Here is a 57671-nt window from a genome sequence, read left to right on the forward strand (position 1 = left end):
GCACCCGATCCGCAACATTCGCCTTGAGGCCCGCCGGGTGTCAAGGTGACGGGATGCGCTGGTCTACTGCCAAAACGCTAAATTTATTAATTATTTCCGTCTGCTAGCCTGTTCACGATCGGCGCAACCGCAAACATGAAAGTGGCGGCGACGGCGACAAGGGCCGCTTGCGCCAGGAATGAAAGCACCAGCATGTCTGGATCGCTTGCCGTGAAGGCGCCTCCGATATCGCCCGCCAGCTTGTTGCCGAAGGCCGCCGCCAGGAACCAAAGGCCGAGCACGAAGCCGGTCATTCTCTTCGGCGCGATCCGCGTCATCGTCGACAAACCCACCGGGCTCAGCATCAATTCGCCGACGGTAAACAGCAGGTAGAGACCGATCAGCCAGAGAGGCGAGACGCGTCCATCCGAGGCGAAGCCGGCGGCGGGGACCATCAGAAGAAACCCAGCCGCGAGAAAAACCAGACCGAGCGCGAACTTGATGGGCGAGGATGGCTGACGATGTCCGAGTCTCAGCCACAGCGCAGCCACGAAGGGCGTCAGCAGGATGACGAACACCGGATTGGCGGATTGGAACCAAGACGACGGAAACGAAAGTCCAAGAACCTGATTTTCCGTCAGCGTATCGGCGAACAGCGATAGCGTCGTCCCGGCCTGCTCGAAAACCGCCCAGAAGATCATTGCCGCAATGAAATAGATGCCGACGGCGGCGAGCCGCCGGGCATCCGGGCTTTGCTGGGCCGAGCCATAAAAAATCGCGGTCAAAGGCAGGATGAGGTACATCCAGCGCAGCCACGTAAAGCCTTCGACATCGGAAAGAAGCGCCAGAGCCAGCAGCGCCAAAGTCCCAATCGCAACCATGAGTCCATCGCGTGTGAATGTCGCGCTTTGCCGGCTCTGTGCCGGCAACGGAGGATCGGGGTCTTTCAGGCCTGCCGCATTCCGCGCGAAAAACAGCATCGAGATCGTCATGCCGATGCCCGCCGCTCCAAACCCCCAATGCCAGCTATTAGCGGGATCGAAGCCCGCCGTTGCGAGCCAGCCTTTGAAGAGCGCGCTTTGAGCCAGAAAGCCGGTGACTAGCGGTGCGAAAAACGCGCCGATGTTGATGCCCATGTAAAACAGCGAGAATCCGGCATCGCGACGCACGTCGTCACGTCCGTAGAGGGCGCCGACAAGGGCCGAGATGTTGGGCTTGAAGAGGCCGGTCCCCAAAGCAATCAGGGCCAGCCCCGCATAAAATGTCGCGAGCGATGGCACGGCGAGAGCGTAGTGACCCGCGGCGATCGCCGTTCCGCCAATCAGCACACTACGTTTTGCACCGAGAATACGATCAGCGATGAACCCGCCCGGCACGGCGAGCAGGTACACGGCCATCGTGTAGGTGCCATAGATGCTGCCGGCGGTGGCCGTCTTGAAGCCCAAGCCGCCGGCGGCGGCAGGCGCCACCATGAACAACGTCAGTAGCGCTCGCATCCCGTAGTACGAGAAACGCTCCCACAACTCGGTAAAATACAGTCCCGCGAGGCCAGGGGGATGCGACTGAAGCCCTAGCCTTAGCCCTCGCAGGCGCAATACTGCAGCGCTAGCGATCATGGCTTATCAGCGCATGGTTGACGGTCCGCACGCAAGAGCCTCACACGCCCTTGTCACCGCTCATCACCTTGCCCATCCACTCGTCGATCGTCGTCGTGCCGATCGCCTCAACCTTCGAGCGCTCCGCGGGCCGCACGACGTCCTGCATAGAATCGATGCGTTTCCATTCGCAAAAAGGAGTTTCGGCTTCGACGCCCGGCGCGTAACGCGACGTTTCGAGCTTCTTGAAGCGATGCACGTAGCGCGGGCAGTTCATCCACGTTTCGTGAATGGTGACCTTGACCGCCATCTCCGCATCCTTGAACCCGTCGAGCTCGGGTCCGCTGACGATCAACTCGGCGCGGCCCTGCGCTCTCAGACGAAACGGCTTCTCGAAATCCATGAACAGCATGCCGATCTCGGGATTGGCCGAGACGTTGCCCATCGACAGATACATGCCGTTGCCATCGTAGCTCGGAAACAGCAAGGTTGTCGCATTGAGTACGCGCACGAAACCGGGTGAGCCGCCTTTATACGAAACAGTCGGCCGGCCCTGATGGTCGATCGTCGTGAGGAAAAACATGTCGCGGCTTGCGATGAACGCGCTCGCGACGTCATCCAATTCAGGTTTGACGATCATCCCCTCGAGACGATCGGCGAGGGTGCGCGTGTCGAACGCCATCTGCATGGCGCGGTGAATGTCTCCGTATAGACGGCTCATCTCAGGCTCCCTTCTGTTTCGCTTCTTACGCGGCCCCGCGCAGCTTTATGTTTTAGCCAGGCTTTATTTTTGCGAGCGGATGATGGGCGTTGACGAGCGTCTTCAACCGTTCTTGCAGCACATGCGTATAGATCTCCGTCGTCGAAATGTCAGCATGTCCGAGCAACTGCTGCACGGCTCTGAGATCGGCACCGCGGTCGAGCAGGTGGCTTGCGAAGGCATGACGCAGAACATGCGGCGAAACACGCGTGGCGTGTATGCCGGAGTCCGTTGCAATGGCCTTCAAGTCCTGCGCGAAGCCCTGCCGCGTAACGTGGCCGAGTGCCGTGCGTGCCGGAAAGAGCCACGGAGAATTGTCGAGGCGCCCGGAAACTTCGAGAAATCGCTCCAGTGCCGCACGTGCGGTCGCATTGAGCGGCACGAGGCGTTCGCGCCCCCCTTTTCCCTTTATTGAAAAAAGGCGCTTGTCGCCGCGCAGCACGGCACGCGGCAGCCCGACGAGTTCGGAGACGCGCATACCCGTCGCGTAAAGAATTTCGAGCAGGCAATGAAAGCGCAAAGCCCGGAAATACGCGCGGCCCTCCAGGCCTTCGCAGCGCTGCTCCGAGGTTTGCAGCAAGCGGTCGACCTCGGCGATGCTCAGCACCTTCGGCAGTGCGCGCTGCTTTTTGGGTCCCTGCAACCCCGACGTCGGATCGGCTTCGATGAAACCTTCAGCAAGCAGGAACCTGTAGTACTGCTTGACTGCCGACAGCCTCCGCGAACGCGACGCCGGAGCTTGCCCGGCGTTCGTCAACATGGCGAGATAGGCCTGAATGTCTTTGGCTCCCGCGTCGAGCGCTTCGACGGTACGTTCCGAAAGAAAGCCGAAGTAGCCCTCGAGATCGCTGGTGTAGGCATCGATCGTGTTTTGCGACGCGCCGCGCTCTGACGTCAGCATGTCGAGGAAGTCCGCAACATGGCTTTCCGTTGTCGCGACCGGCGCCATGAGCCCTCAGTTCGTTTCGGTGCGCGGCCAGGTCGGAAGCAGAGCTTCGAGGCCGAGCCGTCGCGCGTCAGGCTCGAGCCCGGCGCGCTTCAGAGCGCGAATGCTGTCACCGAGGGCTAACAGATGCGCATCTTCAGCGCCATTGGGGCCAAGGGCCTTCATGACCAGCAGCACCGTGCGGCCGAACTCCTGTTTCTTCGACGCGTCCTGTAGTTCGGTTAGAACGCCGGTTTCCGGCAGATATCCCGAATTCGTTTGTGGGGCGCGGTTTGCAGCCTCCCAAAGAGGGATCGGTACGAGGTAGTCGAGAGCTTCCAGCACCGTCGCGAGCCGTTGCAGAGTTCCGGGCGCGAATTTTCCACCGACGGCATAGGTTTCGAGGCTCGCCAGGCTCTTGCCGCGCTGGGGCTCGTTCGGGTCGGCGATATCGACCAGGGCCCGCCAGTAGTCGAGACCTTCCGAAGTCCGGCCCGGTTCGTTACTGAGGCCGATCCAATTACGCGCCATGTCGTAGCGTCCCGATGCCAAACCGATTTCGACACCCGTCTCCGCAAACCAGCTGATTTCGGGCGCCGGCTGCACGGCCGCCGCCACCGGCGCGATCATCTTGGCGGAAATGATCGACAGACCCTCATGCTTGGCATCATCGAGAAAGGCGCGTATCAGGCGCGTCTTTCGCATAGGCGTTTGCTCGGCCTCGGCGGCTTTGAAAAGTGCGGCGCGGCGCGCGATTCCTTTCGGTCCCTGACCCGAAAGCAAGACGTCGGGAGCGATTGCCTCCGCATTGGCACGGTAGATGCCCGCAAGTCCATTTGGTGTCAGGGCGTTGAGACGAGCGGCGGCTTCCGTAGCCGGCAGACCGAGATCGATCGGTGTTGATGGATCCGTCGCCAAAGCGACGAGCAGCGCCGGCTCGCCTTTTTCAAGGACCATCTTCACTGGAAGACCGCCGACGCGTTCGGCAATACGGTAATCGAGAAGCGATACCTCTTTGGCCGCCTTGAATTTCGGCTTGGAATTGATCGACAGCGCATCGAGAGCCTGAAGGCCGGGCGACGCCTCGACGCCTTCTTCGCGCGCCATGTCGGCGGCGAGACCGGCAGCGGCGGTGTCGTTGTGAATTGCAGAGCAGTAACCGGCCATAAGGATCACTTGGCCCTTGAGGCGTGCCGGAATGTTGCCCTTTTGGGCGGCGGCGCGCGTCACCATTTCGCAGGCCTTGTCGGGATGGCCGGCGGCGAGTTCGTTGCGCGCCTCGAGCGACATGAGCAGCGGATCGTTATTGGCGCCCGGGTTCTTCGCGATCTCGGCCGCAGCGGCCCGCGCCAGACCGGACCGGAAGAGTGCTTCGAGACGCAATGCGGTGAATGCTGCGTTCGATGCATCACCTGCCGCCGACGTGATCAATCGCTTCCACAACTCATGGAGGGCCGGCGAGCGCGGCGGAATTTCGATGCTTGCAATAAGTTTTTCCAGCGCTGGGACGTCCACACCCCGCCACAGTTCGTACGGCAACCCAGAGCCGTCGTTTGACATGACGGGCGCAAGGTCGCCTTTCTCGACGGTCTCCGGTATGACGCCGCGCACGACCGCATTCTGCGGCGAAGCGCTGGGACCGGGCCCTCGACCACTGTCGTAGCCCGAGGGTGGAGATACCGGGCCTCCGGGCGCTTCGCGGCGCCATGGTCTGGGAGCATTCGGATCGGCGGCCGGTGCTCCCATAGTCGGCAAATAGCTCCGCTTGTCCGGCGGTGGCGAATAGGCGTCATCGGCTTTTCCGCGGCGACGCGGTTCTGTCGTTTCGGGAGTGGCGTAAGGATTGTCGGATGGCGCGTCCTGCGCAATGGCCGGAGAGCACAACGAACCCCCAACGGCCAGCATCAACAAACTCAGCGCCGTTGCCGCGCCCGCTGCTGACTTCCGACGAAAGCGCTCGTCATGCATCATGGCTGTCTAGCGCCGGATTTTGACGCCCGAGACGGGCTTGCTGATCGTCTGCTGCTCGGGTTCGAATCGGGTCGCGAGCACGTAAAGGCCACCGAAGACGACCGCGCTCAACGAACCAAGTACGAACAATAACCGGAAAAGGCTCGGCATTTATCGATTCCCCTCCCGGTCGTTACGTGGCCATCCTTGGTGGCGCGATTATGACTCGCCTCGCATATTGCCGATGAGGGCTTGCTTGACTGGCCGTCGTAAACGCGGCGTGCCGTCATGTCTTAACGGCAAGTTTCTGATTTGCGAGCCATTTCGGTTCGTGGCATGACGGCGCGCAATGATGAACCCGCCGCGGCCGCCCACCACAGAACCTAGCCGATTCGCTCGACTGATCGACGAAGACCCGAGATCGAGATGACGGAATCCGAAGATATCGAGATCGTCAAGAAGCGCCTCGGCCGGCGCTCCATCGTGCTGGTCGGCCTGATGGGCTGCGGCAAGTCGTCGGTCGGCAAGCGTTTGGCGTTCAAGCTCGGGCTGCCGTTCGTCGATGCCGATGACGAGATCGAACGGGCGGCCGCCAAGAGCATCAATGAGATTTTCGCCGATCACGGAGAAGCGCTGTTTCGCGACGGCGAGCGCAAGGTCATTGCACGCCTGCTCCGCAACGGGCCGCAAGTGCTCGCAACCGGCGGTGGCGCTTACATGCACGCCGAGACGCGTCAGAGCGTGCGGGAAAACGGCATTTCGATCTGGCTTCGGGCAGAGTTGCCGGTCCTGATGCGCCGGGTGATGAAACGCGACACGCGCCCGCTGCTGCGCGAAGGTAATCCCGAAGCCACGATGCAGAAACTCATCGAGGCTCGCTATCCGGTCTATGCTGAGGCTGACATGACGGTCGAAAGCCGTGACGAACCGCACGACATCATCGTCGCGGAAATTTTGAACAGGCTCGCCGCGCCATCGACGGCGCAAGCGAGAACCTCTCAAGGCGCCGCACCATCGCGGTCCGTCAGCGTCGAACTCGGCGACCGATCCTACGACGTGCTGATCGCGAGCGGCCTGTTGCGCGACGCCGGCGCGTTGATCAAGGCGCGTCTCGGGGCGGTGAAGTGCGGTGTCGTGACAGACGAAAACGTTGCGCGCCACCATCTCGCGACGCTCGAAGAAAGTCTCAAGGCGGAAGGCCTCTTTGCCGGTTCGATCGTGATGAAGCCCGGCGAGGCGACGAAGAGCTTTCGCGATCTCGCAACGTTGTCGGAGCGGCTGCTGGAACTGGGTCTTGAACGCGGCGACCTCGTCGTGCCGTTCGGCGGCGGCGTCATCGGCGATCTTGCCGGCTTTGCCGCCGGCATCCTGCGACGCGGTATTCGCTTCGTTCAGATCCCGACGTCGCTGCTTGCGCAGGTCGACAGTTCGGTCGGCGGCAAGACAGGCATCAACACGCCGCAAGGCAAGAATCTCATCGGCGTCTTTCATCAGCCAAGTCTCGTCATCGCGGATACTGCGGTGCTGACGACCCTGCCGCCGCGTCAGATGCGCGCCGGCTACGCGGAAGTTGCGAAATACGGCCTTCTCGGCGACGCGCAATTTTTTGCCTGGCTCGAAGCCAACTGGCAGGGCGTCTTCGGAAACAACGGCCCGGCGCTGACCAAGGCCATCGAAACGAGCGTGGCGGCGAAGGCGGCGATCGTAGCGCGCGACGAAACGGAGACCGGTGAGCGGGCACTTCTCAACCTCGGCCATACCTTCGGCCACGCACTCGAGGCATGGACCGGCTATTCAGATCGCCTGCTGCACGGCGAAGGCGTCGCGATTGGCATGTGCATGGCGTTCCGCCTGTCGGAAAATATTGGAATCTGTCCGCGTGGCCGGGCCGACCGTGTGGTAAAACATTTAAAAGCCGTCGGCCTTCCCACCAAAATCGGCGACATTCCGGGAGGCCGTGCGAACGCAGGCGAACTGCTGAAACTGATGGGCCAGGACAAAAAAGTCCGCGGCGGCAAGGCGACGTTCATCCTGGTGCGAGACATCGGACAGGCATTTGTAACGCGCGAGGTCGTGCCCGAAACGGTCAAAGCGTTTCTGGGCCGTGAAATTGCCCTCTGAGGGGTAGCGCGCAATATTTGTGCTAGAGTGCTGCGCCCCACAATCTGGACAAAGGACGCCTGCACGCACTCATGACCATAGCCATTAGCCTTTTTGCGATTTTCTTGCTGATCATCCTGTCGGCGTTTTTCAACGCCAGCGAAACCTCGCTGACGGCCGCCTCTCGGGCCCGCATGCACGCGTTGCAGGAAGACGGCAACATGGCCGCGACGCTCGTCAACGTGGTGCTGTCACGGCCCGAGAAAATGATCGGCACTGTGCTGCTCGGCAATACGCTCGTCGACGTGCTCGCCGCGGCACTGGCGTCGAAGGTCGCTGTGGATCTCTATGGCGAAGTTGGCGTTGCTTACGCGACGGCTGCGATCACCATCCTGATCGTGATTTTTGCAGCCGTGCTGCCGAAGACCTATGCGCTCGCCTATGCCGATCGCGTGGCGCTGATCGTGGCGCCGATCATGCGCGGTCTCATCTACATCCTGACGCCTTTCACCAAGGCCATCGAATTCGTCGTCCGGCAGATGCTGAAGCTGACGCCCGGCAAAGCCGACGATGCCGCCAACATTCTTGCCGCGCATGAGGAAATTCGCGGCACCATCGATCTTCAGGCCAAGGAAGGGACCGTGGCCAGGGGCGATGCGGAAATGCTCGGCGGCATCCTCGATCTTCGCGATTTGCAGGTCGCCGACATCATGGTTCACCGCACCAAGATGGAAATGATCAACGCCGACGATCCGCCGTCCAAGATTCTCGACCAACTCTTGCGTTCGCAGTACACGCGCGTTCCGGTCTGGAAGGAGGAGCCGGAGAATATCGTCGGCGTCGTCCACACCAAGGATCTGCTGCTTGCCCTCTCCCGCACCGGCTGGGATCCAGAAAGCCTCGATATCATGTCGTCGGCGAGCGAGCCTTGGTTCGTTCCCGACACGACCAGCGTCAAAGACCAGCTCAACCAATTCCTGAAAAAGAAAATCCAGATGGCGCTTGTCGTCGATGAGTACGGCGAGGTGCAGGGCCTCATCACGCTTGAAGATATTCTCGAGGAGATCGTCGGCCAGATCACCGATGAGCACGACAATCCCGACAGCCACATCCGCTTGCAGTCGGACGGCACCGTCAACGTCGACGGCACGGTTGCGATCCGCGATCTCAATCGCCATCTAGACTGGGATCTGCCGGATGACGAGGCGACCACGATCGCCGGGCTCGTCATTCACGAGGCGCAAACGATTCCGGAGCCGGGTCAGGTTTTCACCTTTCACGGCTATCGTTTCGAAATCCTGCGTAAAAGCCGCAACAAGATCACCGCGATCCGCATCAAGCCGCTGCCGAAAACGCCCGGCGCCGACGGCGGAGGAACAGTATCGAATGCGGCGCTCGGCTGACGATCAGCCGCCGCCGGCGGCAGTTGTCGGAAGCGGTTCACCCGGCGCCAGAGTCGATAGCGCCAGCGCGTGGACACCTCCGGCAAGTTCGTCCTTGAGGAGATCGTTGACGATGCGGTGGCGTTCGACGCGCGACTTGCCCGTGAAAGCGGCCGATACGACGAGCACGCGAAAATGGCTGTCGCCAGTACCGGGCGACGTACGGTGTCCGGCATGAAGTTCGGATTCGTTGATCACATCAAGCCGCGTCGGGTGGAGTGCGGTTAAGAGTTTTTCCTTAATGCGGTCTGCTACGGACATGGTCAGTCTTTCTCTTGCACTCGGCACGGTTTTGAGGGCGGACGGGAAATCGCGAAACGGCCTGTTAAAAGATTGCCGGCACAGTCGGAAAGGAAATCAAGCCGCTTTCTTGCCGCCTTGTTTCCATCGAAACGAATGATCATACTGATGAATCGATGAAACTGGACTCCAAATTCTTTGACAGCATCCGCGTGTCCTCGCGGCGCCAGCAAGGCGCCAAGAAGGAACCGCGCGCCAATGGCTGCCAGTGGAAGGGCTGTGACAAGCCCGGTTCCCATAAGGCGCCGAAAGGCCGTGGCCGCGACGGCGAGTACTTCCACTTCTGCATGGATCACGTCCGGCAGTACAATCACGAGTACAATTATTTCGACGGCATGAGCGATGCGGAGGTCAATAATTTCCGCAAAGATGCTCTGACGGGCCACCGGCCGACGTGGAAAGCCGGCGCCAATGCCTGGGCACACGGCACGCGCGACGGCGTCAGAACCGCCGAAGCCGCGGAGCGAGTTGCCGCCAGCACTCAAAAGATGACGCGCCGGGCGAGATCGTCCCGCACGGAGGCGCCGACGTTCCGCCGCCAGTTGAAGCCGCTCGAGAGAAAGGCATTACACACGCTCGATCTTGGCGAGCAGGCAACGCGCGAGGACATCAAGTCGCGGTTCAAGGAACTGGTGAAGATGCATCACCCCGACGCAAACGGCGGCGATAGCCGGTCCGAGGAAAAGTTGCGCGAAATCCTCCAAGCCTATAATCACTTGAAACAATCAGGCTTGGCCTAGTCGACCACTTCTGAGCCGCGTGCGCGTCAGCCCCCAGTTCGCACCGGTCCAAGCCGATAACGGCGATGGGGGCCAATGATCGGGAATTCACGCGATATGCGCACGACACCAAGCGCTGCGGGCGCGCAAGCCGGCAATCTGCCAGACATGAAATTGTCCGTGCGTCAGGTCTTCGGAATCGACAGCGATCTCGAGGTTCCAGCCTACTCCAAGGCCGACGAGCACGTGCCGGATATCGATCCGGACTACCTCTTCAATCGTGACGTTACGCTCGCCATTCTCGCCGGCTTCAAACACAACCGCCGCGTGATGATCCAGGGCTACCACGGCACCGGCAAGTCGACGCACGTCGAGCAAGTGGCGTCGCGGCTCAACTGGCCTTGCGTGCGCGTCAATCTCGATAGTCATGTCAGCCGTATCGATCTCGTCGGCAAGGACGCGATCGTGCTCAAGGACGGCAAGCAGGTGACGGAGTTCAAGGAGGGTATTTTACCTTGGGCGTTGCAGAGCAATATCGCTCTCTGCTTCGATGAGTACGACGCAGGCCGTCCCGACGTGATGTTCGTCATTCAGCGCGTTCTCGAAGTCTCGGGTAAGCTGACGCTGCTCGATCAGTCCAAGGTTATTCGCCCGCATCCGGCGTTCCGCCTGTTCTCGACGACGAACACCATCGGACTTGGCGATACGTCCGGCCTTTATCACGGTACGCAGCAGATCAATCAAGGTCAGATGGACCGCTGGTCGATCGTCGCGACGCTGAACTATCTGCCGCACGACGACGAGGCCAGGATCGTGTTGTCGAAGGTCAAGGCGTTCGCCAAAACGGACGTCAAACGCAAGCAGGTCTCGCATATGGTGCGCGTCGCCGATCTGACGCGGTCGGCTTTCATGAACGGCGATCTCTCGACCGTGATGAGCCCGCGTACTGTCATGACGTGGGCCGAGAACGCCGAAATCTTCGGCGACCTCGGCTTTGCGTTTCGCGTGACGTTCCTGAACAAGTGTGACGATCTCGAAAAGCCGCTGGTTGCCGAATTTTATCAGCGCTGCTTCGGCGAAGAGTTGGCGGAAAGCACGGCCAACGTCGCGCTAAGCTGAGGCCCCACTCAAATGGCCGTCCCGCCAAACAAACGCCGCGAAGCGCCATCCGAGCCGCTGAAGCGCGTCCTCGGGCCGACCGTGCGCGCCATCGCCGGCGACGGTGAAATCGAGGTCGATTTCGGGCCCGGTAAGGGCGAAGTCGCCGGCAAATCCGTCATTATTCCGGAACCACCGCGCACGCCGTCCGCCAAGGATATCGCGCTGGCGCGTGGATGGGCGGATAGCTTGGCGCTGCGCATCGGCTGCCACGACGCCAGAATTCATCGCCGCCTCGCGCCCCCGGCTGGCCCGGCGCGCGCCGTATTCGAGGCAGCTGAACGCGCCCGCGTCGAGGGGCTGGGCTCGTCGCGAATGCCGGGCATGGCCTGCAATCTTACCGCGCGTCTTGAAGACCAATATAGCCATGACCGTTTCAGATTGGTGCGCGACCGCGCTGAAGCGCCGCTCGAAGACGCGCTGGCGTTGCTCATCCGTGAACGTTTGACGGGCTTGCCGCCCCCACCGTCGACGAAAGGGCTTGTCGATCTCTGGCGCCCGGTGATCGAGGCGCGCGGCAGCAAGCTGCTGAGCCGACTTGAAGGGCTCTGCGAAAATCAGGAGCAGTTCGGCCGCCAGATTCGAGATCTTCTGAAAGTTCTCGAGTTGATCGATCAGTCCGGCGAACCGCAACCGAACCAGAATGAAGATGAGGGTGATGAAAACGTCACCGAAGCGGGCGCTGAGGAGTCTGAGCAAAAGAACGACGAAAGCGCCGAAGGCCAGGATCAGAGTAGCGAGGAACAGAACTCGGAAGGTGACCTCTCCGATACCGACGAGACGACCGACTCCGGCGACCCCGATCAGCAAGACATGGACGATGGCGATCTCGACGAGGAAGAGACGCCGGCGCCGTGGCGTCCGAACATGACGGTGCTCGATAATCCGGAAGCGTTTGGATACAAGATCTTTTCACGCGCGCACGACGAAGAAATCGGCGCCGAGGGACTGTCATCTCCGGAAGAGCTCGAGCGGCTACGCGCGTTCCTCGACAAGGAACTGAAAACATTGTCGGCCGCCGTCGCGAAGCTTGCGAACAAGCTGCAGCGCCGGCTGCTGGCGCAGCAGAACCGCGGCTGGGATTTCGATCTCGAGGAAGGCGTGCTCGATGCGGCGCGCCTCACCCGCATCATCACCGATCCGACCGGCGCGCTCTCCTATAAACGCGAACGCGAAATGGATTTCCGCGACACGGTCGTGACGTTGCTTCTCGATAATTCGGGCTCGATGCGTGGCCGGCCGATCATGGTCGCCGCTTGCTGCGCCGATATCCTGGCGCGGACACTCGAACGCTGTGGTGTGAAGGTCGAGATTCTGGGTTTTACGACGAAGGCCTGGAAGGGCGGTCAAGCGCGCGAGGAATGGCTCGCCGTCGGCAAGCCGCCGGCGCCCGGACGACTGAACGATCTGCGCCACATCATTTACAAGACGGCCGACGCGCCCTGGCGCCGGTCGAAGAATGCCTTGGCGTTGATGATGCGCGAAGGCTTGCTCAAAGAAAACATCGATGGCGAAGCATTGGCTTGGGCGCATTCGCGTCTCGTCAATCGGCCCGAGCAGCGCCGCATCCTGATGATGATCTCCGATGGCGCGCCGGTCGATGATTCAACCCTGTCCGTCAATACCGGCAGCTATCTCGAACAGCATCTCCGCCAGGTGATCCACGAGATCGAGACGCACTCCCCGGTGGAACTTATTGCCATCGGCATCGGCCACGACGTCACCCGCTACTATCGCCGCGCGGTCACGATCACGGACGCTTCCGAGCTCGCCGGCGCCATGACTGAAAAACTGGTCGAGCTGTTCGAAGAAAACGGCAAATTCGATGACGTGGACCATCGAGCCGCACCGCGCCCACGTGTGCATTGAGGCGAGCGCTTGATTTTCGAAAAATATCGACGCGCCGTCCTGCCCATCGCTGCTCTCGCCTTCTGCGCCGGCATTGCATTGGCGGACCCGAAGCCCGACATCGCCGGCATCGAGGCAGGCCCCATCACCGTCAAGGCGACGCCGATCCGAACCTTCAAACGCTTTGGCGGCGCTGACGAACCCCTGGACAAGCTCACGTTTCGCGGCGGCTTGGTGCTGACGTCGCCATCGCGCCACTTCGGCGGCTGGTCGGGGCTTGTTCTCGACGCCGACGCCAAATCCCTTCTGGCCATTTCCGACTCGGGCGTCTGGATGACCGGCAAACTGACGTACGACGGCACGCAGCCATCCGGCATCGAGAATGCTCGCCTCGGCCCGCTGCTCGATCGTAAAGGCGTGCCGCTCCGCCGCCTCCGCGACCGTGATTCTGAATCGGTGGCGCTTGAAAGCGGTACGCTGCAGCGGGGTTCAGTGTTCGTCGGCTTCGAGGGCCGGCATCGCATCGAACGGTACGATCTATCAGCTAATGGACTTTCGGCCGATCGGGGCGCCGTCGAGCTTCCGGCCGCCGCCAAACGGATGCGGCGCACGCAAGGCCTTGAGGCGATGACGGTGATGGAGGGCGGACCCTACAAGGGATCGCTGATCGCATTCTCGGAACGACTTTATGATGCGTCTCGCGATCACACCGGCTGGCTATGGACCGGCAAAGCGCCGGCAACCGTGCATCTCAAAAATATCGGCGACTATGATCTGACGGACCTCGCCAGTCTCGATGACGGCACGCTCTTCGTTCTGGAGCGTCGCTTCCGCTGGCTCGAGGGCTTGAAGATCCGGCTCAGGATGTTGGCACCCGGCGCGTTGCAGCCCGGTGGTACCGCCGTCGGAGAAACGCTACTCGAAGCCGACCTCAATGATGAAATCGACAACATGGAGGGCTTGGCCGCGACGCGGTTGAAGGACGGCAGCGTGCTGATCACGATGATCTCGGATGATAATTTCAGCCACGTGCTGCAGCGGACGGTTTTGCTGCAATTCGTCGTCAAAGACGGCAGGCAAGCAAAAGCCCGGCCGCAGGACTGACCCGGCGCCGGGCTTGATGGAATCTAGTCGCCGGAACACCGTTTAGGCGGCAGCCTTGGCGCTCTGGGCCTTCTGAACATCGCGCTTGATCTTCAAGCACGTCGGCGAAAGCTCGTCGTTGCTCGCCTTCAGCAAGTAGGCGTCGAGGCCGCCGCGATGTTCGACTGTCTTCAAAGCCCGCGCCGAAACGCGCAGCCGATACTTCCTGCCGAGCACGTCGCTCATCAAGGTCACGTGGCACAGGTTCGGCCGGAACTTGCGCTTCGTCTTGTTCTCGGCGTGGCTTCTGAGGTTGCCTGACAGCGGCAGGGTGCCGGTCAGCTCGCAGCGCCTGGTCATAGTCGTCTCCTATGCCGCGGGCCCGTCAGGCGGGAGCGGTCTTATGAAAGCTTGCTGTTGCAGCAAAAAATGCGCCCCGTCAGCGGGGCTCACGGGGTCTCGGAGCGGTGTATAGTTGAGGCGCGGGATGCCCGTCAAGCGGCCCTGGTCGCAGGTGGCCCCATACCACACCGCCCGAGAGCCGCCCAAGGGCGCCAGGGTGCGCCTCCCAGCCTGTCGGCAACGGCCGCCAAAGTCCAAGAATCGTCGCAAAGGCGGCCTATCGCAAGACTTGGCAATCGGGGTTGTCAGGGAAGAGCTATTGCCATGTTGAAAGCCGAAGCGCACCGGCGCGGCGCGGTCCGCAGCTCGATTGCTTTAGCTATCGCGACAGCGATGACGATTTGGACGGCCCAGCCGGCCAGCACGGCCGACGCCGCGTGGCCGAACCAGGTCCAGGCGCGCTATCGGCTGCAGTTCAATGGCATCGAGGTCGGATCGTACGACTTCACGTCGCGCTTCAACGGCAACTCCTATTCCGCGACCGGAAAGACACAAATATCGGCACTCTTCGGCGCTTTCAAATGGAGCGGCAATTTTGCAGGCAGCGGCTCCATCGACGGCGGCGCACCGCATCCGGCAAGCTATCAAATGACGTCCAAGTCGAAATCGAAAACGACGTCGGTAAAGATCGGTTTCGATGGAACGGGTGTTTCATCTGTCGCGTTGGAGCCGAATAAGCCACCGCGTGAGGATGCTGTCCGCTTGAAGCCCGACAATCTCAAGAACGTTTTTGATCCGATGGCGGCGACGCTGGCCATTTCGAGCACGAACGCGCCGGAGGCCTGCAATCGAACAATCCCGATATTTGACGGCAAGGCGCGTTTCGATCTCAAGCTGTCGTTCAAGGGCCGCGAAGCGATCAAGGACAAGCACCCGACCGGACAGCCGGCCGAACTCGTCGTTTGCCGCGTTAAGTACATTCCGATCGCAGGCCACAAGCCCAAGGATTTCGTCAATCCGTGGATTGACTACGACCACATTGAAATTGCACTCCGTGCGATCCCAACCGCCGGCATTTACGTGCCCTATCGCGTCACCGTCCCCTCGACGATCGGACCGGCCGTGATGGCCGCGCAAAGCATCAACATCACCGCCGCGAACAACACGCAGATTGCGTTGAGGCAGTGACGCAGCGCGGCCCGGCCGCCGCAGCAGTACGATACTGGCCGGAATGAGCGGAATAAATCCTTGATCTCAAAGCCCCGCTCTGCAATGCCAGGGCTTGATCCGGAGTCAAGCACGACATGGTAAGTGATCTCGAGGCCCGCATTCGTAACGTGACCGCGGTGCTCGGACCGACGAACACAGGTAAAACGCATCTCGCGATCGAGCGTATGCTCGGCCACGAAAGCGGGATGATTGGTCTGCCGTTGCGGCTTCTCGCGCGAGAAGTCTACGACAAGATCAAGTCCAGGGTCGGCGCCGACAAGGTCGCGCTGATCACGGGCGAGGAGAAGATCAAACCCGAGAAGGCGCGGTACTGGGTATCGACCGTCGAGGCGATGCCACGCGATATCGATGTTGATTTTCTTGCGATCGATGAAATTCAGCTCGCCGGCGATCCCGAGCGCGGACACGTCTTCACCGACCGGCTGTTGTACGCGCGCGGACGCTCGGAAACGTTGCTGCTTGGCGCGCAGACCATGCGCGATGCGATCAGCGATCTGATTCCGGGCGCCAACTTCATTTCGCGGCCGCGACTTTCGAAGCTGACGTACAGCGGCGAGAAAAAGATTACGCGGCTGCCTGCGCGATCGGCGATCATCGCTTTTTCGGCGCAGGACGTTTACGCCGTCGCCGAGTTGATCCGCCGCCAGCGCGGTGGCGCGGCCGTCGTACTCGGCGCCCTGTCACCGAGAACGCGCAACGCCCAGGTCGCCCTCTATCAATCGGGCGACGTCGAGTTTCTCGTCGCGACCGACGCCATCGGCATGGGTCTCAACCTAGATCTCGATCACGTCGCGTTTTCTGCATTGAGGAAATTCGACGGACAGAATCATCGCAATTTGACGCCTGGCGAGATCGGGCAGATTGCAGGCCGCGCCGGACGCCACATGAATGACGGAACGTTCGGCGTGACGGGTGGCACCGAATCCATCGACGCCGACACCATCGAACGTCTTGAGACGCACAGCTTCGACAGCGTCAAAACGTTGCAATGGCGTAACCGCAAGCTCGATTTCAGTTCGCTCGCGAATTTGCACGAGTCGCTTCGGGAATTACCGCGTGAACACCGCCTGGCGCGCGCCCGCACCGCCGATGACGTCGCCGCCCTCGAAGCATTGAGCGCCGATCGCGACATCGCGGACATCGCCACGACTCCGGCCAACGTCGAGCTGCTTTGGGATGTCTGCCAGGTCCCCGACTATCGCAAGATATCTGGCCAGAACCACGCCGAACTCGTCGCTAGCCTCTACCGGCATTTGACCAGCGGAAATCATCGCCTTCCCGAGGACTGGTTCGCCAAGCAAGTCGCTTTGGCCGACCGCACCGACGGCGATATCGATACGCTGGCAACGCGTATAGCGCACATCCGGACGTGGACGTTCGTCGCCAATCGTCCCGACTGGCTCACCGATCCCACCCACTGGCAGGAACGAGCCCGCGCCATCGAGGACAGCCTCTCCGACGCGCTCCACGAATGCCTGACGCAGCGCTTCGTCGATCGGCGGACAAGCGCCTTGATGAAGGGTATGCGGGACAAAGACGAGCTGACTGCCGACATCGCCGACGATGGCGGCATCACGGTCGAAAACCATTTCGTCGGCCGCTTGAAGGGTTTTCTCTTCACGCTCGACTCCGCAGGCGATGGCATTCACGAGAAAGCCACGCGCCAAGCTGCGATGCAGGTCGTGGCGCGTGAGCTCGGCATGCGCGCCCGTCGCGTGGCGGCAGCCAACAACGATGCGTTCAAGCTGACGCGCGGCGGCAGCATTCTTTGGCGCGATGATGAGATCGGAAAGCTCGAGCGCTCCGACGATCCGCTGCAGCCGGGGTTGTCGCTTCTTGTCGACGAACGCATCAGCGAAGCCGACCGCGAAAAGGTACAGGCACGACTGAAGATCTGGCTTGACGAGACGATCGCCGAGAAGCTGAAGCCGCTCGCGGAAATGTCGCGGGCCGGTGATCTGCAGGGCTTGGCGCGGGGTATTGCTTTCCAGCTGAAGGAAAATCTCGGAGCCCTCAAGCGCGAGGCTGTCGCCGACGAAATCAATGCTCTCGATCAACCGGCGCGCGCTGAACTCCGCAAGTACGGCTTGCGGTTCGGAGCCTTCAATATCTTTTTCCCGATCATGCTGAAACCCGCTGCCGCAGACCTCGCCGCGACGCTGTGGCTGCTCAAGAACGGCGGCGCCGCGAACGACGTCGTGCCGCAACTGCCGCGTCCGGGTTTGACGTCGTCGGCTACCGATCCGGCGACGCCCGATGCTCTGTATCGCGCTCACGGTTTTCACGTCTGCGGCCCGCGGGCCATCAGGCTCGACATTCTGGAACGGCTCGCCGATCTGATCCGGCCACTGCTCGCTTGGCGGCCAACGCCCGACAAGTCCGGTACGCCGCCCAAAGGTTCGACCGGCGATGGCGGCTTCAAGCTGACCGATGAGATGATGTCGATCCTCGGCTGCTCGGCGGAAGAACTCGGTGAAGTCCTGAAAGCGCTCGGCTTCCGGTTGGAGAAGCGGCCGGTCGTTGCCAAGCCGGTAGTGGCTCAGGAGGCCACCGCCAAATCGCCATCGGATGCGGAAGCCGTCGTTGCGCCAAGCGAAACCGCAGAACTCGCCGTGACGACCGAAGCGGAAGTGGTGGCCTCGCCCACCACGCCTGAAGCGGCGCCCGAAACCGTCGCCGCAACCGAAAGCCCGACTGTCGCCGAGGTGAGCGCAACGCCGGCAGAGGCCGCGCCCATGGAGACCGCACCAGCCGAGCATGAGAAATTTGAAGACGTCTGGCGGCCGCGACGGCATCAGCGCAGCGAGCACCGTGACGCGGCCCGCCGCGATCATGGCCGTGATCGCCGTAAGCCTCGTGAACCTCGAGTTGCGCCCGCCGCAGCGCCCGCAGAGCCTGGTACGGCGACGGCGGCAGTCGCTGGCGTAGCGAATGAAAAGGTGCCAGATCAGCGGCAAGATCAACGTCAGGATCGCGGCGACCGGCCACGCCATGAAAACCGTGGCGGCGAAGGCCGAAGTGACCGTGGCCCAAGGAAAGACGACGCGAACCGGCCGCGCCGTGATCGCGATAATCGCGATAGGAGACAGGGAGAAGGCCGCCGGCGCGACGAGCCGCGCAGATCTCCGCAGATGATCACCGCAGCCCCGCCGAAACCCGCGGCCGGCGACAGTTCGCCATTTGCAGCGCTTGCTGCGTTGAAAGCGATGATGGAAAAGCGGAGCGAAGACTCCGGCTCGAACTGATGATCGCAACGGCCGTTGACACGATCCAACGCGTCGATCAGTGGCTCTGGTTTGCTCGGGTCGCCAAGTCGCGGACTTTGGCGCAAGCGCTCATTGCCCGCGGTAAGGTTCGCATCAACCGCAACCGCTTGGAAAAGCCGAGCGCGACTGTGAAGCCGGGCGATGTCCTGACGCTGACACTGGGCCCGACCATTCGCGTCCTTGAGATTCTAGCGATCGGCACCCGCCGCGGACCGGCGAGCGAGGCGCAACTGTTATATCGTGACCTTGCGCCGCCGCCGTCTCGGGCCATCTCTGGAACGCGCAATCCGAATGAGGCTGTTGCGGCGCAGGCTGTCAGGCTGGACGGTGCCGGAAGGCCGACAAAGCGCGAGCGTCGGCAGACAGACAAACTCAAAGGACGCTAGAGACCGCTGTGACGCCGCTCCACCTAGGCAGCCACGATGCCTATGCTAATAAGGGCGCCAACGAATAGGGCAGATCAATCGATCGCGATGCCCATCATCGCGATGCCCATCAAGGACTGCCCGGACCAGGAAGCCGCATGACCTACGTCGTCAACGAAAAGTGCATAAAGTGCAAATACACCGACTGCGTCGAGGTCTGTCCCGTCGATTGTTTCTATGAAGGCGAGAACATGCTCGTCATCCACCCCGACGAGTGCATCGACTGCGGCGTCTGCGAACCGGAGTGCCCGGTTGAGGCCATTAAGCCGGACACCGAGCCCAATCTTGAAAAATGGCTGGAAGTGAACCGGAAGTTTGCCGACAGTTGGCCCAACATTACCGCGAAGAAACCTGCGCCAGCCGATGCCGATAGCTTCAAAGATGAACAGGCAAAATTCGAAAAATATTTCTCCCCCAACCCGGGTTCCGGCGACTAGGGGCGTCTACGGCGCTTCATAATCATTGAAATGGGAAAAATTTGACCCATATGAGGCGCTAATCGGCTGCCCAGCTCTTAGCCAAGAGTTAAGCGCGACCAGATTGTCTCAGGCTCCGACCCTTCATTTGCCATCAAGATTGTGTTAGTGTCTATCGCGATGACATTTAGTGCGCACAAATCCGGAACGGCCGTGAACAAAAAAGGGGTGCCTGGCTCTGAAAGGCATCTCTCAAAGAGACTTTATGGGGCGTCACTGGGCCAATTCAGAGCCGGTCGGGATTTGCAAAGTTAGGCCACAATAGAGCGCGCAGGGGACAGCCTCTCGTAAAGAGTAGGCTCGGATCAGTGCGCGCGTGTTGTGGGCGGAGTTTCGCCCGCGGCACGGATGTCCCGCCTTAACAAAGGCGGACCTTGGCGGAGCCGGTCATTCCGGTCACGCGCAGTATGCGAGAGTGAGAAAAACGATATGGCTCAGAAGAAAAAAGCTCCGGTCAGCCCCAAGTCCGCAGCCAAGCCGGCCGTTCGCAAGGCCGTCCCGCTGAAGGTTGCCGCTAGCGCCCTGAAATCCGCCAAGCAAGCCGTCAAAGCGAAGATTGAAACCGCTCCGAAGCCGTCGCTTGCGAAGGCCAAGGTTGCGCAGCCGGCGGCCGTTGTCAAATCCTTGAAGAAGTCCCAGCCGATTGCTGCGAAGGGTGTTGCAAAAACTGGGCCCGTTATTGCTGCAAAAAAACCGGCAGCGCCGGCGAATCTCGCGATGAAGGCAGCCCCCGCCCCTCAGCGTGCGATGGCCGTTCCGGCCTCGGCGCATAAGTCGGCCAGCCAGAAGCTGACCGCTTCCGTCGCATCGGCTCACCGGCCCGCGACGCCGAAGGCGATCGCGGAAAAGGCCGCCGCCGCGCGTCAGATTCTCGCCGTTCAAAAGAAGCCCGTCAGCCAGCGTCACGGTTTCAAGGCCAACGAATTTATCGTCTATCCGGCGCACGGTGTCGGCCGCATCGTCGGCATCGAGGAGCAGGAAATCGCCGGCATGTCGCTTGAACTCTTTGTCATCACCTTTGACAAGGAGAAGCTGACGCTGCGCGTGCCGACCGGCAAGCTTGCAAGCGTCGGTATGCGCAAGCTCGCCGACGAGGCGCTGGTCAAGAAGGCGATGGATACGCTCAAAGGCCGGGCACGCATCAAACGTACGATGTGGAGCCGCAGGGCCCAGGAGTATGTCGCGAAGATCAACTCCGGCGATTTGATTTCGATCGCCGAAGTCGTGCGCGATCTCTTCCGCTCCGAGGCTCAGCCCGAACAGTCGTACTCTGAGCGCCAGCTTTATGAGGACGCGCTTGATCGCATGGCACGTGAACTCGCCGCCGTCGAAAAGCTCGACGAGAGGGGCGCCGTGCAACGCATCACGGAGATCCTGTCGAAGAGCGCCAAAGGCCGTCGACTGGCCGAAAGTGAAGCAGCGGGCGAGGCCGCCGCATAAACGCGAAAAGCCAAGCTTTAGCGCTACAAGTTTACCGCGCCCGGTTCCGCTTCTTCCGTCGGAGCCGGGCGCAAGTTTTTGGGGGGCTCGGAATCGGGTGATGCTTCGACAGGAGCACGGGCCGGTTGCGCTTCCCCGGGCGTGCTTCGTTCGCTGACAGCGGAGGGCTCCTCCGCGTCATCGATCACCTCGATCTCGGATGGATCGGCGACGTCGATCAGCGGGCCGTTTCGCCGTTCGATCCAGCCACGGACGATCACCGTTTTCGCTGCAACGCCGTCGAGCGTGCGCGCCAAATCCGGATGGGCGGCGAGAACGTTTTTTCCGACGCGCGCCGTGAAATCGGAACGATAGTCCGTGCCGAAGTTGAGATAGGTCGCACTTTTCGTACGGCCGACCGAAGCAACGGTTCCGATCACGCGCTCGTATTTTCCGCGCAGCGCCATTAGCGCAGCCGGGACGTTCGCGGGCTTCGTGCCGTAAACGCCGTTGTTCCAAAGCCCCAAGTGTTTGCGCCGCGCTTCGGCTTCGTGCGCCAACAACTCGCGCGCACAGACAAAACTTTCCGGCAGGCCGTAGACGCGGGCATGGCCACCGGCAAGCAAATCGCCCTGCACCCATTCATCGCCGGAGGTTTCTTCGAGAAAGACGTGCGCGAGATAGCGGCCGTATCGATCCTTATGGCGTCCTCCGAAGGCGAGCTTCACACGTCTGCCGAGCACCAGATCGGAAAGCGCTTTGACGGCATCAGTTTCCGGCGGCCAGGCGCCCGCCGCGGCACCGGCATCGCGCGCCCGGGGTGCAAGAGCGCCGATGAGGCGAACCACACTGCCGTCATCGAGCGTCAACGTTTCGCCATCGAGAATGCGAGCAACCGTCCGCGCCGGTCCGGGATCGAGCGTGCAGGGTTCGATTGTTTTGGCGTCATCGGCATGCGCCGAGAGTGCCGGCGCCAACAGGCTCGCCGCTCCGGCAACAACACTCAAAACCAACCGCCCCATGATTGAAATTCAGACCACAGACGCGGGCGAGCGCCAAGAGCCCGACTGCATGACGAGTGAAAATCGCACGCCAATCGTCGAGGCGGTTGTCGAACCAACCACGGAGCGACTTATCGCAGAATTGATTTAGCTGGTGCCTGCCGGGGCGATTGGCCGCGAGCGGCCCAACTCACGGGCCCCGCTAAGCCGATTGGCTTTTTACCCGCACGCTCGCGGCCACAATTCAAGATAAATCACATTGCTGACATTTTCAATCTCAAGTGGTGAACGGCGTTCGATGCCCGCGTTTCGGCACGCGGAGATTGTTTCGGGCGCCGGGGTTCAGCGCACAGCTCCGATGGGCGGCAATGCTTGACCTGCTGCCATGTGGACCGCATAGGTTTTCGCGCTCGCCGCGCCCGGTATCAGGCGCCGCCGAGCTTGGCCCCGTAGCTCAGCTGGATAGAGCAACGGTTTCCTAAACCGTAGGTCGCGTGTTCGAATCACGCCGGGGTCGCCAAAGCTCTTCCGGAAGCTTACCAGCGGCCGCGGTGTCCCCAGCCGCGATGCCCCCAACCACCATGCCCCCAACCGCCACGCCAGTAGCCGCGACGCGGGCCCCAGTAAGGATAAAAGCCGGCAGCGTAGTACGGATACGGGCGGCGATAATACGTTACGATCGGCGGATCGTCGTAATAGTAGTCGGGCTCATAGTACCGGCGCTCGACGCGAACCGGTGGCACGGGTCTTTCGACGTACGCCTCCGACTCTTCGTAATAATCGCGGCCTAGATCGGCAGCCGACGCGACGCTCGGCGCAATGCCGGCAAGTGCGAAAGTTGTAAGAATGCAAAGCAGCGTTTTCATCGCATCGCCTCCATACATAGCTTTGAGCTAAAAAACGCCCGTCAGGGTGAATGGTTGCTGAACATTCCAAGGGCGAAAAGCCACGACCTGTCAGCCGCTTTTGCTCAAATAATTTGCATCCTTGTGTGAAGATTACGTTTGCGAGTCGGGCCTGGCGATTAGTTCCGGACGCGGCTGGGAGAGACTTGCGGCAGATCATGGCAGCAGCCGCTTCTTAAGGATCGTGGCACCAATGGCCGCCAAGATTGAAGTTGCGATTGCCGATCAGAACCCGTTCGTTCGAGCAGGTCTTGAATCCCTCGTGCAGCGCGACGGACGCTTCAAGGTCTGCGGCGTGCACGACAGCGGCACCGCGCTGATCGAAGCGTTGCGGGCAAAACCCGTCGAAATAGCGATCGTCGGCTGGACGCTTCCGGATATGACCGGCGGCGCCGTGCTGGCGCGCGTGAAGCAGGAAAAGTGGCAGACGCGCATCGTCATCTATACCGGCGAGCGCAGTAACGACGTTCTCAAAAGTTCGGTGAAGGGCGGCGCCTGGGGCTTCGTGTCGAAGACGGAAGATCCGCAGGTTCTTCTCGAAGCCGTCGTTTCCGTCGCGCGCGGCCGCTTGTCGCTGCCTTACGTCGACATCGACTTGTTGAATCATGATCCACTCGAAGGTTTGACGGCGCGCGAACGCGAACTTCTTGCTGCACTTGCGAACGGTTGGACCAATCTGCAAATCGCGGCGCGCACCGGTATTTCGCGCAACACAGTGAAATATCATTTAAAAAATTTATACGACAAGCTTGGCGTGTCGAACCGCGCGATGGCTGTTGCGCTGCACGTTTCGGTTAACCGCAACGATGACTAAGAAAGTTGTTACGGCATCGAACGTCCGGAGGTGGGTAGGTGCGACTACCCGCGCACCTGCCCAACAGGGTGTTGTGACTTTTTCGTTCCCACTCTCACTGTCCACCTGCTAGTTAAAGAGCAACGCCCGTATCTGCGATAGGGCGGAAGGATCAGCAAAAGCACGCCGGACCGTTTCCCCAGCAGACTTTGGGGGTCGTCGGCTTGGCTCAAAGCACTGCGGAGAAACGCTCATGACGGTTATGCCTCATCTTTTTATTCCCGGCCCGACGACGATTCCAGACGCCGTGCGCATATCGATGAATCTTCCGATGGAAGACATGCGCTCGCCGGAATTTCCGAAATTCACGCTGCCGGTGTTCGAGGACCTGAAGAAGGTCTTCAAGATGAAGGACGGCCGCGTTTTCATTTTCCCCTCGTCCGGAACGGGCGCTTGGGAATCGGCAATCGAGAATACTCTTGCCGTCGGCGATAAGGTTTTGATGAGCCGCTTCGGCCAGTTCTCGTTGCTCTGGGTCGATATGGCCGAACGTCTCGGCCTCAAAGTTGAAGTTTGCGATGAAGAGTGGGGCGTTGGCGTTCCCGTCGAGAAGTATGCCGACATCCTTGCCAAGGATAAGAGCCACGAAATCAAGGCCGTATTCGTCACGCAGAACGAAACGGCGACCGGCGTCGCAAGTGACGTCGCTGGCGTGCGCAAGGCTCTCGATGCCGCAAAGCATCCCGCACTGCTGATGGTCGACGGTGTGTCGTCGGTTGGTTCGCTTGAGATGCGCATGGGCGACTGGGGCGTCGACTGCTGCGTCTCGGGTTCGCAGAAGGGCTTCATGCTACCGACGGGCCTCGGCATTCTCGCCGTCAGCCAGAAGGCTCTCGATGCAAACAAGAACCAGAACGGCCGCATGAACCGCTGCTTCTTCGCATTCGAGGACATGATCAAGACGAACGATCAGGGATACTTTCCTTATACGCCTGCGACCCAGTTGATCCGCGGACTACGCACGTCCCTCGATCTTCTGCTCGGCGAAGGCATCGACAACGTCGTGGCGCGCCATCATCGTCTGGCGTCGGGCGTACGCGCCGGCGTTCACGCGTGGGGCCTCAAGCTTTGCGCCAAGGAACCGAAATGGTACTCCGACACCGTGTCGGCCGTTCTCGTTCCCGAAGGCATCGACAGCAACGCCGTGACGAAAACGGCTTACTATCGCTACAACACGTCTCTTGGCCTCGGCCTCAACAAGGTCGCCGGTAAAGTCTTCCGCATCGGCCACCTCGGCGCGCTCGACGAGTTTATGGTCGGCGGCGCTCTCTTCGCAGTCGAAATGGCGCTCAAGGACTGCGGTGTTCCCGTCAAGCTCGGTTCGGGTACGGGCGCTGCAGCTGAGTACTTCACCAAGCATGCGGTCAAGTCGGCGACCAGCGCCGAGCCGGTAAAAGCCAAAGCAGCTTGAATTCAACGCCCAGCCCGCAAGGGCTGGGCGAAGCATTTTTAGAATGTTCCGGTTCGCGGAAAATGCCGCGTGCCCGCATCCTCCAACAATCATCGTGCCAACGAACAAACGCCAGGAAGGCAACGCCAATGAGTTACACGCTTTACCCGCTCCGCAAGCAAAGACTGCAGCGTTCGACGCTGGCGGTTCCGGGTTCCAACCCGACCATGATCGATCGCGCCATCAAGAGCGCCGCCGATTATGTCTTCCTCGACTGCGAAGACGCAGTCGCGCCGCCGGAAAAAGAGCAGGCAAGAAAAAACATCATCCAGGCGCTGAACGATCTCAACTGGAAGGGCGCGGGTAAGACGGTTTGCGTTCGCATCAACGGCCTCGACACGCACTACATGTATCGCGACGTCGTCGACATCATGGAGCAGGCTGGGTCAAAACTCGACACGTTCATGATCCCGAAGGTTGGCGTACCGGCCGACGTTTATGTCGTTGAATGCATCGTCAGCCAGATCGAGGAAGCCAAGGGTTATAAGAACAGGGTCGGCACCGAAGCGCTCATCGAGACGCCGCTCGGCATGGCTAACGTCGAAGCAATTGCCTCTGCCCCGAGCCGCCTCGAGGCGCTGCATTTCGGCGTCGCCGATTACGCAGCCTTCAACAAGGCGCGCACCGTCGTCATCGGCGGTCTCAATCCGGACTATCCCGGCGATCAGTGGCACTTCGCTCTGTCGCGCATGACCGTCGCCTGCCGCGCTTATGGCCTGCGGCCGATCGATGGCCCGTTCGGCGGCATCGACGATCCCGATGGCTTCAAGGCGGGCGCTCGCCGCGCAGCAGCGCTCGGCGTCGAAGGCAAATGGGCTATCCACCCCTCACAGATCGAACTTTGCAACGACGTCTTCTCGCCGACGCCGAAAGAAATCGAGCGCGCCGAACGAATCCTCGTAGCGCTGAAAGAAGCCGAAGCCCAGGGCAAGGGCGCTGCTTCACTTGACGGCAAGATGATTGACGCCGCATCGGAGAAGATGGCGAAAAACCTTCTGGTCACGTCCGCGGCCATCAAGGCATCCGACGCAGCCCACAAGAAATAAGACACGCTGGAAACGCAAGACTTATCCCAAGGAGGTCCAAGACATGGACATTCATGAGTATCAGGCCAAGGAGCTTCTTTCGAAGTTCGGCGTGCCGATCCCGCGCGGTGGCCTCGCATACAGCCCCGAGCAGGCAACCTACCGCGCCAGCGAGCTTGGCGGCGCCGTCGTCGTGAAGGCGCAGATCCACTCCGGCGCCCGCGGCAAGGCTGGTGGCGTCAAGGTCTGCAAGAACGAGCAGGAAATCGCCGATGCGGCCGAGTTTCTTCTCGGCCGCAAACTCGTGACGCATCAGACAGGCCCTGCAGGCAAGCTGGTGTCGCGCCTCTACATCGAGGAAGCGACGAATATCGACAAGGAGATCTATCTCGGCTTCGTGATGGATCGTGCTTCCGAACGCATCGTCGTGGTGGCCTCAGCCGCGGGCGGCATGGACATCGAGGAAATCTCGGCGTCACAGCCCGATACGATCATCCGCGTCAGTGTCGACCCGGCAGTCGGCATGCAGCAGTTCCAAGCCCGCGAAATCGCTTTTGGGCTCGGCGTTGATCCCGAGATCGTCAACAAGCTCGTGCCCGCGATCATGGGTTGCTATCGCGCCTTCCGCGATCTCGATGCGATGATGGTTGAGGTCAATCCGCTCGTCATAACCAAGGAAAAGCAGGTTGTGGCGCTCGACGCGAAAATGTCGTTCGACGAAAACGCGCTGTTCCGGCGGCCGCACATTGCCGAGCTTCGCGACAAGAGCCAGGAAGACCCGCGCGAAACCTACGCGTCGGATCGCGGACTTGCCTACGTCGGCCTCGACGGCGACATCGGCTGCATCGTCAACGGTGCGGGACTTGCGATGGCGACGCTCGATATGATCAAATTGGCCGGTGGGGAGCCCGCAAACTTCCTCGACATCGGCGGCGGCGCGTCACCGGAACGCGTCACGAAGTCGTTCAAGGCAGTTCTTCGTGATAGGAACGTAAAGGCCATTCTCGTCAACGTCTTCGCCGGCATCAACCGCTGCGACTGGGTCGCGAAAGGTGTTGTCGACGCCGTCAAGGAACTCGAAATTACGATGCCGATCGTGGTTCGCCTCGCAGGCACGAACGTCGAAGAAGGACGCAAGATCATCGACAATAGCGGCTTGGCAGTCATCAGTGCGGAAACGCTCGCCGATGCCGCCAAGAAAGCGGTCGCCGCAGCGAAAAAATCGGCCTAGTCGGGAGACGCAGCAATGGCAATCTTCATCAACGAGAAAACGCCGATCCTGATCCAGGGCTTCACCGGACGCATCGGCACGTTCCACGCTCAGGAAATGATCGACTACGGCTCTAACGTCGTGGGTGGTGTGACGCCGGGCAAAGGCGGTTCATCGCATCTCGGCAGGCCGGTGTTCAACACCGTCAAGGGCGCTGTCGACGAAACGGGCGCGGAGGCATCGATCGTATTCGTGCCACCGCCGTTCGCCGCCGATGCGATCATGGAAGCAGCGGACGCGGGCATTAAATACTGCGTCTGCATTACGGATGGCATACCTGCCCAGGATATGATCCGCGTTAAGCGCTACATGCGGCGCTACAAGAAAGAGAGCCGCATGGTGCTGACCGGGCCGAACTGCGCCGGCACGATTTCGCCTGGAAAGGCGATGCTCGGCATCATGCCGGGTCATATCTATCTTGCTGGTCGCGTCGGCATCGTCGGGCGCTCTGGTACGCTTGGATATGAAGCGGCGGAACAAATGAAGGCGCTCGGTATCGGCGTCTCGACGTCGGTCGGCATCGGTGGCGATCCCATCAATGGGTCGTCGCATCGCGACGTGCTCGAGGCATTCGAGAACGACCCCGAGACCGACGCCGTGTTGATGGTCGGCGAGATCGGCGGGCCGCAGGAAGCCGAAGCCGGATTGTTTGCCAAGGAACACATGAAGAAGCCAGTGATTGCCTACATCGCGGGTCTGTCGGCTCCGAAAGGTCGCCGCATGGGCCATGCCGGCGCTATCGTGTCGGCATTCGGTGAGTCTGCTGCCGAGAAGGTCGAGATCCTCAAAGGTTGCGGCGTGACGATTGCGCCAACGCCTTCGGAAATGGGTTCGACTGTCGCGCAAGTTCTCGGGCGGATGAAGAAGGTAGCTTGATTTCGGTGCCGACCGGAGCGCGTCGCCGCTCCGGTCTTCGCCGCGGAGTTCTCTGAACGGCGCTCGCATTCTGTCCCCCGCACGGGGACGTGGAGGTTAGGTTTAATGCAGGACAGGACGCCAGCTGCAAGCTCGATTAAACTCGATGAGAGCCAGCTGATCGAGGAATTGAAGCGTCTCAGAACGCAAATCCCTGACAACCCATCGCTCAATCCGATTTTGAACGTCGCCTTCGAATTGTCGCGCCGGCTTGAATCGGGAGCCGTGTCTTTCGACGAGATGAAAGCCCTCGCCGGCCGGTTGATGGATCGCGCTTGCGTTCGCCGGGCGCGCCGCCTTCGCGAGAAGGTCGGTTACGTCGACCAGGCATCGACGCTTAAAGATTTCACGACGTATGTCGAAAAAACCGCGAACGAAGCTGGGTCCATCGAGGCGTTTGCCGAACGCTGGTCTCGGGCGCGCACCGGCATCGTTCTGACCGCGCATCCAACCTTCGGTCTTTCCGACGCGCTCTATCGCCGGATGGTCGAAATTGCCGTCTCCGACACGCCTGCCAAGGACGTGACGATCGGCTTGCCCCACCGTCCCGAAGAGACGTTGACGCTGCAGCACGAGCACAAGTGCGTGCAAGGCGCGATTGGCAATCTGCGCAACGCCTACGAAGAATTGCTGCATGGGTTCTTCAGCGTCGCCGCGCAGAAATTTGGCGACGCGGCATTCAAGCTGCGGCCGAAACTCACGACCTTCGCGTCATGGGTCGGCTATGACCTCGACGGCCGCAACGACATTGCATGGACATTCTCCTTCCAGGTGCGGTTGCTGGAAAAGCGTGCGGCGCTTGCAGATATCCGCGAACGGTTTGTTGTTCTGAAGCACAAGCTCGAAGGTGGCGACGCGACGCAACGCATCGCACGCCAGATCGTCGGCAAACTAGATCTCGGCATAGCCGCAGTCGATGAGCAGATAAAAGCCCTCGAGAATTTCGCGAATGATCCCACAGGCCTTGCGAAAGCCGCCAACGTCATTACCAAAACTGACGGCTACAATCTGCTGACGGTCGAGCCGTTGCAGACGCTGTTCGACAACCTGATCGATGCGGTTGAAGCGCCGCAGATGAAGCGCGCCATTGCGGCGTTGGCCGGGCTCGTCGCCGCCACGGGCCTCGGCACGGCGCATATCCATTTGCGCATAAACGCTCTGCAATTGAATAACGCCTTCCGCGCCTACGTGCACGAACCATGGACTCGCGATCTAACAGAGAGCCAGTCGCTCGCTCGCATTGTCGAGATGATCAAGAACTGCCCGCGCGAGACGGTCAACTTCGCCACTCTCGATCTCGAAACGGCGACGGCCATTCGCCAGTTCGCGCTGACGGCCCAAATCCAAAAGCATGTCGACAAGGAAACTCCGATCCGATTTTTGATCGCCGAGGCTGAATCGCCTGCAACGATCCTGATCGCGGTGTTCTTCGCCAAACTATTCGGCGTCGACAATATCACTGACATCTCGCCGCTGTTCGAAACACCGTCGGGCCTCGAGAATGGCGCACGCATCATGGAGCGCCTGGTCGAGGAGGAAGCCTACCGGGAATATGTTGGTGGCCGTAAGCGGCTCAGCATCCAAACGGGGTTCTCGGACGCCGGCCGCTTCATCGGCCAGATTCCGGCAACGTTGGCGATTGAGCGGTACTATAACGGTCTTGCGGCGCTCGTTGATAAGGCGAAGCTCGACGGAGTCGAGACGCTGATCTTCTCGACGCACGGAGAGTCGGTAGGCCGCGGAGCGCATCCGGGCACTCTCTATACGCGGCTTCACTACTTGATGACGGACGAGTCGCGTCACCGTTTCGCCGATGCCAAGATACCCGTGAAGCACGAGACGAGCTTCCAGGGCGGCGACGGTTACATGTATTTCGGCAACCGTGCCCTGACGACGCGCGCCTTGGCGACCGTCGTCATGGACGGCGAAATTCCGCGCGTCGAAAACGATCCTTTCTATTCCGAACAGAATTTCAGTCTGGATTTCTTCCTGCGGCTCAGGGCCTTCCAGCAGAAGCTCTTTGCGCATGACGGGTACCGGGCGGTGCTCGGCGCTTTCGGGCCGAACCTGTTGTTCAAGACCGGTTCGCGGCCCGTGAAGCGGCAAGGCGAGCACACATCGGATCGTGGCAATCCGGCACGCATGCGCGCCATTCCGAATAATGCGATCCTGCAGCAGTTCGGCTATATCGCCAACGTCGTTGCGGGCCTCGGAACCGCCGTCGGAAGCGACCTCGACCGGTTCAACAAACTGGCGAAGTCGTCGAAGCGCTTGCAGTCTCTGCTTGCGATGATTGCCTACGCCAAGACGATCTCGAGCCTCAATGCGATGGCGGCGAATGCCAAGGTGTTCGATGCCGGACTATGGGCGGCGCGCGCATCGTGGGGTCGCGAGCAGACGTTGAACGCCGCATTCCGCACGCTTGCGACGCACCTGTTGCCCGATGACCGGCAGGGCGCCATTTCCGAACTCGTTCATCTTCTGCGGCTTGACGCCATCGACCTGCACTCCATTCTCGAAGATCAAAACATCGAGGGCGGCAAGGTTCCGGATGCCACCCGCCTTGAACTTGATCTGTTGCAGGCGATCAGGCTGGCGCTGATCATGCGCATCTATATTCTTGCAGCGCAGCTTCCGCGCTTTACGCCGCAAGACGGCCTATCCCACAGCGTGGTTTTGGACATGGCTCTGAGCCTCGAAATTCCGGAAGTCGTGAGCATCATGCGCAAGGCTTTCCCGCACGATGCCAAGAACCTTGGTGGAAAAGGCTCGCCCGACTTCGATGAAGAAGCGAGCTACCGGCCGCGCGGCATTGACGACTATGCGCGCCTTGAAACCGAAATCTTGACGTCGATGGAATCGTCCTACGAATTCATGCGCGAGATCGGCACCGGCATTGCGCATCACTTCGGCGCATTCGGCTGACGCACACCGTTCGACACACGCGGTGGTCCTGCTGGCGGCGCGCGAGGTTCTCCGCCTTGCGCGGATCACCGCGTCAACTTCCCTTTGCGGGATCGTGACGGTTTCAGGTCTCCGGCCCGGAGCGTGAAGACCTCGGCTTCGTTGTCTTCCGTGTCGAGCCATAAGAAGGGCAAGTCTGGCCGCGCCGCTTCGAGCTTCCTCTTTCCAGTCCCGACTTCGACGATGAGAGTTCCGTTGGGCGCCAGGCGGCTGCCGGCACTGTCAAGAATACGGCGGACGAGGTCGAGACCATCGGCGCCGCCGAGATGCGCGATCTGCGGCTCGGCCCGATACTCCGGCGGAAACGCCTCGACGGCCTTCGCGCTTACGTACGGCGGATTCGAGATGATGAGATCGTAGGCGCCGGAAGGAAGCCCATCGAAGAGATCGGTCTTGAAGGTGCGAACACGCGCCTTCAGCCGATAGTCGCGGACGTTGCGATCGGCGACCGCGAGCGCATCGTCCGAAATATCGCATGCGTGAATTTCCGCGGCCGGGAATGCCTCAGCGGCGAGGATCGCGAGACACCCCGAGCCCGTGCAAAGATCGAGCACGCGATTGATGGCCATCGGATCGGGAACGATCGCTGCAAGATGATCCTGCGCCAGGAGTTCTCCAATAAGCGAGCGCGGAACGATCACGCGGTCATCGACATAAAACCTGCGGCCCTGGATGTAAGCCGCATTCGTCAAATAGGCGGCGGGCTTGCGCGTTTCGATACGCTTTGAAATGATGGCGGCAACGGCCTGGCGTTCTGTTGCGGTCAGCCGCGCGTCGAGCCAGGGATCGATGTTGTCGATCGGCAGGTCAAGCGTCGCTAGGACCAGAAAAGCGGCTTCGTCAACGGCGTTCGTGGTGCCGTGACCGTAGACGAGCTTGGCGCGCGTCATCGACGTGACGGCGTATCTCAGCCAATCGCGAACTGTTATCAGCTCGTCAGGCAGGCCTCGTTCGTCGTTCTTTGTCATGGTTTTCGGGTCTGGATCGCACGTGCGCTGGAGCGTTATTGCGGACTACGTGTTGCAGCCTGCGTGCAGCTTAGCAAGGTCATGCGGCGCAATGCGTGAAGATCAACTGGAAAGGGCCCGCCTTGCGGCGAGCCCCGTTGTCTTCCGAAATAAAATCTCGCTGCCCGGGACCATTGTCCCACGTGCACCGCTTCAGGCGTACGCCGGAAGCTCGTTGAAGCCGATCAGGCGGCGCTGACTTTCGTCCCACAATTTCAACCGCGCACATTTGATGCTGTCGCGCAATGTGAGCCGATTGATCGACTTCAGTTCGGGACTGGCGGCAAGGCAGTCGTGGAGCCGGTAGTTCGGGATCATGCTGTTCAAGTGATGAATGTGGTGTAGACCTATGTTGCCGGTGAACCAGTTCAGCACCCTGGGCATTTTATAGTAGGACGATCCGAGGAGTGCCGCGACCTGGAAGTCCCAGCCCTCGGCTTTGTCCCAGGTCGTCTCCTCGAACTGATGCTGAATGAAGAACAGCCAACCGCCCGTAGCCGACGCAATGTGTAGAACCGGCAATCCGACCCAAAGCACGTTGGAAAAGCCGAAGATATAGATGAGCGGCAGATAGAACGCGACGAGCCCGATGTTCAATCCGACGACGCTGCGCCACGTGTCGCGCGGCGGCAGAGCGTGAAGCCAAGGCAGTCTCTGAAGGATGACGAAATAAGCCGGTACGCCGAGCCCAAAGAGAAAAAGCGGATGCCGGTAGAGCCTGTAGCGCAGCTTCCTTAGCTTGGAGAGCTGAAGATATTCACGGACAGTAATGGTGTCGATGTCGCCGGCGCCGCGGCGGTCGAGATTGCCTGACGATGCATGATGATGCGCATGTTCGCGCCGCCAGACCGCATATGGCGCGAACGTCAGCACGCTCATACATCTGCCGACAAAGTCGTTGGCCGTACGCGAGGCGAAGAATGAACCGTGGCCGCAATCGTGCTGGATGATGAAGGCGCGGACCAGCAGGCCGGCTGCGGGCAGCGCCAGAAGCAGCGTCGCCCAATAAGCGGATTCGACCGTCGCAAACATCGCGCCGATGACGACGACGAGAGGTACCAACGTCGTGATCAATTGGCGTACGGCAAGCTTCGGCACCGAGCCGCGATATTTCTGACAATGTGCAGCAAGGCGGCGGACGCGCTGCTTTTGCGTCTCGGGCATCGGATCGGAACCGATGACCTGCGCTGGACGCGGCTCACGTGCGAGAATGTCGACGCGGCTCTCTGCATGAAGCGGTTGCTGAATTCTCAAGTTCAAGGCTTGGGTCCCCCAGGAGTGGAATCGAATGCCGTCCGCCGATCGGCGTCGCGTAGCATATTCCACTCGTTTCGGGAAACTGAGTCGATGCCATTTGCGTCAGAAATGCGTGTGTTGTGGCGCGTTTTGCTCTGTGTCGCATGAAATAACGGACACGTGGCGCCAGCAATCGAAAAAAGAGGGCCGACAATCGCCGGCCCCCTCCATTTTCGAAAATGCGTCACGTCTGGTCCGAAGCCTCAGTAATGCTGGGCCCAGACCTCGACGATCGCCGAGCCCTTGCCCTTGGCGGAGGCGTCGAAGAAACGCGACCGGTACTTGGCTTCGATGTGATCGATGGGCTGGCGCCTCTCGCCTTTCAGATCGATCGGTCCATAAGTACCGCCTGCGTCGACGCGCGTACGCACCGGTATCGTCTCTTCCACGCCATCGGAATAGACGACCTTGACTTCGTTCAAGGTGATGGCGCGATCACGAACCGTGACGCGAATTCGCCTGAAGCCGCCTTCGTTGCTTCCGACAGGAATGGAGTCCTTGTCGAAGCCGACGAAGCCTGCCGTGTGTGCTCCAAGTAGCACCCAGCCCTGATTGTACTTCCGGCCTTCGCCGTGGGGTCCAAGCCAGCCTGGCGCATATTTGCCGAAGATTTCGACCCGCGCTTGGCCGTTGAAGTTCGGCCGCGAGCGGTAGACCATCTGGATCTCTTTGATGAACCGGTCTCCTCGCAGGTCGATCCAACCTGTACGAGAATTTTTCGGGATGTCGGCATCAATGGCAAGCGTGTCGCTTTCGCCGTTGTTGTAGACGACCTTCAGTTCGTTGATGTGAATGTCGTTGTCGAGAATGCGTAGCCGGATCTTCGCGAACTTACCGACTTCGTTGCCGACGCGGATGACGTCGCGATCGGTTAGGAAACCGACGTACTGCGCGCCGAACAAAACGTCTCCGCCGGCGGTTTCTTGACCGGGCGCCGTTTGCGTCGGTTCGGGAACCGTTGGCCTTACGGGCATATCGCTCGAGACCTCCGAGTCCGAACTGCTCGATGGCCGCGACGGTCGTGGCGATGAAGTCGTGTACGAGCCGCCGCCTCGTCCGGAGCGGTCCATTCTGCGTCCTTCACCGTCCTGGATCCCGATCACCTGCAGGCGCCCGCGGCCGGGGCCCGGTTCCTGCGTGATGTTGATCTGGTCGATAAAACGGCTGTCGGGCGTTTCATTGATTGGACGGCTGCGCTCGCCCCAATACATATCGATCTGGCGATCTTCGTTATGAACCGTGCCATCGCTGTAGACGATCTGGACCCGCTGCAGATCGAACAACTTGCCCATCGCGTTTTTGACGCGAATACCTTTGTAGGCTCCCTTCGCCTGTCTAACATCGATCGTAAATCGATCGAGTGACAGGTCGACGTCTTGTTCGGAAATGATAATGAGCTGATCACGGCTATCGGAATAGTTATGGTGATAATGCCGATGGTGTCTGTAGCGAGCCTCAGCGCTCGTCCAGACGCTTGTCGCCAACACGGCGCACAGCCCCAATAGCAAACTACGAAACATTAAACGCACCCCTCCGCTGACCTGACGCGTGCCCCTCAGCGAGCGGCACTCTAGCGGCACGGAATGGAAAAGGCAGCGAAGAGACCAATCCGGAAACTTTAGCGGCGGCCTATGGTGTGAATCTGCAACATAAACTTACGGCGGATCCGTATGGGCGTTGTGTAATGGGCCTTGGCATAAGCTTTCAGCCTGCGTTTTTTTTCCACAGGGGCGATCCGGCATTCGCCGCGTGAAGGGGTGTAGGCCGCAATCCCTGATCGTCAGTTCGACCGCTTTATATCGGGACCGCCCCAGCGGCTGCCTCGCCTATTCAAAGGCGAGCAACTGAAATTTTAGAAACATTATTTAAGGTATGTGCGTGTTGGTCTCCGCGCACGAGGATTGGCAGCTTATCGTTGTACTGGGTTCGGGACTTAAAAAATGCCGTTCAATTGAGGCCTCGTTATGCGTGACATCAACAGCGGCGCCATAGTCTTCAACTTATCTGGTGGCGCAATCCTGATTACTGTTTTCGCCTATATGGGATTTGCGTTCTTTCATACCGATATCGTTGCGCCATGCACGGCGCGCTATCCCGCCGGCAAGCAGTTTGCGCTCGACAGCCAACGCGGCAATCTCCTCACACCGATCGAATTGCAAGGCCGCGCCGGGTCACGCGAGTGGGGGATTTTGACAAACGCTCAGATACTCGGTTCTGGCGCCGGCAACGACGCCGTCATGCAAGTCAGCCTTGCGTCGACCGATGTCGACGATGAGACCGCGCGCAACGGCGTCGGCTTCACCTGGCAATCTGCCGAGCTCGCAAAAGCAACCTCTGCGTGCCTGTCCTATCGGGTATTTCTGCCAGCCTCGTTCGCCTTTGCCAAACCAGGTTACTTGCCCGGTCTCTACGCCGCTTCTGACATCGCCGAACTCGATGCCAAGACGCCATCGGACGGCTACGTTGCGCGAGTCGGATGGGCCCAGGGCGGCGGCAGCGGCGTCGAGGTTCGTTCAGTCGGCGCTGGTACTTTGTGGCAAGGCGCGACGGTGGAGTCAGGACCATGGCCACTGGGACGTTGGGTCCCCGTGGAGCAGGAGATCGCACTCAATTCGAAAGGCGCCGGGGACGGCATATTGCGACTCTGGATCGACGGAAAATTGCGGATCGAAAACCGCTCATTGGCACTCAAATCGGATTCGAGCCCAGGCTTTTCCGGCGTCGTGGCGGACATTGGCTACGCGCATTCGGCGGGCGATCCGGTCACTCTGAAGGTGTCGCCGTTTGTTGTACAATGGCAATAGTCGCGGCCTGAGGCCTTTATTCAGCCCAATCAAAGCGTTGCAATTCGGCCATTAGCGCTTGCCAAGAAGGCACAGATTGACAACAAAACGCGAATCACGTCGCCCGCGCACTTGAAACGGTTGCGACTGTGAGCTGTATTGAGAGCCTAGAGCTTCAGCGCCGTCCCACATCCCCCAAATGGCGCAAGTTCTATTTCGCCCGCGGTCTCCCCCGACCGCGGGTTTTTTTGGCCGGATGGGTGCCAATTGCACTCTCTAGGACTGGTCTGACGGCTGAAAGCCCGCGGCCTTTGCCTCGTCTTCGCTACAGAACCAGCGCTCGCCTCTTTCCGTGCGGACTTTGGCGCGCCCATAATCGGCAAACCAAGGCAATTCGTATTGCTTGGACGAGGCGCGCACGAGTCCCTTGATCGGGCAACCGTCCGGCGCGTCGCGCTTCGCATCGGCCCAGGCATGTTCGCGCCACTCCTGCGGTCGTGCAACTTCGCCCTGCCAGATACCGGCTTTGGCGTTTCGTGCCTCATCCTCTTCGCTGCTCAGCGAATTGAAGAAAGAGCTCGTCGCGAACACGTGGCCGTTTCGCACGAGTTCAGCTGCGACGTCTTTGGTTCCGTCGATAACGCATCGGGCCAGGACGTAACCAGATTCGCCCTTGCCGGACGGCGTGCAGGTTACGGCCTTGCGGCGAACGATCTTGCGGAGACCGGCGCGCGCTGCGGCGGCGCATCCCCAGCGACGGCCGTTCGAACGATAGCAGGGTTGACTAGGCGCCGGCGCCTCGACGCCATCGAGACGCACGAGCTTTCCGCCGACGCGCATCAGATCGCCGGTTATTGCCGTGGCTCTGCCGGAAATTTCCGACGCGGTGGGTGCGGTTCCGGGCGTAATCTTTGCAACGGCAACGCCATCCGCGCTTCTGAGGATCGGTCCGCCCAAATAGATGAGCCCCAAGACGGTTGCAGCCCCGATGACGTGTTTCGATTTGACAGGCAGCTTGCGCGCGACGTCGGGCATTGCCCGGATCTTGTCGCGCGCCACATTCGCCGGACCCCGCGCGGCATCGACTAACGGGCCGGCGACGCGGCTCAGCGCATCGGAAAGCACGGCCATTGCGAACTTGGACCAGCGCGTCGCGGCATAGAAGACGGCGACGAGCAGGTCGAGCAACGCTGACCCAATGAAAGATAAGAACTTTGAAAATTGCGAACCGGCAAATGCAGCGCCGGCACGGCCGGCGTCAACGCCGGCGTCGCGTGCGTGCTTGACCTTTTCCAGTGCCGCAACACGCACATCCTCGACACGGCGCTGGCGATCGGCGCGGCGAACGAGAATCGTTGTCCGCACGTATTCGCGCCACTCGAAGCCTTCGCTGCGTCTGCGCCAGCCGAACATCAAGTTTCTCCCAGCGTGATTCGCGTTCGATCATTCTGGAAAGAATGATGGCAGACCTTTGTCGCAAACGTGGGCGCTACCCTGCGATTGCGCGTCTGATGCGGAATTGCGAGGCGCGTCAGTGGTATCCCTCGCCCTGGCGCACCTTGCCCCGGAACGTCCAATACACAAAAATCGTATAGCCAAGGATGATTGGCAGCAGCAGCAAGGTCCCAACCAGCATGAACATCTGTGAGCTGGGGGCTGCGGCCGCCTGCCAGACGGTGAGCGAGTCGGGCACGAGATACGGCACGTTCGAAATCAGAAGACCAAGCAGCCCGAGCAGAAACAGCGCGACCGCCGATATGAACGGCTGCGCATCGAAGGAGATGTTTTCTATGCCTTGCCAGCAGTATCGCGCCGCAGCCAAAGTCAGCAATGGAATTGGTGCAAGATAGAGGATATTGGGCCAAGCGAACCAGCGTTCCGCGATACGCGGTACCGAGTAGGGCGTCCAAAGGCTGATGGCGACAATCGACGCCAGCATGAGCATCAGTGCCGGTTTGGCGGCATTCCTCGCCCAGTCTTGCAAGTCGCCGTCGGTCTTGTAGATCAGCCACGTTGTGCCGAGCAGTGCGTACGCGGCGACAAGCCCCAAGCCGCAAAATAGTGCAAACGGCGTCAGCCAGTCGAACGTACCACCGGCGAAGTGCTGGTCTTGAACGGTAATGCCTTGCAGAAGCCCGCCAAGCACGACGCCTTGCGCGAAGGTGGCGACAAGCGCGCCCCACGCGAACGCCAAATCCCAGAACTCGTTCTTGGGTTTCGACACCCATCGGAATTCGAACGCGACGCCGCGGAAGACCAGGGCCAGCAGCATTACGATGATTGGAATATAGAGCCCCGACATGATGATGGCGTAGGCCTTCGGAAAAGCGACGAACAATCCGGCGCCGCCCATGACGAGCCACGTCTGATTGCCGTCCCAGAACGGCGCGATGGTGTTCATGATCACGTCGCGCCGTTCTTCCCGCGGCTCGACATGAAAGAGAATGCCAAGGCCAAGCCCGAAGCCGTCAAGGATGACGTAGAGCGTCACGGCGACTGCGAGAATTGCGGCCCAGACGAGCGGCAGCCAGTATGCTAAAAGATCCATGAGTTACTTCCCTGGTCTCAAGGCGCTACGGGTGGCTTCCTGCGCAGCGGCGAGGGGCCGCGATCCGAGAGTATCTTCCGGATGGGTATCGGGCTCGATGGCCTTTCCTTCGGGGCCTTTCTCGATCAACCTGTTGATGTAGAGAATGCCCATCGAGAAAACGCTCGAATAGATGAGCACGAATAGGATGAGCGAGGTCAGCACCGCACCAAAGGCGACGGGCGACACCGCATCGACGGTCCGCAATACGCCGTAGACGACATAGGGTTGCCGTCCGGTCTCAGTCACCCACCACCCGCAAATGATGGCAATGAACCCGAGCGGCCAGGCATACGTCAGCGGCTGCAAAAACCAGGTCGCATCGAAGAGCTTGCGCCGCCACCACAGGAAGGCGCCGATGGCGCCGATGGTGATCATCAGAAGCCCAATGCCGACCATCCCACGGAAGGCGAAGAAGACCGGCAACAGTGGCGGCCGGTCCTCGGGCTTGAAGTCCTTCAGGCCTTTGAAAAGCCCATTCGGATCATGCCTGATGATCAGACTGCCGAGGTTTGGTATCGCCAATTCCAAATGGTTGGTCTCGGCCTTTGCATCGGGCCAGGCAAAAAGTATGAGAGGCGCGGGCTTGCTGCCATCCCAGTGCGCTTCCATTGCGGCGACCTTGGCCGGCTGATGTTCCGCCGTATTGAGGCCGTGCTGGTCGCCGATAAAGAGCTGCAATGGCGCGAGAATTGCAACCATGCCGAGCCCCATCCGTATCATGGTCTTCGCTTCTTGTTCGAAACGCTTCGCAACAAGATAGCGCGCTCCGACCGAGAGCACGACGAGCGATGTCGTCAGATACGCCGCCGTAAACATGTGCGCGAAACGGTACGGGAAACTCGGATTGAAGACGATTTCGTACCAGCTGAGCGGATAGGCGATGCCGTCTCTCATCTCATATCCCGTCGGCGTCTGCATCCAGCTGTTGGCGGAAAGAATCCAGAAAGCCGAGAGCGACGTGCCGACCGCCACCAGGATGGCCGAAAGCACGTGCAGATTCGGCGGCACGCGCTTCCAGCCGAACAGCATGATGCCGAGGAACGTGGCTTCCAGAAAGAAGGCCATCATCACCTCGTATCCGAGAAGCGGGCCGATGATATTGCCCGCGACCACGGAAAAGCGGCTCCAGTTCGTCCCGATCTGATAGGACAGCACGATGCCGGAGACGACGCCCATGGCGAACGATACGGCAAAAATCTTCGTCCAGAAGCGCGCCAGGCGATGGAAATGATCCTGTCCGGTCATCCGCCAGCGCACGAGCAGCGTCGCGATGAACGCGGCCAAGCCAATCGTGAAGCTCGGGAAGATGATATGAAAGGTGATCGTGAAGCCGAACTGGATGCGCGCCAGCATGATGGCATCGACGTCCATAAGGGAAGTCCTCCTGAGACTCGAAGCGGGACCGCATCATGCAGCGATCCGATCGGCCCGTCGAGGCACCCCGGCGGCGTTATGCCAAAGAAATCAGTTGCCTTGCGCGATCTGCGGGTCCGGGAGAGACCAAAGCCGGATGACGCCATCCTGGCCGCCTGTAACCAGCGTGCGGCCATCGTTAGTGAAGGTCAGCACTGTGGCGCCGGAGCCGATGCCGTTGAGGGACCAGAATGAGTGCGGCCGCTTCAGGCTTCTAAGCCGCACCACACCGTCCTCGGACGCTGACGCCAAAAGGTCGTCATAGCTCGAAAACGCCAGCGCGGTGATGCGCGTGTCATGTCCGCTGAGCGTGCGTTGCACGCGATACGAATTGACCGACAGCAGCTTGATTGTGCCGTCGAGGCTACCGGCCGCCAGCGTCGCGTCGTCGGGCGAGAAGGTTAACGCCGAAAGAAAATCGGAGCTGTTGCGATACGTACGCCGTGTCTCGCGTGTGTCGAGATTCCACAACCGGACGGTGCGGTCGGCGCTGCCTGATGCGAGCCAGTGGCCTGAGTGATCGACGGCGAGAGCTTGTACCGCGCTTTCATGACCTTCGAGCAGCGCTGCCGGTTGGCTTTCCGACGACGTCTCCCAGAGCGCCACGGTCCAGTCGTGGCTGGCGGCCGCAATACGATCCTCCGAGCCGATGAACGCCGCCGCCCAGATCCGCGCGTCGTTGCGCTTGAAGCGGTAGAGCCGTTGCTTCGTGTCGAGATCGTAGAGAGCGACGGTGCCGTTGGCGTGTCCGGTAATGGCGCGATTGTTGCGCACCACCAGCGACGTCGCGGGTCCGTCTTCGAGCGCTATCGTGCCTTTTGCGTCGTGCGTATCGAACGACCAGAGTTTGAGTTCAGGCTGGCGCGACGTCGTGACGATCAAGCGGCCGTCGCCAGTGAGGCTTAAGCTTTCGACCGGGCCGTCGTATGCCTTGATCTCGGCGGATTCCGTCAGTGACAGATCGACGTTTGCGGTGGTGGTCGAAATGGCGCCGGTGGTGATGCCAGCCGTGCCCGGAACAGCGAGAATTCGCGCCAACCGGTCATGGAATGCGATCACGACGCCAGCCAATGCCATCGCAACAATGAGCTTGGTCCTGAGGCCACGCGTCAGCGGGCGGCTTCGCGATACGTCCGGTTTCGGTCGCAGCCGTGGTTTCGAGCGCAGTTTTTCTGCCGCCACTCGCGGTGGCGGAAGCGCTAAAATCTTGTCGGGCGCTTTGGCCTTTTCAGGCTTCGGCTTTTCGACCTTTGGTTTTTCGAGTTTGGGTTTCTCGACTTTCGACTTGTCGGCGGTCGGCGATTTCTTCGCAACGACCGGCGGCGGCGAAGAAGGCGGCCCGTTCGAGAGCGGCTTCTTCAGCGCGTCGACAAAATCGAGAAGGCCGCCTTTCGGGCCGGGTGCATCCGGTGGCGGTGGAACCGCACCAGCGGTAATTGGCTCAGCCGCACGCTGCGCCTGATCCCGGCGGCGGCGTACTTCCGTCTTTTCCTTGAAGCGCTGGAGGATGCCGGGCTTTTCAGGCTCCGGCGCCAGCAAAGTGGCGCGCCATGCCGCGACCGATTTTGGCCGACTGTCGACGGCGAGCGCCAGGGCTTGCTGGATGGCGTCGAGGAACGAGGCGCGATAACCGCCGAGCGCCGCTTCGCGAACCGGCACCATCTCGTCCTTCAGCATACGGGACGGTGAATCGGGCGGCCGCTTGCCTGTGACGGCGTGATAAAGCGTCGCCGCAAAGGCGTAGATGTCGGTCCACGGACCCTGCTGACGGCTCGTCTCGGCGTACTGCTCGTAAGGGCTGTAGCCGGGCTTGACGAGGGCCGACACGGTTTTGGTTTTTGAATGCGCGGCGATGTCGCTGCGCGCTGCACCGAAATCGATCAGCACCGGATCGCCGGCGCTGCGGATGATGATGTTGTCGGGCGCAATATCACGATGCAGGAAGTCGGCTTTGTGAATTGTTTCGAGTGCGTCGAGCAGCGGCGCGACGATCGCGTCGAGTTCTTTCTGCCGCGGCGCGCGCCCCAGCGTCTTCAGCCACGACTTGAGGCTCTGACCTTCCTCGAAATGCAGCACCATGTAGGCGGTGTTGTTCGCCCGGAAAATCCGATGCACCTTGACGATGTTGCCGTGATTGAACCGCGCGAGCGTCTGCGCCTCGTCTTCGAAACGATCGAGTCCCCAGTTGTAGTCGCTTGTGCAACCGTTCGACCGGGGCGTCGCCTTGAGGTTTTGTGACCTCACCGCGAAGTCGCTCGGGAAATACTCCTTGATGCTGACCTTGCGCGACAGTGCTGTCTCATCGGCGAGATAAGTGACGCCGAAGCCGCCCGCGCCGAGGACGCGCACGATTTTATAATCGCCCGCAAGCTCAGTGCCGTCAGGTAAAGCGACAAGCTGCGTCATGGTCCCCGTGCGCGATTGTTCCGTGCGCTTCGGTTATGTGTCCCTGATGCCAGACCGTTGACGGCCCGCCAGCCTGAATCTCGTATTCTCCGCATTGCCCGCATGCCGGAAGAATGTGGCGGCTCGACGGGCGATGAACCCAAGATGAATAAATCCCGAATGTGTCTCTTTCCGGCCATGTTACCGCCGCCATCAATAAGCCAAATCGCAACAGCGCGACCGGGACACGAATCATGACGCACGCGCGTCGGCTGAAATTTGCAAACGTGATGGCAATTACGTCGATTCTGCTTGCAGTAGCAGTCTTGACTTCTCCGGCTTATGCCTTCGACACGGTAAGTGCACGAGAGATCAGCGAGACGCTTACGAAAATTTCGACCGCCGCGATTTTCGAAGGCTATCGCGCCGCTCCGGCGCTGATGCTTGGTCTCGCTCTCGCAATCGGATTTCCGATGCTTACCCTCTTGGCGCGAATCACTCGGCCTCTGACCCGTTCCCGCGACGCGACTCGCCGCTATAGGCCGGGGCGCGATAAAGATTTAGACGCCAAAATCGCAACAGCAACGAATGGTCGCGGCGGTCACCCGTTCGTCGAGATCGAGGCCGGCGGTACGGGCATGCGCTGTGCCATTCAGCGCGATATGCTGCGCATCGGCCGCGAGGATGATAACGACATTCGCATCCCGAACGGTTCAATCCACCGCTATCACGCCGCAATCCATCGCGAAGAATATGACGACTGGCACATAACGGATCTTTCGGGCGTCGAAGGCAATGGGCTCATCGTCAACGGCCGGCGCTGCTGCGAGGCCCGCCTCACCGACGGCGATCTGATCCAGCTTGGACCTGGCCGGCTTCGCTTTCGAGACGGCTTCGCCTGACGCGCCGCTTTGCCGACACTTGTCCCAGGTTCGTATCCATGCGTTTGCGTGACATCGCACTTTTCCCGGCACGGGGTGGCTCGTGCCTTTCAAAGCATGAGGAGACGGTAGCATGGCCATCGAGCGGCGCGAGACGACTGCCGGCAATGAGGCAAAAGGCATGAAGGCGCACAAATTTCTTGGTTCCCTGAAAGATGCGCTTATGGCCGCCGGCCGCGAAGATACCGCCGTGCCACCGGCGGTGCCGCCAGCCCTGCCGGCCAATGGTGCGAGCGACGACAAGATTGCCGTTCCGGCGCCTGCGAAGCCCGCGAGCCCGAGCGCCGAAGAAGCGGCTCGCTTGGCGCGCCTTGAACCGGCGCCGAAAATTGAAAATGCCCAGCCGTCCGCTGTTGTCGAACTCGACTCCCCACCGACGACCCGTGTCGTCCGCCCGGCCGGTAAAAAGGTTGAAAAGCTCGAAGAGGCTGAAGCCCCGCCTCGCACGGTGCTGGTACGAGGACGGCAAAAAATCGCGCATAGTGCCTTTGAACGCGACCCCGCGGTCGGCTTCCTGGTCCTTGTCGGCGGCCCTGGTCTCGGGTCATTCCGCCCGATCTTCGAAGGCAATAACACCGTTGGCCGGTCAACTGAAAATCGCATCCCGCTCGATTTCGGCGATGACGCGATCTCAAACGAGGCTCAGGCCTACATTCGCTACGATTCGAATGATCGGTCTTTCCTCTTTGTACCAAACCTTGCTAAAACCAACGTCGTCTCCGTGAACGACAAGCGCCCGACGGGTCCTGTGCCGTTGCAGCCGATGGACGTCATCACGATCGGACGCACGCAGGTCGCGTTCCTGCCGTTCTGCGGGGCCGACTTCGACTGGTCCGAGATATCCGAAACCTAAGGATCGAATGCCGCCGTTCGAGCATGCTGTCGCCGCAACGCGCGGAGCCCGCGACTATCAGGAAGACACCGCTGCCTTCTGGCCGGATGGCGGCGAGGCCGTGCGTTTGTCGAGCGACGGTCCGAGCTATGATCAGGGCGGCTTTGCCGTTCTCGCGGATGGCATGGGCGGTCACGCCGGCGGCGCCGTTGCAAGCCGCATGGTGTGTGAGAATTTTCTCAAGTCCGCCGCCGATCATTCGGGCTCCGTCACCGACCGTTTAATGGCTGCGTTACGTGCAGCGAACGGCGCCATCGCCGCGAAGATCGAGGAAAGCCCGCTGCTCGCCGGCATGGGGTCGACGCTGGTCGGCACGGCCTTCGGCGCAAGCGGCGTGGAATGGGTCAGCGTCGGCGACAGTCCGCTGTTTCTCTTTCGTCGCGGTGAGGTCGCCGTGCTGAACGAAGACCACTCACTTGCTCCCGAACTCGACCGTCTCGTTGCGGAAGGGCGGCTGACAGAAAAGGAAGCGCGTCGCGATCCGCGCCGTCACATGCTGCGTTCGGCCGTGACCGGAGAAGAGATCGACCTCATCGATGTCTCGCGCCAGCCGCTGGCGCTCGAAGCCGGTGACTACGTGGTGCTCGCTAGCGACGGCATCGCGACGCTGGAGCCGGCCGAACTGGCTCGCGTAATCCAAGGCTATGCGACGGACGGCGCGGCCGCGGTCGCCAACGCCATTATTCGTGCGATCGAAGCACTGCGCGAACCCTATCAGGACAACGCCACCGTGCTCGTCGTCAGACCGGTTGCGTGAAGCAATCGGCGTTCATTGTCTTAGGCTCAATTTGATCGCGGCGGATATCCGGCGAGAGCCGGTCTAGCTTACGGAAATGTATGCCCGCCGTCAGAAACCGGCAAAGGGCTTCAGGTATTTACCCCTGCTCAACGGTTGTCATAACCGTGAAAAGCGAAGGAGAAATACATATGATTTCCAAGATTCTCAGTGGCGCACTGCTCGCCGGCTTCATGTTGTCCGTCGCGGCTCCGATCGTGGCTGTTGCCGCCGATGCTCCGAAGACGAAAGCAGATTGCAAGAAAGCGAAAGACATGAAGTGGGACAAGACGACGAAGTCTTGCGTGAAAAAGTAAGCTCAACCCATTTCAATTGCACCGAAGCAGCGGGTCCGCAAACCCGCTGCTTTTTTTTGCGGGCAAGCCTAGCTCTGCGACACCAGCGAAAACGCCGCGTCTCATTTGTCGAGCTTGCGAGGCCAGTTCTTTTGCGCAATGGCGAAGATAATCACGATGAATGTCGCAAGCCGCGCAAGATAGAAGAACGGCTGGTGTTCATCGGAGATATGGCCGAGGCTAAGGGCAAGACGCGTCAGCGCGTCCATCGCGAATGCCACGGAAAACCAAAGAAACAAACTGTCGCGTGACTGTCGCCAGAAGCGCAGGAAGAAGAGTGCCGCAACAAGCGATGCCGTTGCGGCCGCGCCAAGCATCACCGGATTGAGCTCTGTCGTCATTCCGTATCCCATATGAGACCATAAAGGAGAACCGCCATCGACAGGAGCACGGTGGCGTTGCGCCAGAGCGATAAGTCGATATCGGCGGGAAGGATCAGCTTGTCGACGACCAACAGCAAATTGTTGATCGTCAGTCCAACAAAGCAAAGTCCGCTCCACAGCAGGAGCCGGTATCCGCCGCGGCGGTAGCCTTGCAGCAGAAGGTAGGCGCAAGTCAGCGCGGTCAGGGCACATAAGCCATAAATGATCGCAGCCATCACGAGCGCTCCTTCCGAATTTTGAAGGCATCGGCAAATTCTCGGAGCCGGCGCGGCTTTGTATGGATCAAGTTCGTCACCTGAATGAGATGGCGAGAATAGGTGTCGGCGAGACGGTCGACCATCTGGCGCTGCTCGTCGGACTGTCCCGCGAAGCGGTAGAGATGGTCGTTGCAGTGGAGGAGTCCGTCGGTGCAGAGACGATCAAGCACATTCGCGGCATCGGCTTCGCTGATATACAACCGCTTCGCGGCGGCCTCGGCCGTCCAAGTCTCTTCGGGATTTCGGCGGAGCAACAGCAGTGCCTCGAGCTGAGCAATCGAATCGATATGCCTGAGGATGAAGTCACGGAGGTTCTCAGGGATTAGGTCATCCGCCAATGGGACGAAGTCCTCCTCGGGCAAGTGCTAGAAGGCGGGCCAAAGTGGCAATCGAATGCTTTAACTTGCCATCCCCATCAATGGCCGCGCAAGTCCGGTTGCCGCGTTTCCGCCATTCGCGGGTCTGTTCCGGGCTGCATCGAGAGTTTCCAGCTCATCGCCCCAGGGCAGAGGCAACTCCCTTCCCGTGCCACCGTTCCTGCCAGATCGCTCTGGCGTCGGATTTTTTGGCGCAGGTGCTTGGCGCGCCCCTCACGACAGTCCAATATCCCGCCGCCCCGGCTCGTCCGCCCGCCAACTGCAATCCCCTGGAGGAAAATACCTGTGGCCGTGAAGTCTGACATCGAAATTGCGCGCGAAGCAAAATTAAAGCCGATCGCTGATGTGGCAGCCAAAATGGGCGTGCCGGCTCAGGCGCTCGTCCCCTACGGTTGGACCAAGGCCAAGCTTACCTTCGACTACATTAACCAGATCCAGGGAAACAAGGACGGCAAGCTGATCCTCGTTACGGCCATCAGCCCAACGCCGGCCGGCGAAGGCAAGACGACGACTTCGGTCGGCCTCGGCGACGGCCTGAACCGCATCGGCAAGCGCGCCATCATCGCACTTCGTGAACCGTCGCTCGGCCCCTGCTTCGGCAGCAAAGGCGGCGCGGCGGGCGGCGGCTACGCCCAGGTTGTGCCGATGGAAGATATCAACCTGCACTTCACCGGCGACTTTCACGCCATAACGAGCGCCCACAATTTGCTGTCGGCGCTGATCGACAATCATATCTACTGGGGCAATGCCCTTGGCATCGACGAGCGCCGCGTCACCTGGAAGCGCGTGCTCGACGTCAACGATCGCGCGCTCCGCTCGATCGTGAACTCGCTCGGCGGCGTCTCGAACGGCTTTCCGCGCCAGGACGGCTTCGACATCACGGTTGCCTCGGAAGTGATGGCCATTTTCTGTCTGTCGAAGGATTTGAAGGATCTCGAGAACCGCCTCGGCAATATCATCGTCGCCTATACGCGAGACAAGAAACCGGTCCGCGCCCGCGAGTTGAAAGGTGACGGCGCCATGACGGTTCTGCTGAAGGATGCGCTGGCGCCGAACCTCGTGCAGACGCTCGAGAACAACCCCGTCTTCGTTCACGGCGGGCCGTTTGCCAACATCGCGCATGGTTGCAATTCGGTGCTGGCGACGAAAACGGCTCTGAAGCTTGCCGATTACGTGGTGACCGAAGCCGGTTTTGGTGCCGACCTCGGGGCCGAGAAATTCTTCGACATCAAGTGTCGCAAGGCCGGCATCGCACCATCCGCCGTCGTCATCGTTGCGACGGTCCGCGCTCTGAAGATGCACGGCGGTGTCGCCAAGGATGATCTGAAGGCTGAGAACGCGGCCGCTGTTGCAAAAGGTTGCGACAACCTGAAGCGTCACATCGAGAACGTCAACAAGTTCGGCGTTCCGGCTGTCGTCGCGGTCAACAAATTCATCACCGACACAGACGCGGAAGTCGCGGAAGTCCAAAAGGCCGCCGAGAGCATGGGAACAAAGGCGTTCCTGTGCACGCACTGGTCCGACGGTGGCAAAGGCACCGAGCAACTCGCCCACCACGTCGTCAAGGTCATCGATGAGGGTAAGGCGAACTTCAAACCGCTTTATCCCGACGACATGAAGCTGCGTGACAAAGTGAAGACGATCGCACAGGAAATCTACCGCGCCGCGGATATCTCTTGCGATGCCACCGTCGAAAGCCAGTTCAGGGATTTCGAAGCCGCCGGCTTCGGCCATTTTCCCGTTTGCATGGCGAAGACGCAGTATTCGTTCACGACCGACCCGACGAAGCGCGGCGCGCCGACGGGTCACATCGTGCCCATCCGCGAGTTGCGGCTGTCGGCCGGCGCCGAGTTCATCGTTGTCGTCACGGGCGAGATCATGACGATGCCGGGCTTGCCGCGCGTGCCATCTGCTGACTCGATCCACCTGGACGACAAGGGCCAGATTCAAGGCTTGTTCTAGGGCGCCTGCCTTACCGAGGACGAAAGAAGAATGACCTATGCCGTGGCGCTCAGGCTCGAGCACGGCTTGGTGTTCGCGGCAGACACGCGCACCAATGCCGGCATCGACAATATTGCGCAGTACCGCAAGCTGCAGCTCTGGTGCATCGAGGGCGATCGCGTCCTCGTGCTCTTGGGCTCCGGCAATCTCGCGCTGACGCAATCTGTTGTCAGCCTGCTCGATGAGGCCATGGCGGCGGAGCCTAGCGAAGGCGTCGCCACACTTCTCAATGCTCCGAATATGTATCGTGCGGCGCGTGTGGTGGGTGATGCGCTCCGCGAGGGTCGGCGCATCGACGGAGCGGCGCTCGAAGCCAGCAAGCTCGGATTTTCGGCGAGCTTCATCTTCGGCGGTCAGATCAAGGGCGAGCGCCCGCGCCTGTTCCAGATCTATCCGGAGGGCAACTTCATCGAGGCAACCGACGACACGCCGTTTTTGCAAATTGGCGAACACAAGTACGGCAAGCCGATCCTCGATCGTGTGGCGCGCGCCGACATGCGCCTTGGCGAAGCGGCCAAGCTGATGCTGCTGTCGTTCGACTCGACGCTGCGATCGAACCTCTCCGTCGGCATGCCGATCGACGTGCTGATCTATGAGCGTGACTCTTTCAACGTCACGCGCGGCAAGCGGGTCGGCGCTGATGACGAGTATTTCCGCAATCTCTCGTCAGCTTGGTCCGAGGCGCTGAGGCAAGCGGTCTCGAAAATCGAGGAATTCAAGGTCTAGTCTGGAGCAATGACCCATCCGTCGGGGGCGAAGCGGCCGATTTCGCCGTTGGTGATAAAAATGGTCAGGACTTCCGGTCCTGCCTCTCGGCGTCGCCGCCGGCTATGTTGCAGTCCAGCAAAATGCGCGACAGACTTGTCTATGCATAGCGCACGAGCGTGGCGCTGCCGGCTCGCTTATCCGACTTAAGTAGGCTTAGATAGACGGACTGACGCACGGCGCCGGTTGGCCGGTGGAAGGGTGTAATGGGTCTCGCGACGCTTAAAGAGTTTTTGACGGACTGGACGCTGGAGGGCCGCACGCGCGGCGCGGTTGCGGAAACGGTCCTCGCACTGGCGGAGACAAGTACCAGACTTTCCGAGTTTGTCGGGCGCGGCGCGCTCGGTGGCAAACTGGGCCGGGTCGTCGCGCGGGCCGGAGAAAGCGACGAGCAAAAAGAAATCGACGTTGTGGCCAACAACATGATCGCCGAGGCGCTGAAATCGGCGCCGGTCGCAGCTTTGGCATCGGAAGAAGAATTACTGCCGAGAGCTTTGCAAGCCGACGCGCCGTTGCTGGTTGCGATCGATCCGTTCGACGGATCCTCGAACGTCGACGCCAACGTCTCGGTCGGTACGATCTTCTCGATCTTGCCGAGCCATCCGACGTCCTCTGGCGAAGCCGCGTTTCTTCGCCCCGGCTCTCACCAGCTTGCGGCAGGCTTCTTCGTTTATGGGCCGCAAACGGTGCTGGTGTTGACAGTCGGCACTGGCACGCACGTGTTCACCCTCGATAAGGCGACGCGCACCTACCACATGACGGCGCGCAGCGTTGCCGTGCCGCCCGAGACCAACGAGTACGCGATCAACTCGTCCAACGCCCGGCATTGGGACGAGCCCATCCGCATCTACATCCACGACTGCGAGAACGGCGCCAACGGTCCGCGCGGGCGGGACTTCAACATGCGATGGACGGGTTCGCCCGTCGCCGACATCTATCGCATCCTCAGTCGCGGCGGCATCTATCTCTACCCGGGTGACCGGCGCAAAGGTTTTCAGCAGGGACGCATTCGGCTGATCTATGAAGCCAATCCATTGAGCTGGATCATCGAGCAGGCAGGCGGGCGCGCATCGGCCGGAAAGGAACGCGTGCTCGACGTTGTGCCGGTCGCTTTGCACCAGAAAACACCGTTGATATGCGGCTCGCGCGAGGAAGTCGATCGCGTCATGCGCATCTACAGTGGTCAGGAATTCAAGGGCGAACGCTCACCGTTGTTCGGCCGCCGCGGCTTGTTCCGGGCGCTCCCATGATCGCCAGTTCCGTGTCCCCAGCAGAGAGGTATTGAGCCAAGTTCGATGTCGATCAAGCATCCAATCATTTCCGTCACCGGCTCGTCAGGCTCAGGCACAACGTCTGTCCGTCAGACCTTCGATCAGATTTTCCGGCGCGAGCACGTTAGGGCCGCGTTCGTGCAGGGCGATGCGTTCCATCGCTACGATCGCTGCGGCATGGAAAAGGCCATGGAGCTGGCGGCCAAACGCGGCAATCTGAATTTCAGTCACTTCGGCGCCGATGCCAATATGCTCGATGAACTCGAGAAGCTTTTCCGCACCTATGCCGAAAACGGCACGGGAATGACGCGCCTCTATGTCCACGATGTCGAGGAGGCGCGCGCCATCGGTGCCGCGATCGGCTCCTTCACGCCGTGGACCGAAATCGAACCGGAAACCGATCTTCTGCTTTATGAGGGCCTGCACGGCGCCGTCGTGACCGGCGATACCAACATCGCCCAGCACGCTGATCTGAAAATCGGCGTGGTGCCGGTCATCAATCTCGAGTGGATTCAAAAAATCCAGCGGGATCGTACCGAGCGCGGCTACACGACGGAAGAAGTGACGGAAGCGATTTTGAGGCGCATGCCGGACTATGTTAAGTACATCTGTCCGCAGTTCACCCAAACCGACATCAACTTCCAGAGAATTCCGACGGTCGATACGTCGAACCCCTTCGTTGCTCGCTGGATTCCGACACCGGACGAATCCATGGTTATCATCCGTTTCAAGGAGCCGCGTGGCATCGATTTCGCTTATCTCTTGTCGATGCTCCCCGACAGCTTTATGTCGCGTGCCAATTCGATCGTGATCCCCGGCAGCAAGCTCGATCTTGCGATGCAGCTGATCTTGACGCCACTCATTCTGCAGCTCGTCGAACGCCGCCGCCGCGTCTCGTGACGTGACGCTCTCGAAGTAAGGTTGAAAGGTTTGCCCGTGACGCGCCCATTGCTGATCGCTCCATCGATCCTGTCTGCCGATTTCGGCAAGCTCGCCGACGAAATCCGCGCGGTCGACGCCGCCGGGGCCGATTGGATCCACTGCGATGTGATGGATGGGCATTTCGTGCCGAACATCACGTTCGGGGCGCCCGTTATCAAATCCGTGCGCGGCGCCTCAAAGAAGATCTTCGACGTGCATCTGATGATCGCGCCGGCCGATCCTTTCCTGGCGGACTTTGCGGCGGCCGGTTCCGACATCATCACCGTACACGCCGAAGCCGGTCCACACCTCGATCGCTCGCTGCAGGCCATTCGTGCGCTGGGCAAGAAAGCCGGCGTCTCGCTCAATCCGTCAACGCCCGCCAGTGCCATCGAGCATGTGCTGGATCGCGTCGATCTCATTCTGCTGATGACGGTCAATCCCGGATTCGGCGGCCAATCATTCATCTCGGTCATGCTCGAAAAAATCCACCAGGTGAAGGCGCTCGTCGGTGCGCGCCCAATCGATATCGAAGTCGATGGCGGGGTGACACCCGAGACCGCGCCGCTCGTCGTCAAAGCCGGAGCCAACGTTCTCGTCGCCGGATCGGCCGTGTTCAAAGGTGGAACCGAAGCCAGCTACGCGGCCAATATCGGCGCCATTCGCAAGGCGGCAAAAGCTGGGTGAGCACCGCCCGGCCTTGAAATTCGCCGGCGCGCATTTCGAGACGCCATGAACCGACCTAGCTTTTCAGCGCCGTTGCCGATCGATGCCGTGCTCGATGACGTGCGCGGCGTGCTCCGCGCCAATGGAGCAGCCGTCCTCGTCGCGGCGCCCGGAGCTGGCAAGACGACGCGCGTGCCCCTCGCACTTCTCGATGAGCCGTGGCGGGGGAAGCAAAAAATTCTGGTTTTGGAGCCGCGTAGAATTGCGGCGCGTGCCGCGGCCGAGCGAATGGCTGCCACGCTCGGCAGCCGCCTCGGCGACGACATTGGTCTCAGAGCCCGGCTGTCGTCGAAGACCAGTGCGCGCGTCGCCGTCGAAGTCATTACCGAAGGCGTATTCACGCGAATGATTCTTGACGATCCCGAGCTGAAAGGCGTCGCGGCGGTTCTCTTCGATGAATTTCACGAGCGCTCCCTCGACGCCGACCTCGGCTTGGCGCTGGCGCTCGACACGCGCGCCGCGCTGCGCCCAGATCTCAAAATTCTCGTGATGTCGGCGACGCTGGAAGCGGCGCGGGTTGCAAAGCTGCTCGGCGACGCGCCGGTGGTGGTGAGCGAAGGCCGCGCCTTCCCCATTGAGACGCGCTATGCGGGCCGGCGCGGTCAGCGCATCGAGGACGATATCGTCGACACGATCCGGCGCGCCGTCGCGCATGAGACGGGTTCGATACTCGTCTTCCTGCCCGGACAGGGCGAGATCAATCGCGTTGCGGAACGCCTGTCCGAGCAGTCACTTTCGCCGTCGATCGACGTCGTGCCGCTTTATGGCGCTCTCGATCCCACGGTGCAGGACCGCGCCATCGCCGCGGCTGAAACCGGACGCCGCAAAATCGTTCTTGCGACGTCGATCGCCGAGACCTCGATCACCATTGAAGGCGTTCGCGTCGTGATCGACAGCGGCCTCGCGCGCGTACCGCGCTTCGAACCGGACGTCGGCATTACGCGGCTGGAGACGGTCCGTGTTTCGCGCGCTTCGGCTGATCAGCGGCGGGGCCGTGCCGGCAGGACAGAGCCTGGCGTCTGCTACCGGCTTTGGGACGAGCCCGAGACGCAGGGTCTCGTGCCGTTCGCCGAGCCCGAGATCAGGTCGGCGGATTTGTCGGGGCTTTTGCTCGATTGCGCCGAGTGGGGAACCAACGACCCGCGTTCGCTCGCATGGCTCGATCCGCCGGCGGAGGGCGTTCTTGCCGCGGCACGTTCGGGCCTTCAGGACATCGGCGCGCTCGACGACGCGGGGCGCATCACCGAGGAAGGCCGCCGCCTCAGAGCTTTGCCGCTGCCGCCAAGGCTGGCCCGAATGGTGCTCAAGTCCGGCGAGCAGGGTGCGGCCGCGACGGCAGCCGATCTTGCGGCCATCCTCGTCGAGCGAGGTATCGGAGGCAACGATGCCGACCTTGGCGTTCGGCTAGAAAACTTCCGCCGCGATCGCTCACGACGCGCGGAAAACATGCGCGCGCTGTCACGGCAGTGGGCCCGCGCCGCCGCAACGCCAGTCGAAAGCGATGCCACCCCCGCGTCGCCCGCCGCGCTGCTGGCGCTGGCTTATCCGGAGCGTATTGCGAAGAATCGCGGCAAGCGCGGCAGCTTTCTTTTAGCCAACGGGCGCGCGGGCATTCTCGATTTGGCTCATCCTCTCGCCGCGGCGCCGTATCTGGTCGTCGCGGAACTTCAGGGACGGGCGGCCGCGACGCGGATCGTACTCGCCATCGGGACAGATGAAGCGGAGATCGCAACCTTCGCCGCCGATCGTATCGAGACGAGCGATGAGGTGCTCTTCGATGCCGAAGCGCGTGCGGTCAGGGCGCGCCGGGTGCGCCGGCTCGGGGCCATCGCGCTCTCGAGCGAAGCGCGGCGGCTTCGCACCGGCGAAGACGTCTCAGCGGTTCTTGTCCGCGGTATTGCGGCGCTTGGAGCCAACGCCTTGCCGTGGTCAAAGACCCAACTTCAGCTCCGCAACCGCGTTGCGTTTCTCAGTGCCGGCGACAGCGAATGGCCCGACCTTTCGGATCGGGCATTGACGGCAAGCCTCGATCAATGGCTCGGCCCTTATCTTGCCGGTAAGACACGCCTCTCCGACGTCGACGCAGCCGTGCTCGACCAAGCACTGAATGGCCTTCTGACTTGGCCGATGCGGCAACGGCTCGACGCCGAGGCTCCGACGCACTTCGAAGCGCCGACCGGCAACCGGTTCGCGCTCGACTACGAGGGAGCCGGCGCGCCGGCGCTGCACATTCGCGTCCAAGAACTTTACGGTTTGAAACAGCACCCGGCCATCGCGCGCGGGCGTCTCCCGCTGACGCTCTATCTTTTGTCGCCGTCGCATCGGCCCATTCAGATTACGCGCGATCTGCCGGGCTTCTGGTCCGGGTCCTGGGCGGCGGTTCGATCCGATATGCGCGGCCAATATCCAAAGCACGTTTGGCCGGACGACCCGGCTCATGCCGCGCCGACGACACGGGCCAAGCCGCGCGGCACTTGAAGTCACGCGTCAGCTTTACTTGTAGTAGGACCGATACCAGGCGACGAAGCGTTCGATGCCCTCGGTCAGCGGCGTCGAAGGCCTGAAGCCGACGTTGTGAACGAGATCATCGATGTTAGCGAACGTCTTCGGCACGTCGCCCGGCTGCATCGGCAGAAAGACTTTCTTGGCTTCACGGCCGAGCGCCGTCTCGATCGCGGCGATGAAATCCATCAGCTCGACCGGATTGTTGTTGCCGATATTGTAAAGCCGGTAGGGAGCCGACGACGTTGCCGGGTCGGGCGCGTCGCCGTTCCAGTTCTGATTGGGTTCGGCTATCTTGTCCGCCGTGCGCAATACGCCGTCGACGATGTCGTCGATGTAAGTAAAATCGCGCGCATGATGGCCGTGGTTGAAAACCTCGATCGGCTCGCCTGCGAGAATTTTCTGGGTGAAGCGAAAGAGCGCCATGTCCGGCCGGCCCCACGGTCCGTAGACGGTGAAGAAGCGCAGGCCCGTCACCGGAAGCCCATAGAGATGCGCGTAAGCGTGTGCAGCGAGTTCGTTCGATTTCTTCGTCGCGCCGTAGAGGCTCAAGGGGTGGTCGACATTGTCGTGCACGCTGAACGGCATGGCGGTATTGGCGCCGTAGACCGAACTCGATGACGCCAGCACGAGATGCTGCACGTTCGTGTGGCGGCAGCCTTCGAGGACGTTCTGCGTCCCGACGATGTTGGAATCGATATAGGCGTTGGCGTCGGCGCTACCGGGACGAACGCCCGCCTGCGCCGCGAGGTGGATGACTTTGTCCGGGCGCTCCGAGTTGAACAGTTTCGCCATCGCGCCGCGGTCGGCAATGTCCTGGCGATAAAACGTGAAGCCTTTCCGGCCTTGAAGGATTGCTAGCCGCGCTTCTTTGAGGCTCGGGTCGTAGTAGCCATTGAGGTTATCGACGCCGACGACGGTTTCGCCGCGATCGAGCAGGCGCACAGCCGTATGAAAGCCGATGAAGCCGGCGGCTCCCGTAACCAGAAATTTCATAGTGCTGATCCTCGCCAGCCCGCGTTCGCAGGCGGTCAGATACGTGGTGGGCAAAGAACTGAAGTCCTTCTCGCGGTTTAGCCGCTCCACCGGCGCTGTCAATCAGAGGCCGGGTCACGGCGGCGGCATGTGGTCTCACTGTCGCGGTTTTGAGTGGGTGAACGGCCGCACAGAAACCGATCGCAAAAAACTTATCCCCGCAGGTCGCAGCCGCTTTATCTTAGGCGGAGGGAGGTTCGATCAGGATTTTGCGTACGCATGAACGAAACGGCGAACCTCTCACTGCCCTACATTCTTGCTTCCCAGGCCCAGAAGCATGTCACGCACAATGAAGCCATCCGCGCCCTCGATTGCCTGGTGCAGCTCTCGGTTGAAAGCCGGGTTCTGACGGGTCCGCCGGCTTCCCCCGTAGAAGGCAGCCGGTACGTGGTTGCAGCCGGCGCTAGCGGTGCGTGGGCGGGCGAGAGCGATAAGATCGCAGCCTTCCAGGACGGCGGCTGGTCCTTCTACGCGCCGAAGGATGGCTGGATCGCTTGGGTCGCCAGCGAGAACATCCTGATCGTCTACGATTCTGCGACTTGGTCGCCGGTCACGACGGGCGGTGGAGGCGGCGGAGGTGGCGTCACGGATCATGGCATGTTGACGGGTCTAGCGGACGACGATCACCTGCAGTATCTCACCGAGGGTCGAGGCGATGCCCGCTATACCCCGATTGATCCGGTCACTCTCGGCGTCAACTCGGCCGCCGATACGACCAACAGGCTTGCGGTGTCGAGCCCAGCTTCGCTGTTCAATCACGACGGCAACGGCCACCAGGTTAAGATCAACAAGAACTCGGGGTCGGATACAGCGTCATTCCTGTTTCAGGACGGCTTCTCTGGCCGCGCCGAAATCGGCCTGACCGGCGACGACGACTTTCATTTCAAGGTGAGCCCCGACGGCTCCGCATGGTTCGACAGCATCCGGATCGATCGCACGACGGGTAAAGTATCGTTCCCCGCTGCGGGCGCGGCTCGCGAACTGCTGACGGCAAACCGCACCTACTACGTCCGTACCGACGGAAGCGACAGTAACAACGGGCTCACGAACACATCGGGCGGCGCATTTCTGACGATACAAAAGGCAATCGATACCGCCGCCACGCTCGATATTTCGATTTACAACGTCACGATTTCGATCGCTGACGGCACCTACACGATAATCTCGCCGATCCTCGGTAAGTCTGCCGTGGGCGCAGGCGAGATTTGGCTTGTCGGCAATGAAACGACCCCCGGCAATGTCGTAATCACAAGTTCCACGGCACTTGGTTCGGCGGCTGGTTTGCTCGCATTCCCGTCACTCAAAACCACTTATCGCGTTCGCGGCGTCACGTTGCAGTCAACGGCGACCAATCATGGAATATACGTCGATGGGACCTCCGTCATCTGGATAAGAAAAATCGTTCTAGGTTCTGGTTTGTCGGATCAGTTACGTGTGTCGTTGGGCGGCTCAATTAATATCGAAGGCGACTATTCTATAACAGGTGGCGCGGTAAGGCACTTTATTGCCAATACCTTCGGAAACATCAATGCTGTTACAAATTCTCTGACAATTACTCTTGTGGGAACCCCGGCGTTCTCCTCAGCGTTCGCGGC

The 57671-nt window shown here is 60.8% G+C and carries 49 protein-coding genes and 1 tRNA gene (1 of these 50 running past the window's edge); 31 read left to right on the plus strand and 19 right to left on the minus strand.

Annotated features, from left to right (window positions below; all coding sequences use genetic code 11):
- Nucleotides 1-86: 86 nt before the first annotated feature.
- The 5 genes from VN623_RS11795 to VN623_RS11815 all read right to left on the minus strand — a co-directional run bounded on the left by VN623_RS11795 (nucleotide 87) and on the right by VN623_RS11815 (nucleotide 5380).
- Nucleotides 87-1595, minus strand: a complete 1509-nt coding sequence (locus VN623_RS11795; protein ID WP_325571186.1) for a peptide MFS transporter — start codon at nucleotides 1593-1595, stop codon at nucleotides 87-89.
- A gap of 40 nt (nucleotides 1596-1635) precedes the next feature.
- Complete coding sequence (locus VN623_RS11800; protein ID WP_325571187.1) at nucleotides 1636-2295, minus strand: pyridoxamine 5'-phosphate oxidase family protein; 660 nt, start codon at nucleotides 2293-2295, stop codon at nucleotides 1636-1638.
- Between the two features lie 52 nt (nucleotides 2296-2347).
- Nucleotides 2348-3283, minus strand: a complete 936-nt coding sequence (locus VN623_RS11805) for a site-specific tyrosine recombinase XerD (protein WP_325571188.1) — start codon at nucleotides 3281-3283, stop codon at nucleotides 2348-2350.
- Nucleotides 3284-3289: 6 nt separating this feature from the next.
- The gene (locus VN623_RS11810) at nucleotides 3290-5164 is read right to left on the minus strand and encodes a hypothetical protein (RefSeq protein WP_325571189.1); all 1875 of its coding nucleotides are present in this window, start codon (nucleotides 5162-5164) and stop codon (nucleotides 3290-3292) included.
- Between the two features lie 72 nt (nucleotides 5165-5236).
- Nucleotides 5237-5380 carry a hypothetical protein gene (locus tag VN623_RS11815; protein ID WP_325571190.1) on the minus strand — a complete coding sequence of 48 codons (144 nt, stop codon included), beginning with the start codon at nucleotides 5378-5380 and terminating at the stop codon, nucleotides 5237-5239.
- A 255-nt stretch (nucleotides 5381-5635) separates the two neighbouring features.
- Here VN623_RS11815 and aroB point away from each other — a divergent pair, with 255 nt between their 5' ends.
- Both aroB and VN623_RS11825 read left to right on the plus strand, forming a co-directional pair.
- Nucleotides 5636-7330 carry a 3-dehydroquinate synthase gene (gene aroB, locus VN623_RS11820; protein ID WP_325571191.1) on the plus strand — a complete coding sequence of 565 codons (1695 nt, stop codon included), beginning with the start codon at nucleotides 5636-5638 and terminating at the stop codon, nucleotides 7328-7330.
- A 71-nt stretch (nucleotides 7331-7401) separates the two neighbouring features.
- Nucleotides 7402-8712 (plus strand): HlyC/CorC family transporter, encoded by a 1311-nt coding sequence (locus tag VN623_RS11825; RefSeq protein WP_325571192.1) that lies wholly within the window; start codon nucleotides 7402-7404, stop codon nucleotides 8710-8712.
- A 3-nt stretch (nucleotides 8713-8715) separates the two neighbouring features.
- Here VN623_RS11825 and VN623_RS11830 read toward each other — a convergent pair whose 3' ends face one another.
- Entirely contained in the window at nucleotides 8716-9012 is a 297-nt protein-coding gene (locus VN623_RS11830; protein WP_325571193.1) for a BolA family protein, read from the minus strand.
- Between the two features lie 155 nt (nucleotides 9013-9167).
- Here VN623_RS11830 and VN623_RS11835 point away from each other — a divergent pair, with 155 nt between their 5' ends.
- The 4 genes from VN623_RS11835 (at nucleotide 9168) to VN623_RS11850 (ending at nucleotide 13880) form a co-directional block, all read left to right on the plus strand.
- Nucleotides 9168-9791, plus strand: coding sequence for a J domain-containing protein (locus VN623_RS11835; RefSeq protein WP_325571194.1), 624 nt, complete (start codon nucleotides 9168-9170; stop codon nucleotides 9789-9791).
- Between the two features lie 96 nt (nucleotides 9792-9887).
- Complete coding sequence (gene cobS / locus VN623_RS11840) at nucleotides 9888-10889, plus strand: cobaltochelatase subunit CobS (RefSeq protein WP_325571195.1); 1002 nt, start codon at nucleotides 9888-9890, stop codon at nucleotides 10887-10889.
- 12 nt (nucleotides 10890-10901) lie between these two features.
- Nucleotides 10902-12797 carry a cobaltochelatase subunit CobT gene (gene cobT, locus VN623_RS11845; protein ID WP_325571196.1) on the plus strand — a complete coding sequence of 632 codons (1896 nt, stop codon included), beginning with the start codon at nucleotides 10902-10904 and terminating at the stop codon, nucleotides 12795-12797.
- Nucleotides 12798-12806: 9 nt separating this feature from the next.
- A complete protein-coding gene (locus VN623_RS11850) occupies nucleotides 12807-13880 on the plus strand; it encodes an esterase-like activity of phytase family protein (RefSeq protein ID WP_325571197.1) in 1074 nt (357 codons plus the stop codon).
- 42 nt (nucleotides 13881-13922) lie between these two features.
- On the opposite strand, the gene rpmB is transcribed toward VN623_RS11850, so the two are convergent.
- The gene (rpmB, locus tag VN623_RS11855; RefSeq protein ID WP_325571198.1) at nucleotides 13923-14219 is read right to left on the minus strand and encodes a 50S ribosomal protein L28; all 297 of its coding nucleotides are present in this window, start codon (nucleotides 14217-14219) and stop codon (nucleotides 13923-13925) included.
- A 306-nt stretch (nucleotides 14220-14525) separates the two neighbouring features.
- Here rpmB and VN623_RS11860 point away from each other — a divergent pair, with 306 nt between their 5' ends.
- From VN623_RS11860 to VN623_RS11880, 5 genes are all read left to right on the plus strand, one after another.
- Nucleotides 14526-15389, plus strand: coding sequence for a DUF3108 domain-containing protein (locus tag VN623_RS11860; RefSeq protein WP_325571199.1), 864 nt, complete (start codon nucleotides 14526-14528; stop codon nucleotides 15387-15389).
- A 116-nt stretch (nucleotides 15390-15505) separates the two neighbouring features.
- Nucleotides 15506-18676 (plus strand): helicase-related protein, encoded by a 3171-nt coding sequence (locus VN623_RS11865; protein WP_325571200.1) that lies wholly within the window; start codon nucleotides 15506-15508, stop codon nucleotides 18674-18676.
- Entirely contained in the window at nucleotides 18676-19083 is a 408-nt protein-coding gene (locus VN623_RS11870; protein ID WP_325571201.1) for an RNA-binding S4 domain-containing protein, read from the plus strand. The genes VN623_RS11865 and VN623_RS11870 overlap by 1 nt, the downstream gene beginning before the upstream one ends.
- Nucleotides 19084-19220: 137 nt before the next feature.
- The gene (fdxA, locus tag VN623_RS11875; protein ID WP_325571202.1) at nucleotides 19221-19559 is read left to right on the plus strand and encodes a ferredoxin FdxA; all 339 of its coding nucleotides are present in this window, start codon (nucleotides 19221-19223) and stop codon (nucleotides 19557-19559) included.
- Between the two features lie 468 nt (nucleotides 19560-20027).
- A complete protein-coding gene (locus VN623_RS11880) occupies nucleotides 20028-21038 on the plus strand; it encodes a CarD family transcriptional regulator (protein ID WP_325571203.1) in 1011 nt (336 codons plus the stop codon).
- 23 nt (nucleotides 21039-21061) lie between these two features.
- Here the strand turns inward: VN623_RS11880 and VN623_RS11885 are convergent, their stop codons facing one another.
- Entirely contained in the window at nucleotides 21062-22039 is a 978-nt protein-coding gene (locus VN623_RS11885) for a thermonuclease family protein (protein ID WP_325571204.1), read from the minus strand.
- A gap of 422 nt (nucleotides 22040-22461) precedes the next feature.
- On the opposite strand from VN623_RS11885, the gene VN623_RS11890 reads away from it, so the two are divergent.
- Nucleotides 22462-22538, plus strand: a tRNA-Arg gene (locus VN623_RS11890).
- Between the two features lie 16 nt (nucleotides 22539-22554).
- Here the strand turns inward: VN623_RS11890 and VN623_RS11895 are convergent.
- Nucleotides 22555-22884, minus strand: coding sequence for a hypothetical protein (locus tag VN623_RS11895; protein WP_325571205.1), 330 nt, complete (start codon nucleotides 22882-22884; stop codon nucleotides 22555-22557).
- A gap of 232 nt (nucleotides 22885-23116) precedes the next feature.
- Here VN623_RS11895 and VN623_RS11900 point away from each other — a divergent pair, with 232 nt between their 5' ends.
- The 6 genes from VN623_RS11900 (at nucleotide 23117) to VN623_RS11925 (ending at nucleotide 31361) form a co-directional block, all read left to right on the plus strand.
- On the plus strand, nucleotides 23117-23737 hold the full coding sequence (locus VN623_RS11900) for a response regulator transcription factor (RefSeq protein WP_325571206.1): 621 nt from the start codon (nucleotides 23117-23119) through the stop codon (nucleotides 23735-23737).
- A gap of 232 nt (nucleotides 23738-23969) precedes the next feature.
- Nucleotides 23970-25187 (plus strand): aminotransferase class V-fold PLP-dependent enzyme, encoded by a 1218-nt coding sequence (locus tag VN623_RS11905; RefSeq protein WP_325571207.1) that lies wholly within the window; start codon nucleotides 23970-23972, stop codon nucleotides 25185-25187.
- Between the two features lie 128 nt (nucleotides 25188-25315).
- Nucleotides 25316-26272, plus strand: a complete 957-nt coding sequence (locus VN623_RS11910) for a CoA ester lyase (protein ID WP_325571208.1) — start codon at nucleotides 25316-25318, stop codon at nucleotides 26270-26272.
- A 43-nt stretch (nucleotides 26273-26315) separates the two neighbouring features.
- Nucleotides 26316-27482, plus strand: a complete 1167-nt coding sequence (locus tag VN623_RS11915; protein ID WP_325571209.1) for a malate--CoA ligase subunit beta — start codon at nucleotides 26316-26318, stop codon at nucleotides 27480-27482.
- 15 nt (nucleotides 27483-27497) lie between these two features.
- Entirely contained in the window at nucleotides 27498-28397 is a 900-nt protein-coding gene (sucD, locus tag VN623_RS11920; protein WP_325571210.1) for a succinate--CoA ligase subunit alpha, read from the plus strand.
- Between the two features lie 105 nt (nucleotides 28398-28502).
- Entirely contained in the window at nucleotides 28503-31361 is a 2859-nt protein-coding gene (locus VN623_RS11925) for a phosphoenolpyruvate carboxylase (RefSeq protein WP_325571211.1), read from the plus strand.
- Nucleotides 31362-31426: 65 nt separating this feature from the next.
- On the opposite strand, the gene prmB is transcribed toward VN623_RS11925, so the two are convergent.
- The 3 genes from prmB to VN623_RS11940 form a co-directional block, all read right to left on the minus strand.
- Nucleotides 31427-32368, minus strand: a complete 942-nt coding sequence (gene prmB, locus VN623_RS11930) for a 50S ribosomal protein L3 N(5)-glutamine methyltransferase (protein WP_325571212.1) — start codon at nucleotides 32366-32368, stop codon at nucleotides 31427-31429.
- A 192-nt stretch (nucleotides 32369-32560) separates the two neighbouring features.
- A complete protein-coding gene (locus VN623_RS11935) occupies nucleotides 32561-33661 on the minus strand; it encodes a fatty acid desaturase (protein ID WP_325571213.1) in 1101 nt (366 codons plus the stop codon).
- Between the two features lie 245 nt (nucleotides 33662-33906).
- Nucleotides 33907-35223 carry a DUF2541 domain-containing protein gene (locus tag VN623_RS11940; protein WP_325571214.1) on the minus strand — a complete coding sequence of 439 codons (1317 nt, stop codon included), beginning with the start codon at nucleotides 35221-35223 and terminating at the stop codon, nucleotides 33907-33909.
- Nucleotides 35224-35667: 444 nt separating this feature from the next.
- Here VN623_RS11940 and VN623_RS11945 point away from each other — a divergent pair, with 444 nt between their 5' ends.
- Nucleotides 35668-36507: a polysaccharide lyase gene (locus VN623_RS11945; protein WP_325571215.1), complete on the plus strand. Its 840-nt coding sequence runs from the start codon at nucleotides 35668-35670 to the stop codon at nucleotides 36505-36507.
- 255 nt (nucleotides 36508-36762) lie between these two features.
- Here VN623_RS11945 and VN623_RS11950 read toward each other — a convergent pair whose 3' ends face one another.
- The 4 genes from VN623_RS11950 to VN623_RS11965 form a co-directional block, all read right to left on the minus strand.
- Nucleotides 36763-37899 carry a thermonuclease family protein gene (locus VN623_RS11950; RefSeq protein WP_325571216.1) on the minus strand — a complete coding sequence of 379 codons (1137 nt, stop codon included), beginning with the start codon at nucleotides 37897-37899 and terminating at the stop codon, nucleotides 36763-36765.
- Between the two features lie 118 nt (nucleotides 37900-38017).
- On the minus strand, nucleotides 38018-39034 hold the full coding sequence (gene cydB / locus VN623_RS11955; protein WP_325571217.1) for a cytochrome d ubiquinol oxidase subunit II: 1017 nt from the start codon (nucleotides 39032-39034) through the stop codon (nucleotides 38018-38020).
- 3 nt (nucleotides 39035-39037) lie between these two features.
- Nucleotides 39038-40447 (minus strand): cytochrome ubiquinol oxidase subunit I, encoded by a 1410-nt coding sequence (locus VN623_RS11960; RefSeq protein WP_325571218.1) that lies wholly within the window; start codon nucleotides 40445-40447, stop codon nucleotides 39038-39040.
- A gap of 93 nt (nucleotides 40448-40540) precedes the next feature.
- The gene (locus VN623_RS11965) at nucleotides 40541-42895 is read right to left on the minus strand and encodes a protein kinase domain-containing protein (RefSeq protein ID WP_325571219.1); all 2355 of its coding nucleotides are present in this window, start codon (nucleotides 42893-42895) and stop codon (nucleotides 40541-40543) included.
- 233 nt (nucleotides 42896-43128) lie between these two features.
- On the opposite strand from VN623_RS11965, the gene VN623_RS11970 reads away from it, so the two are divergent.
- The 4 genes from VN623_RS11970 to VN623_RS11985 all read left to right on the plus strand — a co-directional run bounded on the left by VN623_RS11970 (nucleotide 43129) and on the right by VN623_RS11985 (nucleotide 45799).
- Nucleotides 43129-43776 (plus strand): FHA domain-containing protein, encoded by a 648-nt coding sequence (locus VN623_RS11970; RefSeq protein WP_325571220.1) that lies wholly within the window; start codon nucleotides 43129-43131, stop codon nucleotides 43774-43776.
- A 112-nt stretch (nucleotides 43777-43888) separates the two neighbouring features.
- Complete coding sequence (locus VN623_RS11975) at nucleotides 43889-44668, plus strand: FHA domain-containing protein (protein ID WP_325571221.1); 780 nt, start codon at nucleotides 43889-43891, stop codon at nucleotides 44666-44668.
- A gap of 7 nt (nucleotides 44669-44675) precedes the next feature.
- Nucleotides 44676-45464: a PP2C family protein-serine/threonine phosphatase gene (locus tag VN623_RS11980; RefSeq protein WP_325571222.1), complete on the plus strand. Its 789-nt coding sequence runs from the start codon at nucleotides 44676-44678 to the stop codon at nucleotides 45462-45464.
- Nucleotides 45465-45634: 170 nt separating this feature from the next.
- A complete protein-coding gene (locus tag VN623_RS11985) occupies nucleotides 45635-45799 on the plus strand; it encodes a hypothetical protein (RefSeq protein ID WP_325571223.1) in 165 nt (54 codons plus the stop codon).
- 101 nt (nucleotides 45800-45900) lie between these two features.
- Here the strand turns inward: VN623_RS11985 and VN623_RS11990 are convergent, their stop codons facing one another.
- A complete protein-coding gene (locus VN623_RS11990) occupies nucleotides 45901-46179 on the minus strand; it encodes a DUF5985 family protein (RefSeq protein WP_325571224.1) in 279 nt (92 codons plus the stop codon).
- Nucleotides 46176-46436, minus strand: a complete 261-nt coding sequence (locus VN623_RS11995; protein WP_325571225.1) for a DUF5985 family protein — start codon at nucleotides 46434-46436, stop codon at nucleotides 46176-46178. Before VN623_RS11995 ends, VN623_RS11990 begins: the two co-directional genes overlap by 4 nt.
- Before the next feature lie 62 nt (nucleotides 46437-46498).
- Between VN623_RS11995 and VN623_RS12000 the strand changes: the two genes are divergently transcribed.
- The 7 genes from VN623_RS12000 to hrpB all read left to right on the plus strand — a co-directional run bounded on the left by VN623_RS12000 (nucleotide 46499) and on the right by hrpB (nucleotide 55017).
- The gene (locus VN623_RS12000) at nucleotides 46499-46804 is read left to right on the plus strand and encodes a hypothetical protein (RefSeq protein ID WP_325571226.1); all 306 of its coding nucleotides are present in this window, start codon (nucleotides 46499-46501) and stop codon (nucleotides 46802-46804) included.
- A 336-nt stretch (nucleotides 46805-47140) separates the two neighbouring features.
- Nucleotides 47141-48817: a formate--tetrahydrofolate ligase gene (locus tag VN623_RS12005; RefSeq protein ID WP_325571227.1), complete on the plus strand. Its 1677-nt coding sequence runs from the start codon at nucleotides 47141-47143 to the stop codon at nucleotides 48815-48817.
- Nucleotides 48818-48847: 30 nt separating this feature from the next.
- On the plus strand, nucleotides 48848-49582 hold the full coding sequence (locus VN623_RS12010) for a peptidase (protein ID WP_325571228.1): 735 nt from the start codon (nucleotides 48848-48850) through the stop codon (nucleotides 49580-49582).
- A 245-nt stretch (nucleotides 49583-49827) separates the two neighbouring features.
- Complete coding sequence (locus VN623_RS12015) at nucleotides 49828-50871, plus strand: class 1 fructose-bisphosphatase (RefSeq protein WP_325571229.1); 1044 nt, start codon at nucleotides 49828-49830, stop codon at nucleotides 50869-50871.
- 45 nt (nucleotides 50872-50916) lie between these two features.
- Complete coding sequence (locus VN623_RS12020; protein ID WP_325571230.1) at nucleotides 50917-51792, plus strand: phosphoribulokinase; 876 nt, start codon at nucleotides 50917-50919, stop codon at nucleotides 51790-51792.
- 36 nt (nucleotides 51793-51828) lie between these two features.
- Nucleotides 51829-52500 carry a ribulose-phosphate 3-epimerase gene (rpe, locus tag VN623_RS12025; protein ID WP_325571231.1) on the plus strand — a complete coding sequence of 224 codons (672 nt, stop codon included), beginning with the start codon at nucleotides 51829-51831 and terminating at the stop codon, nucleotides 52498-52500.
- A 45-nt stretch (nucleotides 52501-52545) separates the two neighbouring features.
- Complete coding sequence (hrpB, locus tag VN623_RS12030) at nucleotides 52546-55017, plus strand: ATP-dependent helicase HrpB (RefSeq protein WP_325571232.1); 2472 nt, start codon at nucleotides 52546-52548, stop codon at nucleotides 55015-55017.
- 15 nt (nucleotides 55018-55032) lie between these two features.
- On the opposite strand, the gene VN623_RS12035 is transcribed toward hrpB, so the two are convergent.
- Complete coding sequence (locus VN623_RS12035) at nucleotides 55033-56037, minus strand: NAD-dependent epimerase (RefSeq protein ID WP_325571233.1); 1005 nt, start codon at nucleotides 56035-56037, stop codon at nucleotides 55033-55035.
- A 258-nt stretch (nucleotides 56038-56295) separates the two neighbouring features.
- Between VN623_RS12035 and VN623_RS12040 the strand changes: the two genes are divergently transcribed.
- Nucleotides 56296-57671: the 5' portion of a DUF2793 domain-containing protein gene (locus VN623_RS12040; protein ID WP_325571234.1), read on the plus strand. 181 nt of this gene lie beyond the right edge of the window; the window shows 1376 of its 1557 coding nt (coding positions 1-1376); the start codon lies at nucleotides 56296-56298; the stop codon falls past the right edge of the window.

The organism is Hyphomicrobium sp., from assembly GCF_035572195.1.
GTDB lineage: Bacteria > Pseudomonadota > Alphaproteobacteria > Rhizobiales > Hyphomicrobiaceae > Hyphomicrobium_B.

Coding starts and splice junctions, on each gene's coding strand:
- VN623_RS11970 (WP_325571220.1), top strand. CDS start 43,129: ATGACGCACGCGCGTCGGCTGAAATTTGCAAACGTGATGGCAATTACG.
- VN623_RS11870 (WP_325571201.1), top strand. CDS start 18,676: ATGATCGCAACGGCCGTTGACACGATCCAACGCGTCGATCAGTGGCTC.
- VN623_RS11865 (WP_325571200.1), top strand. CDS start 15,506: ATGGTAAGTGATCTCGAGGCCCGCATTCGTAACGTGACCGCGGTGCTC.
- VN623_RS11880 (WP_325571203.1), top strand. CDS start 20,028: ATGGCTCAGAAGAAAAAAGCTCCGGTCAGCCCCAAGTCCGCAGCCAAG.
- VN623_RS11800 (WP_325571187.1), bottom strand. CDS start 2,295: ATGAGCCGTCTATACGGAGACATTCACCGCGCCATGCAGATGGCGTTC.
- VN623_RS11925 (WP_325571211.1), top strand. CDS start 28,503: ATGCAGGACAGGACGCCAGCTGCAAGCTCGATTAAACTCGATGAGAGC.
- VN623_RS12020 (WP_325571230.1), top strand. CDS start 50,917: ATGTCGATCAAGCATCCAATCATTTCCGTCACCGGCTCGTCAGGCTCA.
- VN623_RS11975 (WP_325571221.1), top strand. CDS start 43,889: ATGGCCATCGAGCGGCGCGAGACGACTGCCGGCAATGAGGCAAAAGGC.
- VN623_RS11810 (WP_325571189.1), bottom strand. CDS start 5,164: ATGCTGGCCGTTGGGGGTTCGTTGTGCTCTCCGGCCATTGCGCAGGAC.
- VN623_RS12010 (WP_325571228.1), top strand. CDS start 48,848: ATGACCTATGCCGTGGCGCTCAGGCTCGAGCACGGCTTGGTGTTCGCG.
- VN623_RS11940 (WP_325571214.1), bottom strand. CDS start 35,223: ATGTTTCGTAGTTTGCTATTGGGGCTGTGCGCCGTGTTGGCGACAAGC.
- VN623_RS11950 (WP_325571216.1), bottom strand. CDS start 37,899: ATGTTCGGCTGGCGCAGACGCAGCGAAGGCTTCGAGTGGCGCGAATAC.
- prmB (WP_325571212.1), bottom strand. CDS start 32,368: ATGACAAAGAACGACGAACGAGGCCTGCCTGACGAGCTGATAACAGTT.
- rpmB (WP_325571198.1), bottom strand. CDS start 14,219: ATGACCAGGCGCTGCGAGCTGACCGGCACCCTGCCGCTGTCAGGCAAC.
- VN623_RS11915 (WP_325571209.1), top strand. CDS start 26,316: ATGGACATTCATGAGTATCAGGCCAAGGAGCTTCTTTCGAAGTTCGGC.
- aroB (WP_325571191.1), top strand. CDS start 5,636: ATGACGGAATCCGAAGATATCGAGATCGTCAAGAAGCGCCTCGGCCGG.
- cydB (WP_325571217.1), bottom strand. CDS start 39,034: ATGGATCTTTTAGCATACTGGCTGCCGCTCGTCTGGGCCGCAATTCTC.
- cobT (WP_325571196.1), top strand. CDS start 10,902: ATGGCCGTCCCGCCAAACAAACGCCGCGAAGCGCCATCCGAGCCGCTG.
- VN623_RS11960 (WP_325571218.1), bottom strand. CDS start 40,447: ATGGACGTCGATGCCATCATGCTGGCGCGCATCCAGTTCGGCTTCACG.
- VN623_RS11900 (WP_325571206.1), top strand. CDS start 23,117: ATGGCCGCCAAGATTGAAGTTGCGATTGCCGATCAGAACCCGTTCGTT.
- cobS (WP_325571195.1), top strand. CDS start 9,888: ATGCGCACGACACCAAGCGCTGCGGGCGCGCAAGCCGGCAATCTGCCA.
- hrpB (WP_325571232.1), top strand. CDS start 52,546: ATGAACCGACCTAGCTTTTCAGCGCCGTTGCCGATCGATGCCGTGCTC.
- VN623_RS11945 (WP_325571215.1), top strand. CDS start 35,668: ATGCGTGACATCAACAGCGGCGCCATAGTCTTCAACTTATCTGGTGGC.
- VN623_RS11830 (WP_325571193.1), bottom strand. CDS start 9,012: ATGTCCGTAGCAGACCGCATTAAGGAAAAACTCTTAACCGCACTCCAC.
- VN623_RS11825 (WP_325571192.1), top strand. CDS start 7,402: ATGACCATAGCCATTAGCCTTTTTGCGATTTTCTTGCTGATCATCCTG.
- VN623_RS11910 (WP_325571208.1), top strand. CDS start 25,316: ATGAGTTACACGCTTTACCCGCTCCGCAAGCAAAGACTGCAGCGTTCG.
- sucD (WP_325571210.1), top strand. CDS start 27,498: ATGGCAATCTTCATCAACGAGAAAACGCCGATCCTGATCCAGGGCTTC.
- VN623_RS12015 (WP_325571229.1), top strand. CDS start 49,828: ATGGGTCTCGCGACGCTTAAAGAGTTTTTGACGGACTGGACGCTGGAG.
- VN623_RS11990 (WP_325571224.1), bottom strand. CDS start 46,179: ATGACGACAGAGCTCAATCCGGTGATGCTTGGCGCGGCCGCAACGGCA.
- VN623_RS11885 (WP_325571204.1), bottom strand. CDS start 22,039: ATGGGGCGGTTGGTTTTGAGTGTTGTTGCCGGAGCGGCGAGCCTGTTG.
- VN623_RS11795 (WP_325571186.1), bottom strand. CDS start 1,595: ATGATCGCTAGCGCTGCAGTATTGCGCCTGCGAGGGCTAAGGCTAGGG.
- VN623_RS11860 (WP_325571199.1), top strand. CDS start 14,526: ATGTTGAAAGCCGAAGCGCACCGGCGCGGCGCGGTCCGCAGCTCGATT.
- VN623_RS11805 (WP_325571188.1), bottom strand. CDS start 3,283: ATGGCGCCGGTCGCGACAACGGAAAGCCATGTTGCGGACTTCCTCGAC.
- VN623_RS11980 (WP_325571222.1), top strand. CDS start 44,676: ATGCCGCCGTTCGAGCATGCTGTCGCCGCAACGCGCGGAGCCCGCGAC.
- VN623_RS11815 (WP_325571190.1), bottom strand. CDS start 5,380: ATGCCGAGCCTTTTCCGGTTATTGTTCGTACTTGGTTCGTTGAGCGCG.
- VN623_RS12000 (WP_325571226.1), top strand. CDS start 46,499: ATGGATCAAGTTCGTCACCTGAATGAGATGGCGAGAATAGGTGTCGGC.
- VN623_RS11965 (WP_325571219.1), bottom strand. CDS start 42,895: ATGACGCAGCTTGTCGCTTTACCTGACGGCACTGAGCTTGCGGGCGAT.
- VN623_RS11895 (WP_325571205.1), bottom strand. CDS start 22,884: ATGAAAACGCTGCTTTGCATTCTTACAACTTTCGCACTTGCCGGCATT.
- VN623_RS11995 (WP_325571225.1), bottom strand. CDS start 46,436: ATGGCTGCGATCATTTATGGCTTATGTGCCCTGACCGCGCTGACTTGC.
- VN623_RS11835 (WP_325571194.1), top strand. CDS start 9,168: ATGAAACTGGACTCCAAATTCTTTGACAGCATCCGCGTGTCCTCGCGG.
- fdxA (WP_325571202.1), top strand. CDS start 19,221: ATGACCTACGTCGTCAACGAAAAGTGCATAAAGTGCAAATACACCGAC.
- VN623_RS11905 (WP_325571207.1), top strand. CDS start 23,970: ATGACGGTTATGCCTCATCTTTTTATTCCCGGCCCGACGACGATTCCA.
- VN623_RS12035 (WP_325571233.1), bottom strand. CDS start 56,037: ATGAAATTTCTGGTTACGGGAGCCGCCGGCTTCATCGGCTTTCATACG.
- VN623_RS11985 (WP_325571223.1), top strand. CDS start 45,635: ATGATTTCCAAGATTCTCAGTGGCGCACTGCTCGCCGGCTTCATGTTG.